Origin of the sequence: Rahnella sp. WP5, from assembly GCF_000745615.1 — a bacterium.
Classification (GTDB): Bacteria; Pseudomonadota; Gammaproteobacteria; order Enterobacterales; family Enterobacteriaceae; genus Rahnella; species Rahnella aceris.
In genome coordinates, this window is sequence record NZ_JQJR01000007.1 from 346028 (window position 1) to 403698 (window position 57671).

The 57671-nt window shown below is 51.6% G+C and carries 54 protein-coding genes and 1 pseudogene (1 of these 55 cut by a window edge); 19 read left to right on the forward strand and 36 right to left on the reverse strand.

The window, feature by feature from the left end; genetic code table 11:
* Nucleotides 1–476, forward strand: partial view of a YopT-type cysteine protease domain-containing protein gene (locus EX31_RS25930; protein WP_072012263.1) — the 3' portion only. The gene continues 280 nt to the left of window position 1, outside the view; 476 of the gene's 756 nt are visible here — the last part of the coding sequence; its start codon lies off the left edge, out of view; it ends in the stop codon at nucleotides 474–476.
* 178 nt (nucleotides 477–654) lie between these two features.
* Here EX31_RS25930 and ibpB read toward each other — a convergent pair whose 3' ends face one another.
* Nucleotides 655–1089 (reverse strand): small heat shock chaperone IbpB, encoded by a 435-nt coding sequence (gene ibpB, locus EX31_RS05945; protein ID WP_013573361.1) that lies wholly within the window; start codon nucleotides 1087–1089, stop codon nucleotides 655–657.
* A 129-nt stretch (nucleotides 1090–1218) separates the two neighbouring features.
* Entirely contained in the window at nucleotides 1219–1629 is a 411-nt protein-coding gene (ibpA, locus tag EX31_RS05950) for a small heat shock chaperone IbpA (protein WP_013573359.1), read from the reverse strand.
* A 380-nt stretch (nucleotides 1630–2009) separates the two neighbouring features.
* On the opposite strand from ibpA, the gene EX31_RS05955 reads away from it, so the two are divergent.
* Nucleotides 2010–2387: a YceK/YidQ family lipoprotein gene (locus EX31_RS05955; protein ID WP_013573358.1), complete on the forward strand. Its 378-nt coding sequence runs from the start codon at nucleotides 2010–2012 to the stop codon at nucleotides 2385–2387.
* Nucleotides 2388–2429: 42 nt separating this feature from the next.
* Here EX31_RS05955 and EX31_RS05960 read toward each other — a convergent pair whose 3' ends face one another.
* The 6 genes from EX31_RS05960 to dnaA form a co-directional block, all read right to left on the reverse strand.
* Complete coding sequence (locus EX31_RS05960; RefSeq protein ID WP_037033874.1) at nucleotides 2430–3692, reverse strand: DUF3748 domain-containing protein; 1263 nt, start codon at nucleotides 3690–3692, stop codon at nucleotides 2430–2432.
* 26 nt (nucleotides 3693–3718) lie between these two features.
* Complete coding sequence (gene yidA / locus EX31_RS05965) at nucleotides 3719–4534, reverse strand: sugar-phosphatase (protein ID WP_013573356.1); 816 nt, start codon at nucleotides 4532–4534, stop codon at nucleotides 3719–3721.
* 142 nt (nucleotides 4535–4676) lie between these two features.
* On the reverse strand, nucleotides 4677–7091 hold the full coding sequence (gene gyrB / locus EX31_RS05970) for a DNA topoisomerase (ATP-hydrolyzing) subunit B (RefSeq protein WP_013573355.1): 2415 nt from the start codon (nucleotides 7089–7091) through the stop codon (nucleotides 4677–4679).
* Between the two features lie 19 nt (nucleotides 7092–7110).
* Entirely contained in the window at nucleotides 7111–8199 is a 1089-nt protein-coding gene (recF, locus tag EX31_RS05975) for a DNA replication/repair protein RecF (protein ID WP_037033875.1), read from the reverse strand.
* 127 nt (nucleotides 8200–8326) lie between these two features.
* Nucleotides 8327–9427, reverse strand: a complete 1101-nt coding sequence (dnaN, locus tag EX31_RS05980; RefSeq protein WP_013573353.1) for a DNA polymerase III subunit beta — start codon at nucleotides 9425–9427, stop codon at nucleotides 8327–8329.
* 4 nt (nucleotides 9428–9431) lie between these two features.
* Nucleotides 9432–10823: a chromosomal replication initiator protein DnaA gene (gene dnaA, locus EX31_RS05985; RefSeq protein WP_014333276.1), complete on the reverse strand. Its 1392-nt coding sequence runs from the start codon at nucleotides 10821–10823 to the stop codon at nucleotides 9432–9434.
* A 686-nt stretch (nucleotides 10824–11509) separates the two neighbouring features.
* Here dnaA and rpmH point away from each other — a divergent pair.
* The 5 genes from rpmH to mnmE all read left to right on the forward strand — a co-directional run bounded on the left by rpmH (nucleotide 11510) and on the right by mnmE (nucleotide 15363).
* Entirely contained in the window at nucleotides 11510–11650 is a 141-nt protein-coding gene (rpmH, locus tag EX31_RS25170) for a 50S ribosomal protein L34 (RefSeq protein ID WP_009637487.1), read from the forward strand.
* An 18-nt stretch (nucleotides 11651–11668) separates the two neighbouring features.
* A complete protein-coding gene (gene rnpA / locus EX31_RS25175; protein WP_071823635.1) occupies nucleotides 11669–12028 on the forward strand; it encodes a ribonuclease P protein component in 360 nt (119 codons plus the stop codon).
* On the forward strand, nucleotides 11992–12249 hold the full coding sequence (gene yidD, locus EX31_RS25180) for a membrane protein insertion efficiency factor YidD (protein ID WP_013577705.1): 258 nt from the start codon (nucleotides 11992–11994) through the stop codon (nucleotides 12247–12249). The genes rnpA and yidD overlap by 37 nt, the downstream gene beginning before the upstream one ends.
* A 2-nt stretch (nucleotides 12250–12251) precedes the next feature.
* The gene (yidC, locus tag EX31_RS05995) at nucleotides 12252–13886 is read left to right on the forward strand and encodes a membrane protein insertase YidC (RefSeq protein WP_037033877.1); all 1635 of its coding nucleotides are present in this window, start codon (nucleotides 12252–12254) and stop codon (nucleotides 13884–13886) included.
* Between the two features lie 112 nt (nucleotides 13887–13998).
* A complete protein-coding gene (mnmE, locus tag EX31_RS06000) occupies nucleotides 13999–15363 on the forward strand; it encodes a tRNA uridine-5-carboxymethylaminomethyl(34) synthesis GTPase MnmE (protein ID WP_013577703.1) in 1365 nt (454 codons plus the stop codon).
* Nucleotides 15364–15434: 71 nt separating this feature from the next.
* Here the strand turns inward: mnmE and EX31_RS06005 are convergent, their stop codons facing one another.
* Nucleotides 15435–16034 (reverse strand): short chain dehydrogenase, encoded by a 600-nt coding sequence (locus tag EX31_RS06005; RefSeq protein WP_037033878.1) that lies wholly within the window; start codon nucleotides 16032–16034, stop codon nucleotides 15435–15437.
* A 100-nt stretch (nucleotides 16035–16134) separates the two neighbouring features.
* Between EX31_RS06005 and EX31_RS06010 the strand changes: the two genes are divergently transcribed.
* Complete coding sequence (locus EX31_RS06010) at nucleotides 16135–17022, forward strand: LysR family transcriptional regulator (RefSeq protein ID WP_037033879.1); 888 nt, start codon at nucleotides 16135–16137, stop codon at nucleotides 17020–17022.
* Nucleotides 17023–17097: 75 nt separating this feature from the next.
* On the opposite strand, the gene EX31_RS06015 is transcribed toward EX31_RS06010, so the two are convergent.
* The gene (locus EX31_RS06015; protein WP_013577700.1) at nucleotides 17098–18993 is read right to left on the reverse strand and encodes a methyl-accepting chemotaxis protein; all 1896 of its coding nucleotides are present in this window, start codon (nucleotides 18991–18993) and stop codon (nucleotides 17098–17100) included.
* A 323-nt stretch (nucleotides 18994–19316) separates the two neighbouring features.
* On the opposite strand from EX31_RS06015, the gene EX31_RS06020 reads away from it, so the two are divergent.
* Together EX31_RS06020 and EX31_RS06025 are read left to right on the forward strand one after the other, a co-directional pair.
* A complete protein-coding gene (locus EX31_RS06020) occupies nucleotides 19317–20042 on the forward strand; it encodes a 4'-phosphopantetheinyl transferase family protein (protein ID WP_013577699.1) in 726 nt (241 codons plus the stop codon).
* A 91-nt stretch (nucleotides 20043–20133) separates the two neighbouring features.
* Entirely contained in the window at nucleotides 20134–20703 is a 570-nt protein-coding gene (locus EX31_RS06025; RefSeq protein ID WP_037033880.1) for an NADPH-dependent FMN reductase, read from the forward strand.
* 75 nt (nucleotides 20704–20778) lie between these two features.
* Here EX31_RS06025 and EX31_RS06030 read toward each other — a convergent pair whose 3' ends face one another.
* Nucleotides 20779–22116, reverse strand: coding sequence for an NCS2 family permease (locus tag EX31_RS06030; RefSeq protein WP_037033881.1), 1338 nt, complete (start codon nucleotides 22114–22116; stop codon nucleotides 20779–20781).
* Nucleotides 22117–22268: 152 nt separating this feature from the next.
* Here EX31_RS06030 and yieH point away from each other — a divergent pair, with 152 nt between their 5' ends.
* The gene (yieH, locus tag EX31_RS06035) at nucleotides 22269–22934 is read left to right on the forward strand and encodes a 6-phosphogluconate phosphatase (protein ID WP_037033882.1); all 666 of its coding nucleotides are present in this window, start codon (nucleotides 22269–22271) and stop codon (nucleotides 22932–22934) included.
* Between the two features lie 16 nt (nucleotides 22935–22950).
* On the opposite strand, the pseudogene EX31_RS06040 reads toward yieH, so the two are convergent.
* Nucleotides 22951–23754: pseudogene (locus EX31_RS06040) on the reverse strand (sugar phosphate isomerase/epimerase family protein); the annotation flags it as partial.
* A 110-nt stretch (nucleotides 23755–23864) separates the two neighbouring features.
* Here EX31_RS06040 and EX31_RS06045 point away from each other — a divergent pair.
* Nucleotides 23865–24557 carry a TetR/AcrR family transcriptional regulator gene (locus tag EX31_RS06045; RefSeq protein ID WP_013577694.1) on the forward strand — a complete coding sequence of 231 codons (693 nt, stop codon included), beginning with the start codon at nucleotides 23865–23867 and terminating at the stop codon, nucleotides 24555–24557.
* Nucleotides 24558–24641: 84 nt separating this feature from the next.
* On the opposite strand, the gene phoU is transcribed toward EX31_RS06045, so the two are convergent.
* The 23 genes from phoU to ravA form a co-directional block, all read right to left on the reverse strand.
* Nucleotides 24642–25373, reverse strand: coding sequence for a phosphate signaling complex protein PhoU (gene phoU, locus EX31_RS06050; RefSeq protein ID WP_013577693.1), 732 nt, complete (start codon nucleotides 25371–25373; stop codon nucleotides 24642–24644).
* A 10-nt stretch (nucleotides 25374–25383) separates the two neighbouring features.
* Nucleotides 25384–26151, reverse strand: coding sequence for a phosphate ABC transporter ATP-binding protein PstB (pstB, locus tag EX31_RS06055; protein WP_013577692.1), 768 nt, complete (start codon nucleotides 26149–26151; stop codon nucleotides 25384–25386).
* A gap of 92 nt (nucleotides 26152–26243) precedes the next feature.
* On the reverse strand, nucleotides 26244–27131 hold the full coding sequence (pstA, locus tag EX31_RS06060) for a phosphate ABC transporter permease PstA (protein WP_013577691.1): 888 nt from the start codon (nucleotides 27129–27131) through the stop codon (nucleotides 26244–26246).
* 1 nt (nucleotide 27132) lies between these two features.
* Nucleotides 27133–28089 (reverse strand): phosphate ABC transporter permease PstC, encoded by a 957-nt coding sequence (gene pstC / locus EX31_RS06065; RefSeq protein WP_013577690.1) that lies wholly within the window; start codon nucleotides 28087–28089, stop codon nucleotides 27133–27135.
* Between the two features lie 94 nt (nucleotides 28090–28183).
* Nucleotides 28184–29224 (reverse strand): phosphate ABC transporter substrate-binding protein PstS, encoded by a 1041-nt coding sequence (pstS, locus tag EX31_RS06070; RefSeq protein WP_013577689.1) that lies wholly within the window; start codon nucleotides 29222–29224, stop codon nucleotides 28184–28186.
* A 216-nt stretch (nucleotides 29225–29440) separates the two neighbouring features.
* Nucleotides 29441–30313 carry a 23S rRNA pseudouridine(2604) synthase RluF gene (gene rluF, locus EX31_RS06075; protein ID WP_037033884.1) on the reverse strand — a complete coding sequence of 291 codons (873 nt, stop codon included), beginning with the start codon at nucleotides 30311–30313 and terminating at the stop codon, nucleotides 29441–29443.
* Nucleotides 30314–30490: 177 nt separating this feature from the next.
* Nucleotides 30491–32320 carry a glutamine--fructose-6-phosphate transaminase (isomerizing) gene (glmS, locus tag EX31_RS06080; RefSeq protein WP_037033885.1) on the reverse strand — a complete coding sequence of 610 codons (1830 nt, stop codon included), beginning with the start codon at nucleotides 32318–32320 and terminating at the stop codon, nucleotides 30491–30493.
* A gap of 132 nt (nucleotides 32321–32452) precedes the next feature.
* Nucleotides 32453–33823 carry a bifunctional UDP-N-acetylglucosamine diphosphorylase/glucosamine-1-phosphate N-acetyltransferase GlmU gene (gene glmU, locus EX31_RS06085; RefSeq protein ID WP_013577686.1) on the reverse strand — a complete coding sequence of 457 codons (1371 nt, stop codon included), beginning with the start codon at nucleotides 33821–33823 and terminating at the stop codon, nucleotides 32453–32455.
* A 271-nt stretch (nucleotides 33824–34094) separates the two neighbouring features.
* Nucleotides 34095–34517 carry a F0F1 ATP synthase subunit epsilon gene (locus tag EX31_RS06090; RefSeq protein ID WP_013577685.1) on the reverse strand — a complete coding sequence of 141 codons (423 nt, stop codon included), beginning with the start codon at nucleotides 34515–34517 and terminating at the stop codon, nucleotides 34095–34097.
* A gap of 27 nt (nucleotides 34518–34544) precedes the next feature.
* The gene (gene atpD, locus EX31_RS06095) at nucleotides 34545–35927 is read right to left on the reverse strand and encodes a F0F1 ATP synthase subunit beta (protein ID WP_013577684.1); all 1383 of its coding nucleotides are present in this window, start codon (nucleotides 35925–35927) and stop codon (nucleotides 34545–34547) included.
* Nucleotides 35928–35959: 32 nt separating this feature from the next.
* Nucleotides 35960–36823, reverse strand: a complete 864-nt coding sequence (gene atpG / locus EX31_RS06100; RefSeq protein ID WP_013577683.1) for a F0F1 ATP synthase subunit gamma — start codon at nucleotides 36821–36823, stop codon at nucleotides 35960–35962.
* Nucleotides 36824–36894: 71 nt separating this feature from the next.
* On the reverse strand, nucleotides 36895–38436 hold the full coding sequence (atpA, locus tag EX31_RS06105; RefSeq protein ID WP_013577682.1) for a F0F1 ATP synthase subunit alpha: 1542 nt from the start codon (nucleotides 38434–38436) through the stop codon (nucleotides 36895–36897).
* Nucleotides 38437–38448: 12 nt separating this feature from the next.
* Nucleotides 38449–38982, reverse strand: a complete 534-nt coding sequence (atpH, locus tag EX31_RS06110; protein ID WP_013577681.1) for a F0F1 ATP synthase subunit delta — start codon at nucleotides 38980–38982, stop codon at nucleotides 38449–38451.
* A gap of 14 nt (nucleotides 38983–38996) precedes the next feature.
* Nucleotides 38997–39467 carry a F0F1 ATP synthase subunit B gene (gene atpF, locus EX31_RS06115; RefSeq protein WP_013577680.1) on the reverse strand — a complete coding sequence of 157 codons (471 nt, stop codon included), beginning with the start codon at nucleotides 39465–39467 and terminating at the stop codon, nucleotides 38997–38999.
* Between the two features lie 65 nt (nucleotides 39468–39532).
* Nucleotides 39533–39772, reverse strand: coding sequence for a F0F1 ATP synthase subunit C (gene atpE, locus EX31_RS06120; RefSeq protein WP_004093904.1), 240 nt, complete (start codon nucleotides 39770–39772; stop codon nucleotides 39533–39535).
* 49 nt (nucleotides 39773–39821) lie between these two features.
* Entirely contained in the window at nucleotides 39822–40604 is a 783-nt protein-coding gene (gene atpB, locus EX31_RS06125) for a F0F1 ATP synthase subunit A (protein ID WP_037033886.1), read from the reverse strand.
* A gap of 22 nt (nucleotides 40605–40626) precedes the next feature.
* Nucleotides 40627–41025 carry a F0F1 ATP synthase subunit I gene (atpI, locus tag EX31_RS06130; protein WP_013577678.1) on the reverse strand — a complete coding sequence of 133 codons (399 nt, stop codon included), beginning with the start codon at nucleotides 41023–41025 and terminating at the stop codon, nucleotides 40627–40629.
* Nucleotides 41026–41674: 649 nt separating this feature from the next.
* A complete protein-coding gene (rsmG, locus tag EX31_RS06135; RefSeq protein ID WP_037033887.1) occupies nucleotides 41675–42295 on the reverse strand; it encodes a 16S rRNA (guanine(527)-N(7))-methyltransferase RsmG in 621 nt (206 codons plus the stop codon).
* Nucleotides 42296–42425: 130 nt separating this feature from the next.
* On the reverse strand, nucleotides 42426–44315 hold the full coding sequence (gene mnmG / locus EX31_RS06140; RefSeq protein ID WP_037033888.1) for a tRNA uridine-5-carboxymethylaminomethyl(34) synthesis enzyme MnmG: 1890 nt from the start codon (nucleotides 44313–44315) through the stop codon (nucleotides 42426–42428).
* A gap of 379 nt (nucleotides 44316–44694) precedes the next feature.
* A complete protein-coding gene (gene mioC, locus EX31_RS06145) occupies nucleotides 44695–45138 on the reverse strand; it encodes an FMN-binding protein MioC (RefSeq protein WP_013577675.1) in 444 nt (147 codons plus the stop codon).
* An 88-nt stretch (nucleotides 45139–45226) separates the two neighbouring features.
* Nucleotides 45227–45688, reverse strand: coding sequence for a transcriptional regulator AsnC (gene asnC, locus EX31_RS06150; protein WP_013577674.1), 462 nt, complete (start codon nucleotides 45686–45688; stop codon nucleotides 45227–45229).
* A 20-nt stretch (nucleotides 45689–45708) separates the two neighbouring features.
* Nucleotides 45709–47178 carry an ATPase RavA stimulator ViaA gene (viaA, locus tag EX31_RS06155; protein WP_037033890.1) on the reverse strand — a complete coding sequence of 490 codons (1470 nt, stop codon included), beginning with the start codon at nucleotides 47176–47178 and terminating at the stop codon, nucleotides 45709–45711.
* A 2-nt stretch (nucleotides 47179–47180) separates the two neighbouring features.
* A complete protein-coding gene (gene ravA / locus EX31_RS06160) occupies nucleotides 47181–48689 on the reverse strand; it encodes an ATPase RavA (RefSeq protein WP_037033892.1) in 1509 nt (502 codons plus the stop codon).
* 267 nt (nucleotides 48690–48956) lie between these two features.
* Between ravA and kup the strand changes: the two genes are divergently transcribed.
* The 7 genes from kup to rbsR all read left to right on the forward strand — a co-directional run bounded on the left by kup (nucleotide 48957) and on the right by rbsR (nucleotide 56873).
* The gene (kup, locus tag EX31_RS06165; RefSeq protein WP_013577671.1) at nucleotides 48957–50825 is read left to right on the forward strand and encodes a low affinity potassium transporter Kup; all 1869 of its coding nucleotides are present in this window, start codon (nucleotides 48957–48959) and stop codon (nucleotides 50823–50825) included.
* Between the two features lie 215 nt (nucleotides 50826–51040).
* Nucleotides 51041–51460, forward strand: coding sequence for a D-ribose pyranase (gene rbsD, locus EX31_RS06170; RefSeq protein ID WP_013577670.1), 420 nt, complete (start codon nucleotides 51041–51043; stop codon nucleotides 51458–51460).
* 7 nt (nucleotides 51461–51467) lie between these two features.
* Nucleotides 51468–52973 carry a ribose ABC transporter ATP-binding protein RbsA gene (rbsA, locus tag EX31_RS06175; RefSeq protein WP_013577669.1) on the forward strand — a complete coding sequence of 502 codons (1506 nt, stop codon included), beginning with the start codon at nucleotides 51468–51470 and terminating at the stop codon, nucleotides 52971–52973.
* Between the two features lie 6 nt (nucleotides 52974–52979).
* Nucleotides 52980–53951: a ribose ABC transporter permease gene (gene rbsC, locus EX31_RS06180; RefSeq protein ID WP_037033893.1), complete on the forward strand. Its 972-nt coding sequence runs from the start codon at nucleotides 52980–52982 to the stop codon at nucleotides 53949–53951.
* Between the two features lie 23 nt (nucleotides 53952–53974).
* On the forward strand, nucleotides 53975–54865 hold the full coding sequence (rbsB, locus tag EX31_RS06185) for a ribose ABC transporter substrate-binding protein RbsB (RefSeq protein ID WP_013577667.1): 891 nt from the start codon (nucleotides 53975–53977) through the stop codon (nucleotides 54863–54865).
* Nucleotides 54866–54932: 67 nt separating this feature from the next.
* Entirely contained in the window at nucleotides 54933–55862 is a 930-nt protein-coding gene (rbsK, locus tag EX31_RS06190) for a ribokinase (protein WP_037033894.1), read from the forward strand.
* Entirely contained in the window at nucleotides 55863–56873 is a 1011-nt protein-coding gene (rbsR, locus tag EX31_RS06195; protein ID WP_013577665.1) for a ribose operon transcriptional repressor RbsR, read from the forward strand. It abuts the gene before it with no gap.
* On the opposite strand, the gene EX31_RS06200 is transcribed toward rbsR, so the two are convergent.
* Nucleotides 56856–57545 (reverse strand): FadR/GntR family transcriptional regulator, encoded by a 690-nt coding sequence (locus tag EX31_RS06200; protein ID WP_037033895.1) that lies wholly within the window; start codon nucleotides 57543–57545, stop codon nucleotides 56856–56858. The two genes, rbsR and EX31_RS06200, sit on opposite strands and share 18 nt — an antisense overlap.
* Between the last annotated feature and the right edge of the window lie 126 nt (nucleotides 57546–57671).

Genomic DNA, 57671 nt, shown 5'->3' on the forward strand with positions numbered 1-57671 from the left:
GAATAATGAATATTCAGGAACAGAACTCTGCGTTGGCATATAAACAAGCTAAATTAAAAGCACAAAAAAGTTTATTTGATAATTTTCACCGCAAAGGGCATTCCCCCAACGTAAACTACATGCGTACTGAAGACGCATACCATCTGATAATGAAGAATGAGGGGAGGTTGATCTGCTTAAAAACGTCAACTCTGCCGCAGGCCAGTACTACCGCTGCAAGAATCGAAGGGCTGGTAAAATCGTTAAGGCAAGACAGCTTATATGAAATAGGTATTTATAAGGGTTGCAAGGGAGGCCATTCCATCGCTATCAGAACAGATGGGAACATGATTAAACTCTTTGATGCAAATATAGGTGAAATATCTTACAACTACAACACAAAACAGATCATGCATTTTGTGGAAGCACTTTGTATAGTATTTGATGGGTGTTACAAGAACTACAACCGAATCACAGTAGACGAATATTATCGTTAAGTTACATCACTCTAAATACATGCTTACCTCATCACTAAGAGCTTCAATTACGGAAAACACTTTGAAAGACTTGAACAAAATAAATACACCTCGTTTTACTTACTGATTAAGATAATATATTCCTCATCACATCCCGTTTTATGTTCCCCCTCATCGGGGGAACATAAACAGATCACGTTTATTCAGACTGATTTTCCAGCGCCGGTTTTTCAGTACCAATCGCAATTTTTTGCGGTTGCAATGCTTCCGGTACATCACGAACCAGATTGATATGCAGCAGGCCATTCGTAAATTCAGCCGCCGAGACGTGCATATGCTCTGCCAGCGTGAAGCTCAGGGTGAAAGGCTTAATCACCAGCCCCTGATGCAAATATTCCACTTTAGTTTCCAGCTGAGCCGGTGTACCGCTGACCGTTAATCGCGGCCCTTCGACTTCAATATTCAGTTCGCTTTGCTGGAAACCGGCCAGCGCCAGTGAAATGCGGTAATGGTTGTCATCAGACTTTTCAATATTGTAAGGAGGAAAAGCCTGATCGGCGCCTTGCATTGAACTGGCTAATTTATCGAAACCAATCCACTGACGCAGTAATGGGGAAATATCATAATTACGCATAATGTAACTCCTTCTTTGAAGCGAGATGATTAATGTCGTCATCCTTTTTGGATGTGACAGTACAGCTCCCTGACGGCGAGCCTAAAATTTTTCATTTTGTGGTGGTCAACAACGATGATGGTCGCTGAATTAACGGATCTCGATACGCCGTGGTTTGGACGACTCAGGAACGACGCGTTCCAGATCGATATACAGCAAACCGTTCGACAAATTGGCCGCTTTTATCTGAATATGTTCAGCCAGCTGGAATTTGCGCTCGAAATTACGTTCTGCGATGCCCTGATATAAATAGGTTCGCTCAGTGTCGCCAGGTGCATGCGCGCCTTTGACCAGCAGCATGTTGTCATGCGCAGTGATGTCCAGTTCAGATTCGGCAAAACCTGCGACCGCGATAGCAATCCGGTAATGATTTTCGTCAACCAACTCGACATTATAAGGGGGGTAGCCGCCGCCCTGATTCTGACCCGATTCGATAAGATTAAATAAGCGGTCAAAACCAATGGCAGAACGGTATAGCGGGGATAAATCAAAATTACGCATTGCTACTTCTCCTGATATTCAGCGAGTTTTTTTAAATAGCCTTCCAGGCGGACAGACCAGCGTCACAGTGATGACAGAAGAACCCTTCCGGCGTTTCTCCTCCTGCGTCGTACAGTTAAAATGGAGACAAAAGGGCATATTTCAAGCCTGAAAAAACAAAAAATTTGGCTGTTGTTTATATGATGACAGCCAAAATACATGACGGGACAGGGCTACAATCCAGGGAGAGCAGGCGAATTCCTGCAAGATTTCAAATAGTAATTACACTTAATGGGATCGCAGCCACAGAGCTACAGCTTGCTTTGTTAATTTTTTGGGCTGAGTGCTATAAGTCACATTGACGTATAAGCTCAGCCTGACAGCATAAGATGAGTTCTAACATGACGAAATTTGCATTAACGCCGCTGATGACAGGATGTGTTTTTTTAGCGACGAGCGGTTGCTCCAGCGTAATGAGCCATACAGGTGGTGACACCGGATATTATTCAGGCGCACGTGCTGATGTGAATATGATAAAAAGCGATGACACCAGTTGGGCGATGACGCCGCTGCTGTTGATTGATTTGCCGTTCAGCGCCGTGCTGGATACGGTATTGCTGCCTTATGATTATTTTCGCAGCGGAAAAGTGACGACGCGCGATCGCGTCAAAGCCAGTGAAGAACACAATATTGCGCTGAGTAACGGTGTGGATATCGATCACATCCCGCCCATGACGACCACGCCGCGTCAGCAAAAATCGTCGACACATAAGAAGTAGTCACAATAAAACCGGCCTGTTCTGACCGGTTTACATCGTTCGCTAATCGCTATCGACCACGCAAATCTGCGCATAGCCGTTACACTGGCGCATAAACGCCACTTTGCTGCCATCCGGAGAATACACTACGGCATCGGCACAGGGTGCGATTTCTGATCGTTGCGTTAACCGCTGCATCTTTCCGCTTTCCATGTCCAGCCGCATCACGCTGTTATCGCATACCAGCGCCAGAGATTTTCCGTCCTGGCTCCAGCTGAAGGCTGATTGAATTCCGCTTTCAGAATGGCTGATTTGCGCCGGCGCGCCGCCGTTAGGTGACACCGTCCAGACCTGAACCACTCCGGTTTCATCTTGCATCAGAAACGCAATCTTTGCGCCATCCGGCGATACGCGCAACCAGTGACGCGGTTGCAGGGCAATACCATTTTCAGTAAAAGTAATCCGTCTCTGTTTCACGCCCGCGGGTGGCGCAGGCAGCATTTCCGGCGTGCCCTGCAAAGGTTTATCACCCGCCTGACGGTAATCCTCATCATTGCGCGGCAAATCCACCACGAAGATTTCCGGGTGCTTTTCGCCACGAGCGGAAAGCGTGTCGCCGATAAAAGCCAGCGCCCACCGCTGACGGCTGCCATCCGGTTTCAGATAGCCTTCACGGCCAATCCAGCCTTCTTCGTAAGCCCGGTTGATTTCATCGCTGCCGGGGTGAGGACAGGGCGTGGTTTCGCTGACCAGCATGCTGAAATGGCTTCCATCGTATTCACGGGGATGATGCTTTGGCGGAATAACGGGATATCCTGAAATCGCCACGCCAACGTTGCGCAAATCGAGCGCCGGATCGCGTTCATGCAACACATGGTCGTTATAGGTAAAGCTCAGACGCGAACCGTCCGGGCTGAAGACGTGAACATGTGTGCCACCGCGCAGGGCTCCGGCGGTAAAGGGGGCGGTGATGTCCATCGCATCCAGCGTAACGGCCTTTTCGCGCGCGGGCTCAGTGACAATAACTCCGCGACGGTGATGAAAATCATACTGCCAGATGGCATCAGGATTTTCAGGGCCATGAATAAACGCATAACGGACAGGAAAATCCGGGCTGACGGTCACCACTCCCACATGCGCGCCGTCTTTTGCCTGATAAAGGACTTCCGTCTCACCGGTTTCGACATTCACGCGCTCAATGGTTGAACCGCTAAAAGAACCGCCATGCGGACGGACGTCATACACCAGCCACTGGCTGTCCGGCGTCCAGACATTAATGTTGGTGAGCTGATGCCCGCGGGCATCAGAAGTTAATTGTTTTTCCATGGCTGCAAGGTTCCTTCGGTACAAGCTCAGACGTTCAGAACAAATTTCTCGACCGCAAACGCCACGCCGTCTTCCGTGTTTGTTTTGGTAACGAACTGGCTGACGGCTTTTACGCTGTCCAGCGCATTCCCCATCGCGACACCAATTCCGGCGTATTCCAGCATCGCAATGTCGTTCTCCTGATCACCGAGCGTCATCACGCTCTCCCGCGCGATACCCAGTTTTTCCGCCAGTACTTTCACGCCTTCACCTTTATTCACGCGCTTATCGAGGATTTCGAGGAAATACGGTGAGCTTTTCATGATGGTGTAGCGTTCTTTTGCTTCAGCAGGAAGCTGACTGATGGCGCGATCCAGCAAGTCCGGATCGTCAATCATCATGACTTTCGGGAAGGTCAGCGCCGGATCCATTTCCTCTGCCGGGCAGAATTGCAACGGAATGCCGGTGGTGAAGGATTCATGTACGCTGTATTTGCTGATATGGCGGTTGGCGGTAAACAGGTCGGTTTTGGTCAGTGCATGGAAATGCACACCAAGGTCACGCGCCAGCTGTTCAAAGTAGTGATAATCTTCAATTTTGAGGGCTACTTCGGCAATTACGCTACCATCTTTCGCATTGTGCACAAGCGCGCCATTGTTGGTGATGCAGTAACAACCGTCCTGCTGCAAATCCAGTTCCATCAGATAACGCTGCACACCGACGAACGGACGGCCGGTCGCCAGAACGATTTGCACACCTTTCGCCCGTGCTTCTGACAACGCTTTTTTAACGGCAGGGGTCACTTCATGCTGCGGATTGAGCAATGTCCCGTCCATATCAATTGCAATTAATTCAATAGCCATAGCATCCTCAGAGTTTAAGAAATCTTGCGCAATGCTAACGCGATTACCCGCTGTAAAGCCAGCCGGAATGCGGGTCGCGTCAGACGAAAAAAAAGTCCGAAGCGGTTTCCCGGTTCGGACTCTTTATCAGCTCACGCCATTATCAGATATCGATATTGGCCGCTTTCAGGGCATTCTCTTCGATGAAGGCGCGACGCGGTTCAACCGCATCGCCCATCAGCGTAGTGAACAACTGGTCAGCAGCGATGGCATCTTTCACGGTCACACGTAACATGCGACGTTGTTCAGGATCCATGGTGGTTTCCCACAGCTGATCAGGGTTCATTTCGCCCAGACCTTTGTATCGCTGAATCGACAGACCACGACGGGACTCTTTCACCAGCCATTCCAGCGCCTGCTCGAAGCTGGTCACTGGCTGACGGCGTTCGCCACGTTCGATGAAGGCATCTTCTTCGATCAGGCCGCGCAGCTGTTCGCCCAGCGCACAGATTTTGCGGTATTCGCCACCCTGAATGAAGTCTGCATCGAGATCGTAATCCGTATCAACACCGTGTGTACGGATACGCAGAACCGGTTCGAAAAGCTGATGTTCACGGTTTTCACGCACGATCGCGCTGTAAGAACTGCCGTGCTGCTCTTTCTCATTGAGACGCGCGACCAGCGATTCTATCCAGGTCTGAACTTTCGCCTGATCGGTCAGATCTGACCCCGGCAGGGTCGGCTGATAGATCAGGTTGTTCAGCAGCGCACGCGGATAACGACGTTCCATGCGGCCAATCATTTTCTGCACGCTGTGATGTTCAGCCACCAGTTTCTCCAGCGGTTCACCCGCCAGGGCTGGTGCATGGGCGTTGGCGTGTAACGTTGCCCCGTCCATCGCAATGGAAATCTGATACTGATCCATCGCTTCATCATCTTTAATGTACTGTTCCTGCTTGCCTTTTTTGACTTTGTACAATGGAGGCTGTGCGATAAACACGTGGCCACGCTCGACAATTTCAGGCATCTGACGGTAGAAGAACGTCAGCAACAGGGTACGGATGTGTGAACCATCGACGTCGGCATCGGTCATGATGATGATGCTGTGATAGCGCAGTTTGTCCGGGTTGTACTCGTCACGGCCAATGCCGCAACCGAGCGCAGTAATCAGTGTTGCCACTTCCTGAGAAGAGAGCATTTTGTCGAAGCGCGCTTTTTCTACGTTGAGGATTTTACCTTTCAACGGCAGAATCGCCTGGTTCTTACGGTTACGGCCTTGTTTTGCTGAGCCGCCCGCAGAGTCCCCTTCCACTAAGTACAGTTCGGAATGTGCCGGGTCACGTTCCTGACAGTCCGCCAGTTTGCCTGGCAAGCCAGCCAGGTCCAGCGCACCTTTACGGCGGGTCATTTCACGGGCTTTACGGGCTGCTTCACGGGCACGCGCAGCGTCGATGATTTTCCCCACAACGATTTTGGCGTCTGACGGATTTTCCATCAGGTAATCCACCAGCTTCTCGTTCATCAGCGTTTCAACGGCCGTTTTCACTTCAGAAGAAACCAGTTTGTCTTTGGTTTGTGAAGAGAACTTAGGATCCGGTACCTTCACAGACACCACAGCAATCAGACCTTCACGGGCATCGTCACCGGTGGCGCTGATTTTGGATTTCTTGCTGTAACCTTCTTTATCCATGTAAGCGTTCAGGGTACGGGTCATTGCCGAACGGAAACCGGCTAAGTGAGTCCCGCCATCGCGCTGTGGAATATTGTTGGTGAAGCAGTAAATGTTTTCCTGGAAACCATCATTCCACTGCAACGCAACCTCAACGCCAATATCGTCCTTCATCGTAGAGAAATAGAATACGGTCGGATGGATTGGGGTTTTGTTTTTGTTCAGGTATTCCACGAAGGCTTTGATACCGCCTTCATAATGGAAGTGATCATTCTTACCATCACGTTTATCCAGCAGACGAATTGCCACGCCGGAGTTCAGGAATGACAGTTCACGCAGGCGTTTCGCCAGAATCTCATACTCGAATTCTGTGTGATTGGTGAAGGTGTTGAAGCTCGGCCAGAAACGTACCGTGGTACCGGTTACGTCAGTATCGCCGATCACTTTCAGCGGATCCTGCGGCTCGCCGTGCACGTAAGTCTGAGTGTGCACTTTGCCTTCACGGCGGATAACCAGTTCCAGTTTTTCCGACAAGGCATTAACGACGGAAACACCTACGCCATGCAGACCGCCGGAGACTTTATACGAGTTATCGTCGAATTTACCACCAGCATGAAGAACGGTCATAATGACCTGAGCAGCAGAAACGCCCTCTTCTTCATGAATGCCGGTCGGAATACCACGGCCATCATCCTGTACGGAAACAGAGTTATCCGCATGGATCGTGACCTGAATCTCTTTACAGTGGCCCGCGAGGGCTTCGTCGATAGCGTTGTCCACAACCTCGAATACCATGTGGTGCAGACCAGTGCCGTCATCGGTATCGCCGATATACATGCCGGGGCGCTTACGCACCGCGTCCAGCCCTTTTAATACCTTGATACTTGAGGAGTCATAAGAATTCGACATCAACGTTTCTCGCTCATTTTTAGTCCTGTGATAGAACGGCTATTTTACCTTGTTCCACGCGGAACATCTTGCCCTTTTCACCCATCATGTCGGTCACTTGCTCAGCGCTTATCGCACTGACAAAAACCTGTGCCTGGGTGGCTTTCAGGCGATCAGCCAGCAACCGACGTCGGTCGGTGTCCAGCTCAGAGGCAAAATCGTCAAGAAGATACAGGCAACGCCGCCCGCTCTGTCGGGTGAGAAACTCACCCTGCGCCAGTCTCAGCGCACACATCAGTAACTTCAACTGCCCACGGGACAGTAAATCTTCCACCGGCGTGCCGTCGGCACGAATGCGGAAATCCGCTTTATGCGGGCCTGATGCGGTATAGGTTAAGGCTCTGTCGCGTTCAAAATTACGCTCCAGCAACTCGCCGTACTCCGTCTCCTTATCCCATCCACGCTGGAAAGAAAAACTGAGGGCGAATTCGGGCAGGAATTGCGCGCAGGTCGCGCTGATATCAGCCGCGATCGCGTCGCTGTAAGCTGCCCGCCATTCGCTAATGCGCCCGGCTAACGGGATCAGTTCCTGATCCCAGGCACGAATTTGCGCATAACGACTCACCTGTCGCAGCGCGGCGTTGCGCTGCTTGAGTAACCGTCGCAGGTTGCTCCAGGCGATAAAAAAACCGGGGTCGTGATGAAAACAACCCCAGTCAATAAATGCCCGCCGGTACTTCGGCCCGCCGTTGAGCAGGGTGAAGCCTTCGGGTGTGATCAGTTGCATCGGCAGCATCTGTGCCAGTTCAGACACTTTGTGGCCATCACTGCCATCAATGCGTACTTTACTGTCGCCCTGACGGCTTTTGCTCAGACCAATCGACAATTCACGATCACCGCCGTCATCCACACGCGCATGGAGAACAAACTCCGGCTGATCGTGACGAATCACGCGCCCGGCCTGCAAACTGCGAAAAGCGCGGCCATGCCCCAGCGTATAGACCGCTTCGAGCACACTGGTTTTACCGCTACCATTGGGACCGACCAGAAAGTTAAAACCGGGCGACGGATCTAAATCTGCCGCCTCGATGTTGCGGAAATCTTTTATCAGTAAGCGCGTTAAGGCCATCTACTATCCATTCCAGGGCATCATCGTCGCAGTCAGTTTGCGTGCAGCTACAGTAAGCGGAGCATACTCAGGTGCGTGGGCATTGCGAACACTGCCCCATCGCAAAATGACAAGTCAGATAGCCCGATTACAGCCGCATTGGCATAACGACATACGCCGCCGACTGACTGGCTGCGTCTTCGATCTGCACGCTGGAAACAGAGTCCGTCAGCAACAGATTAACGTCTTCGCACTTGAGTGCATTGAGCACATCCAGTACGTAACTGACGTTGAAACCGATTTCCATTTCGGTGCCTTCGTAACCGACATCCAGAATTTCTTCTGCTTCTTCCTGTTCCGGGTTATTCGCGGTGATTTTCAGCTGGTTATGGCTGACATACAAACGCACGCCGCGGAATTTTTCATTGGACAGGATCGCGGCACGGGCAAACGCCTGCTTGAGCAAATCGCAGCCTGCCTGCAGCGTTTTGTCCGGATTTTTCGGCAATACGCGGCGATAGTCAGGGAAACGACCGTCAACCAGTTTAGAGGTAAAGATGAAGTCGCCGACGTGAGCACGGATATTGTTGCTGCCGATTTGCAGCTGCAATGTGGTGTCACCGCCATCAAGCAGACGCACCAGTTCCATCACGCCTTTACGCGGCACGATCACCGAATGCGACGGCAGAGACTGGCCGATTGGCATAGAACATACCGCCAGGCGGTGACCGTCGGTCGCGACAGTACGCAGTTCTTCACCTTCGGTTTCGAACAGCATGCCGTTTAAATAATAACGAACGTCCTGATGGGCCATAGAAAACTGCGTGGCTTCGATCAGACGTTTCAACGTGGCCTGCGGCAGGGTGAATTCTACTTCGCTTTGCCAGTCGTCGAGATTAGGGAAATCTGTCGCCGGTAAGGTCGACAGCGAGAAACGGCTGCGGCCTGATTTTACCAGCATGCGGTCGCCGTCGAGCGCGACGGAAATTTCCGCGCCTTCCGGCAATCCACGGCAGATATCAAAGAATTTACGCGCCGGCACCGTGGTGGCACCCGCTTCATGTGGCTGAGACAGCGCAACTTTCGCCACCATCTCCATTTCCAAATCCGTCCCGGTCAGCGACAGCGCGCCATCCGTCACCTGTAATAACAGGTTACCCAGAATAGGCAACGTTGGTCGTCCACCCAGCGGACTACTGACCTGTTGCAGTGGTTTCAGCAAATGCTCACGTTCAACAATAAATTTCATAGCGCTAGGAAGATAATGTTCTGATTAAGTTGGAGAAATCTTCTTTGATGTCGTGACTTTCTTCACGCAACTGCTCGATTTTACGGCAGGCGTGCAACACCGTGGTATGGTCCCGACCACCGAACGCATCGCCGATTTCTGGCAGGCTGTGGTTGGTCAGCTCTTTCGCCAGCGCCATCGCCATCTGGCGTGGGCGGGCTACCGAACGGGAGCGCCGTTTGGAAAGCAGGTCAGCGACCTTGATTTTATAATATTCGGCCACTGTTTTCTGAATATTATCGATAGTGACCAGCTTCTCCTGAAGCGCTAATAAATCGCGCAACGCTTCACGAACGAAGTCGATAGTGATCGCACGGCCGGTAAAGTTGGCGTTGGCAATCACACGGTTCAGTGCGCCTTCAAGCTCACGCACATTCGATCGCAGACGTTTAGCAATAAAGAAGGCAACTTCGCCCGGCAGACGAATATCGTTTTCGTCCGCCTTTTTCATCAGGATCGCCACGCGGGTTTCTAATTCAGGCGGCTCGATAGCCACCGTCAGACCCCAGCCGAAACGCGATTTCAGACGATCTTCAACACCGTTGATCTCTTTTGGATAACGATCCGAGGTCAGGATGATCTGCTGATTACCTTCCAGCAGGGCATTAAAGGTGTGGAAGAACTCTTCCTGCGAACGTTCTTTATTAGCAAAGAATTGAATGTCATCGATGAGCAACGCATCAACAGAACGGTAGTAACGTTTGAACTCTTCGATGGCGTTGTTTTGCAGGGCTTTGACCATGTCCTGTACAAAACGCTCGGAGTGCATGTACACCACTTTGGCATTGGCTTTACGCGCCATGATACCGTTACCGACGGCGTGCAATAAGTGGGTTTTACCCAGACCGGTGCCACCATAAAGGAAAAGCGGGTTGTACGCGCCACCCGGATTATCCGCCACCTGACGCGCCGCCGCGCGAGCCAGTTGGTTAGATTTACCTTCTACGAAGTTATCAAAGGTATGTTTCGGGTTGACGTTAGAGCGATAAGACAGCTCAGGCTGAGCCGGTGAGCTGTCCCAGCTTGGACGGGAAGGAGCCAGACGCGGAATGGCAGGCGCAGCCTGTGAACTGACGCTGGCCGCAACAGGCTGGCTGACGCGTTGGATCACCGGCTTGCTGCCGACTTCAAAACGCAGCAACGGTGCATCCGTGCCACAGAAATCGTTAAGCAAGCCGTTAATATTATTTAGGTATTTGTCACGAACCCAATCCAGAACAAAACGATTCGGGGCATACAGCGCCAGCGTATTGTCGTTGAGTTCCGCCTGCAGGGGGCGTATCCACATACTGAATTCTGTGGCAGGTAGTTCATCCTGCAAACGGGCAAGACATTGCTGCCAAAGCGAAAGTGACACGGCGGACTCCACTCGAACAAGTATCAAAAAAGAAAAGGATCAGGATATTTTTTAAATCATGATTTTTGGCACACGTTCCGCCCGCTAATGGGGGAAAATTTCTCTCACCACCCTGTCAGTGGCGTAAAGTCACGTGCGAACCGCTTTTTGCGGTTTTTGTCGACAGCATCCCAGCCGGGATCGCGATCGGAATGGCGGATCATAACGCAATCCGGCCCAGAGATCCTCCCCTTCCTGACAGATTAGATCCTTTTTATCCACAGGCAGCAATCGGCAAGTGGGTAAGCTTAGCCGATCCTTTTAAAATTAGGCGATGTAATCATCACTCTGGTGAAAAAATAGGAGTCCGCTGAGTTAAATTTCATCATACTGCGAGAAAGATCGCACGCCTGTGGATAAGGATCAGGCGAGGATCCTTGCGATTTGCGGCAGAGTCCGTATAATCTTCAGCCCTACGTGTGAAGCCTGTGTTCCTGATGGTCATAACCAGATGGATATTGCGGTGTGACCACGGGCAATTCTGGTAAACACTTGAACCATTTCTGGCAATGTAAATTGACTCAGGACTGTACAGTTATTACAATCCCGCTTCTTTATATGTTGCGACAAAGGCACCGGTCGTTTTTTCGCCGAAATGTCTTCGCGTTTACTGATCAGTAATAATTTAAGTTTAGGTAGAAATCGCCATGAAACGCACTTTCCAACCGTCCGTATTGAAGCGCAACCGTAGCCACGGCTTCCGTGCTCGTATGGCCACCAAAAATGGTCGTCAGGTTCTGGCTCGCCGTCGTGCGAAAGGCCGTACCCGTCTGTCAGCTTCTAAGTAATAAAAGCTAACCTATTTAGTGGTTAAGCTCGCTTTTCCCAGGGAGTTACGTTTGTTAACTCCCCGTCATTTCACTTTCGTCTTCCAGCAGCCACAACGGGCTGGCACGCCGCAAATCACTATACTCGGCCGCCTGAACGAGCTGGGGCATCCCCGCATCGGTCTCACCGTCGCAAAAAAACACGTCAAACGCGCACATGAACGCAATCGGATCAAACGCCTTACCCGCGAAAGTTTCCGGTTGAATCAGCATACGCTGCCGTCGATGGATTTTGTGGTAGTAGCCAAAAAGGGTGTCGCCGATTTAGATAATCGCGCGCTGACGGAAGCGTTGGAGAAATTATGGCGTCGACATTGCCGACAGGCTCCCGCATCCTGATAAAGCTGATACGTGGTTATCAGCTATTCATCAGTCCGTTGCTCGGGCCGCATTGCCGCTTTCGACCAACCTGCTCTCAATACAGTATTGAAGCAATTGGTCGTTTTGGCATGTTAAAAGGCAGTTGGTTGACTTTGAAACGCGTATTAAAATGCCATCCTTTGAACCCAGGTGGTGATGACCCCGTACCGCCGAAAACCGACAATAACAGAGAACACTAACGATGGATTCGCAACGCAATCTTTTCCTCATCGCTCTGCTGTTCGTGTCTTTCATGATCTGGCAGGCATGGCAAACGGACCACGCTCCGCAACCGGCCAACCAGACCACGCAACAGACTGCGAACACTGCAAACGGTGATGCTACTAATCAGGCTGTTCCTGATAGCGGACAGGGCAAATTAATTACAGTTAACAGTGATGTGCTGTCATTAACGATCAACACCCGTGGTGGCGACATTGAGCAGGCTCTGCTGAAGGCTTACCCAACGACTTTGGGCTCTGACCAGCCTTTCCAGTTACTGGAAACTACTCCTAATTTCCTCTATCAGGCACAAAGTGGTCTGACAGGTAAAAACGGTCCAGACAATCCGGCTAACGGTGAACGCCCTCTGTTCAAGGCGAGCTCCGATACCTTCACAATGGCTGAAGGCCAGTCTGAACTGCGCATTCCAATGACTTACACGGCGGCGAACGGTGCGATTTACACCAAAACCTTCGTGATCAAACGTGGTTCTTACGCGGTAAACGTTGAATACAACATCAACAACACCACGCCTGCCCCGCTTGAACTGACTATGTTCGGTCAGCTGAAACAAACCACCGAATTACCTAAGCACCGTGATACCGGCAGCAATAACTTTGCTCTGCACACGTTCCGCGGCGCGGCATATTCCTCAAGTGATGACAAATATCAGAAGTATGCGTTCGATAAGAGCGAAGCACTGAATGTCACGACTCAGGGTGGTTGGGTTGCGATGTTGCAGCAGTACTTTGCAACGGCGTGGATCCCATCAGCGAAAGACACCAACACCTTCTTCACCACCACCAATAACGGTATTTCAACGATTGGCTTTAAAGGCACACCGTTTACCGTTGCACCGGGTGCACAGCAACAAGTTGCTTCTATCCTGTGGGTTGGTCCGGAAATTCAGGACAAGATGGCAGCTATCGCGCCACACCTTGATCTGACGGTTGACTACGGTTGGTTATGGTTCATCTCTCAGCCACTGTTCAAACTGTTGAAATTCATTCAAGGGTTTGTCGGTAACTGGGGCTTCTCGATCATCGTTATCACCTTTATTGTTCGCGGTATCATGTATCCACTGACCCGCGCACAGTACACGTCGATGGCGAAAATGCGTATGTTGCAGCCGAAACTGGCCGCCATGCGTGAACGTATCGGTGATGACAAACAGCGCATGAGTCAGGAAATGATGGCGCTGTATAAGTCTGAGAAAGTGAACCCGCTGGGTGGCTGTCTGCCGCTGGTTATTCAGATGCCAATCTTCCTGGCACTGTATTACATGCTGTCTGGTTCCATTGAATTGCGTCATGCGCCATTCATCCTGTGGATCCATGACTTGTCAGCACAAGACCCGTACTACATTCTGCCGGTTCTGATGGGTATCACGATGTTCTTCATCCAGAAGATGTCGCCGACCACCGTCACTGACCCGATGCAGCAGAAGATCATGACCTTCATGCCGGTCATCTTCACCGTGTTCTTCCTGTGGTTCCCGTCTGGCCTGGTGGTGTACTACATCGTCAGTAACCTGGTCACCATTCTCCAGCAGCAGCTGATTTATCGCGGGCTGGAAAAACGTGGCCTGCACAGCCGCGACAAGAAAAAGTCATAAGTGAATGTCAGGACGGCTTTCGTCCTGACCGCTAAACTTGATGATAAAAAAGAAAGGCGATCATTTGATCGCCTTTTGCATATCCGTAAAAAGACCAACAGAGATCATTGCTATGAGCACCTCAGATACCATTATTGCCCAGGCAACCCCACCCGGCCGCGGTGGTGTGGGCATTTTGCGCATTTCCGGCCGTGCGGCGCGTGATGTGGCACAGGCTGTCTTAGGTAAACTGCCCAAGCCGCGTTATGCCGATTATCTGCCGTTTCAGGATGCTGATGGCAGCACGCTGGATCAGGGCATCGCGTTGTGGTTCCCCGGCCCGAATTCCTTTACCGGCGAAGACGTGCTTGAGCTGCAAGGCCACGGCGGGCCGGTGATCCTGGATTTGCTGCTTAAACGCATTATCGCTCTGGAAAACGTGCGAATTGCGCGTCCGGGCGAATTCTCTGAACGGGCTTTCCTCAACGATAAACTCGACCTGGCGCAGGCTGAAGCGATTGCTGATCTTATCGACGCCAGCTCTGAGCAGGCCGCACGTTCAGCGGTTAACTCCTTACAGGGCGCTTTCTCGAACCGTATTCATCATCTGGTGGAAGCACTCACTCACCTGCGGATCTTTGTCGAAGCGGCTATCGACTTCCCCGATGAGGAAATCGACTTCCTGTCCGACGGTAAAATAGAAGCCAAACTCAATACGGTGATGGGCGATCTCGATGCCGTGCGGGCCGAAGCACGTCAGGGCAGCCTGCTGCGTGAAGGGATGAAAGTGGTGATTGCCGGGCGTCCGAACGCCGGTAAATCCAGCCTGCTGAACGCGCTGGCCGGTCGTGAAGCGGCGATCGTTACCGATATCGCGGGCACCACGCGAGACGTTTTACGCGAACATATCCACCTTGATGGCATGCCGTTGCACATCATCGACACCGCCGGGTTACGTGAAGCCAGCGACGAAGTTGAGCGCATTGGTATCGAACGTGCCTGGAATGAGATTGAACAGGCGGACTTAGTGCTGTTTATGGTCGACGGTACAACAACGGAAGCAACCGAGCCTGCGGACATCTGGCCCGAATTTATGGCCCGCCTGCCCGCGAGTTTACCTATTGTCGTTGTACGCAATAAAGCGGATATCACCGGCGAAGCGCTGGGACAAACGGAAGTGAATGGTCACTCACTTATTCGCCTTTCTGCCCGCACCGGCGATGGCGTTGATCTGCTGCGCGATCATCTGAAACAGGTGATGGGCTTCAATCACAATATGGAAGGCGGATTCCTTGCCCGTCGCCGTCACCTGCAGGCGCTGGAACAGGCCGCACAGCATCTGGTTCAGGGTAAAGATCAACTGCTTGGCGCATGGGCGGGTGAACTGCTGGCGGAAGAACTGCGTCTGGCCCAGCAATCGCTGAGCGAAATCACCGGTGAATTTACATCGGATGATTTACTGGGGCGTATCTTCTCGAGTTTCTGTATCGGTAAATAAGCCGCTGTTCGCAGCGAACAAAACCCACATTGGAAAATGTGGGTTTTTTATTTTATTCAAAGAATTACGCCTTACCAGACTTTATAAACGCGTCCGGTCTGCGCCCCTTCCACGCTGCGACGATACGCTTTCGTCACGCGCGCTGCCGGTGCAGCCTCAAAGCCCGGGAAGAACGGGCCGTAAGCTTTCAGCGACTCTTCTACTACGGTCGGGCTGACCACATTGATACGAATACCCCGTGGCAGTTCAATCGCCGCGCCCCGGACAAAGCCTTCGACGGCGGCATTTACCGTGGTGGCGTTTGTCCCCTGACGGATAGGTTCATCAGCAATGATCCCGCTGGTCAGCGTGATGGAACCGCCATCGTTAAGGAATGACTGACCGATCAGCGCAATGCGCACCTGGCCAAGCAGTTTATTCTGCAAACCAATATTGAACTGTGCTGCGGTCATCTCCACCAGCGGGCCAAAGCGCAGGCTGCCGGTAGTAGCAATAATCGCATCAACTTTTCCCGTACTCTGGAAAAGCGCTTTTACGCTGTTTTCATCGGTAATATCGACCTGAAAATCGCCGCGGGTTTTGCCTGCGGTGACAATTTCATGGTCTGCGCTAAGCTCTTGAATCACGGCTTTACCCAATGTACCTGTCCCGCCAATCACTAAAATTTTCATCAGATATTCCTCAACGTTGTTTACAGGACCATCTTTCACCAAACTCAGGGTTAGATATAGACTCATATTCTTCGTTCTGTTCTAACTCAGGGTTTGTAATGTGGATAAGTTGCGGAATATCGAAGTCTTTGTCAGCGTAGTCGAAACCGGAAATTTCAGTGCTGCGGCAGAAAAACTGGGGATCTCGGCGGTGATGGTCGGTAAACACATTCAGCAACTGGAAAAGCATCTGAATGCCCGCCTGTTGCAACGCACCACACGCAAGCAAAGCCTGACGGATGCCGGTGAAGTGTTTTACGAGAACGGAAAACGGGTGCTGGAGCAGATGAAATTCACCGAAAGCGCGATGGAAAGCCTGCAAAGCGTGCCGACCGGACTGCTGCGGGTCAGCGCACCCGTATCCCTCGGCTCCAGCGTGGTGGCGCCGATGCTGGCCCGCTATCTGCAAAAACACCCGAAAGTAAACGTGGAACTGATACTGAGCAACGCCAGGGTGGATTTGATCGCGGAGGGTTTTGACGCCGCGATCCGCATCGGTGAAATTGGCGATGACCGGCTGGTCGCCAAACCGCTGAACCCTTATGAAATGGTGATCTGCGCTTCTGCAGATTATTTACAGCGTTTCGGCACGCCCGCGACGCCGGAAGATCTGAAAACGCACCCGTGCCTGGTGCATACCGTCTGGAATCAGAGCGAAGGCTGGCATCTGGCGAATGCAGAGCGCACCACGTCAGCGTGGCCGGTTAACAGCCGCTATGTGTCCAACGACGGTCATGCGCTGCGCGCCGCCGCACTGGAAGGCGCCGGTTTGTTGCTGCAACCCAAAGTGTTACTGGCCGAAGATATCGCCAGCGGAAAACTGATCCCGGTACTTGAGTCTTTTATCCCGAAACCCCGGGCAGTGCATCTGGTTTATCTGCCCGATTTCAGGCCGCGCGCCAAACTGACCAGCCTGATTAACTTCATGACTGAACACGCCTTTTACTGAGCATTACGCAAAATAAAAAACGGTAAGTGATCGCTCACTTACCGCTCAGTTTTGAACACTTTTAATCAGACGAAATCAGAGCTTAAAGCCTGCTACCACGGTCTCCAGCTGAACGGTCTGATCCTGCATCGCCTGCGCAGCGGCAGAAACCTGTTCGACCAGCGCGGCGTTCTGCTGCGTGGCGTTATCCAGCTGCGTGATAGCCACATTTACCTGCTCGATGCCCAGACTTTGCTCCTGACTGGAAGACATGATTTCGTTCATCAGCGTCGCCACGTTGTTCACGCCACCCATGACTTCATCCATCGTCGTTCCGGCGGTCGCCACCAGTTCGCTGCCGGTGGCGATATCCGCCACAGAATCCTCGATCAGCTTTTTGATTTCACGCGCGGAAGTGGCTGAGCGCTGTGCCAGACTGCGCACTTCGGATGCCACAACGGCGAAACCGCGTCCCTGTTCACCGGCACGCGCCGCTTCAACCGCCGCATTCAGCGCCAGAATGTTGGTCTGGAAAGCGATGCCGTCGATCACGCTGATGATATCGACGATTTTATGTGAAGAGCGGGTGATCGAGCCCATGGTCTCAACCACCTGTTTCACCACGTCCGAGCCCCTCCCGGCAACAGCCGAGGCATCACGGGCCAACTGGTTAGCCCCTTCCGCATTGGCAGCGTTCTGTTTCACGGTGCTGGTCAGCTGTTCCATTGAGGCTGCCGTTTCGACAATCGAGCTGGCCTGTTCTTCGGTTCGTGCTGACAAGTCCAGGTTACCGCTGGCAATCTGGCGCGAAGCCGAAGTGATAGCCAGACTGCTGTCGCCAACCTGACGCAGAATGGATTGCAGGAAAGACAGGAAACCGTTGAAGTTCTGGTTGATCTGATTGAACTCAGGGCTGCGGCTTTCCGGTAAGCGCCGGGTTAAGTCGGCACCGCCCGCAGAAAGCTGGGCGATATTTTTATTCAGTGCCGCCAGCTGGCGCATGAAAATTTTAATCGCGGCGATCAGAACGATCAGCAACAGCAAGACCATCGGGATTTGAACCAGTCCGAGGCTCGTCAGAATGCTGTGGCTGCGCGCCAGTAACTGACTGGTCGGCATGTCGGTGGCGATAAACCACGGCCCCTGAATGTTGCTCATAAACATGGTGTGCGATGTGCCGTCATTATCGTAGTCAGCCACCAGACTCGCCTGCCCGTTGATCTGATCCAGACTTTTGCGGATCTGCATCGCCAGCGGAGAAGTTTCGCCCAGTGAGGCCAGTTTCGGCAGTTTTTCATCCGTGGAATGACTGGTACCGACGATGGTGCCGTCTTTTTCCACGATATAAATCCTGGCGTGAACCTTTTTCTCCATCTCTGTCACCAGCTGGTTAAAGAACCCCAGTGTGACGTCAATGGTGGCGACGCCCCATTGCTTATCATCTTTGTAAATCGGCATCGCACAGTTAGTCCGCGGCTGGGTGCTGGCGTCATCGAAATAAGCAGGCGCCCAGACACACTGACCCTTTTCACCTTTTGATGCCGCCAGATACCACGACTGATCGAAATAGTTTGGGGATTCGGCGCTGTTCCAGAAAGTATTGACCGTCAGTTGATTATTATTATTACGGGCAAAGAAGGTGCTGAATTTGATTTTGGCCGGATCGCGTTGGTTCGGCAGCGGCCAGATCCCGCCACCAAACACGGCAGAGTCACCGTACTGATCAACCAGTGCCGGAAGTAAACGATCGATACTGTCGCTGTCCATTTGTGCAACAGTCTGGGTAATGGTGCGAACCTGTGACTCAACCTTATTCAGGCGGTCATTAATTGCCACCGCGACATCATCCACCTGATTAGCAACCAGATTACTTTCTGTCTGTTTCAGCTGGGGAGCGATATACACCTGGATCACGATAAGCGTAACGATGATCAGCACAATAAAAAACAAGCTGATCAATGCGATAAAGCGGGATTGCGTCGTTTTTAACATTTTTGGGTACTCGCAGGCAAAGCAGCGAGATCGCTGCTTAATTAGTAACGGCATTTTCTGGCGTTTCTTTATGTTGCTGTAGTAGATATATCTGGTGTAAGAATCTTATGAGTAAAAATCCAGAACATCATTCCAGTGAGATTCTTTCCCAATAAGAGATTAAGACTGTGATTACTTTCACTTTATGTTTATGAAAAACTGTATGAAAAGGGAAGAATGTGTGTGGCACTGCGGGGTTTAAGCGGTTTTTAATGATTTCTCTTAATGTTATTCTTTAGAACAATTGAGAAACTGCGGTCGAACCATTAATCATGGAGTGAACAATGGCGTGCCATTTTGCAAGATGGGCAATGACGGATGCAGAACCGGATACACACCGGTTGCCGCAAGAGATCGTATTATTTGCAAAACACCTTTCCGAAAAACAGCGCAAGCGTTTCTTAAACGGCCGCGTTCTGCTGGCAGAAATGATTTTCTATCTCTATGGAATCGCGGAACTTCCCAGCGTCATCACGTTACCCAGTGGTCGTCCGAGTTTTGAATCCCCTGATTTGCCTGATTTCAGTCTGGCGTATGCAGGAAGTACCGTCGGTGTTTTAATCAGCAGCGAAGGGAAAGTCGGCCTCGATCTCGAAATCATTCATGCCCGCAGTGCGCTGGTGAATCAGCAACAGCAATTACAGCTTTCTGCGGTAGAGAAAACCTGGATTGCTATGCAATCCGATCCGGTGGAATCCTCTCTGCAACTGTGGTGTATCCGCCAGAGCATGCTGAAAATGTCCGGCCTGAACGATCAGAGTCCGCTTACGCTCAGCCTGAATCCCGCTTCTGGTCGTTTACGGTCTACCGTAACGCCCGAGGCGCAGGTGATGAGCGACATTGAAGGTTCCATTATCTGGTCATGTGCGCAGTCACCCTCGATTATCCGTTTGCAGTGCTGGCGTTACGAACCTGAAAACGGCTTCACCCGCACACAAACCCTGGCCACAGACCAGCAATCTGAATCACCACACTTCATGAAATTCATCAGCCTGCCACCCGCAAAATAAAACTTCACTTTTGTTTACGCCCGTCGTGCCGTTTTTCGTTTATGGTTACAGGCAGTTCCTTTCGCAAAGTCATCCATAACAGGAGTTACCCATGTCAGCTCAACCACTGAAGTTTGTCACACTGTTAGGCAGTCTTCGTAAAGCGTCTTACAACGGAATGGTCGCCCGCACATTGCCAAAAGTGGCACCAGAGGGCATCAGCATTGAGGCGTTGCCTTCCATCGGTACACTGCCGCTCTATGATGCAGATATTCAGCAGGAAGAAGGCTTTCCGGCGGATGTTGAAGCGATTGCGGAACAAATCCGTCAGGCGGATGGCGTCATTATCGTCACGCCGGAATATAACTATTCCGTACCGGGTGGCCTGAAAAATGCGATCGACTGGATTTCCCGCCTGCCGAATCAGCCACTGGCCGGAAAGCCCGTGCTGATCCAGACCAGTTCAATGGGGCCGGTCGGTGGCGCACGCTGCCAGTATCACCTGCGCCAGATTCTGGTGTTCCTGGATGCGATGGTGATGAATAAACCCGAATTTATGGGGGGTGTGATCCAGAATAAAGTGGATGAGCAAATCGGCGAAGTCATCGACCAGGGGACGCTCGATTTCCTGCGCGGCCAGCTGACGGCATTTGCCGACTATACCCGCCGCGTCAGCAAATAATTCCGGTCATCAGAAATGCAAACAGCCCGCAAATGCGGGCTGTTTTTTCATCGGCGTTAAGCAGACGTCAGCGGATTAATGCCCGTCTACGAACGCGATTTTCAGCACGAACAGCAGCGCAACCACAACCACACACGGGCTGATTTCTTTCCAGCGGCCGGTGCCCAGTTTCATCACCACGTAAGAGATGAAGCCCAGCGCGATACCTTCAGTGATCGAGAAGCTGAACGGCATCATCACCGCCGTCACGAACGCAGGAACCGCTTCGGTCAGGTCATCCCATGAAACGCGCGCGAGGCTGGACGTCATCAGCACACCGACATAAATCAGCGCACCGGCTGCCGCGTATTCCGGCACCATACCCGCCAGCGGAGAAATGAAGATCACCAGCAGGAACAGTAAACCGGTCACCACCGCCGTCAGACCGGTACGGCCGCCGACAGATACGCCGGAGGTGCTTTCAATATAAGCACCAACGGAAGAGGTGCCGATAAAAGCGCCTGCGACAGACGAGATGCTGTCTACGTACAGCGCCTGTTTCATCTGCGGAAATTTACCCTGCGCATCCGCCAGACCGGCTTTGTCGGTCACACCAATGAGCGTGCCGGAGGAGTCAAACAGATTCACCAGCATGAAGGAGAAGATGACGCCCGCCAGCCCGATATTCAGCGCGCCTTTCAGATCCACCTGACCGACAACCGTGGTGATGCTCGGCGGCATCGACCAGAAACCGGTGTAATGCACATCGCCAATCATCAGGCCAATGACTGTCGTGACAATAATCGACACCAGCACCGAGGCGTGGAAATTGCGCGACGCCAGCACGGCAATAATGAAGAACCCCAGCACACCGAGCAGCACGTTGTGCGAGGTCAGATTACCGATGGTCACGATGGTGTCAGGGTTCGGCACAATAATACCGGCGTTTTTCAGCCCCATCATGCCAATAAACAGCCCGATACCGGCGGTAATGCCCACACGTAAACTGACCGGAATATTGGCAATCATCCAGTAGCGGATGCGGAAGATGGTCAGCAGCAGCAAACCCACAGCGCCCCAGAAAATCGCGCCCATACCGACCTGCCACGAAACGCCCATTGCGCCGACGACCACAAACGCGAAGAACGCATTCAGGCCCATCGCCGGTGCCAGTGCGACCGGCAGGTTGGCGATCACGCCCATCAGGATGCTGCCGAACGCGGCAATCAGACAGGTGGTCACGAACACGGCCTGTTTATCCATCCCCGCAACACCCAGGATCTGCGGGTTCACGAAAACGATATAGACCATGGTCAGGAAGGTAGTTAAACCGGCGATAGTTTCGGTGCGTACGGTGGTGCCGTGCTGCGTCAGTTTAAACAGACGTTCAGCCAGACCTTTACCCGCAGTCGCATTGCTCTGTGGTGTGCTCATTGGTGAGTTCCAAAATGGGGGAAAAACAATCGGGGGGTATCCTAAGGATTTTAGCCCTAAAGCGCCAGCACTGGATGTATGGGATTAAATCTATCGTTCGGGTAGAGTGCCATAATGCACGCCAATAGATGAAACGCTCACAGGGAGAAAGTATGTCACAGGTTGAATGTGTCTTTTTTGATTGCGACGGTACGCTGGTGGACAGTGAATTGTTGTGCTGCGAGGCCTATGTCGAGATGTTCGCGCATTTTGGCGTGACGGTTTCTTTCGACGAAATGTATAAGAAATACAAAGGCGTCAAACTTTACGAAATCGTCGCGATCGTCAATAAAGAGCACGGTATCGACGTGCCGAAAGAAGAAATGGAAGTCGTGTTTCGCCAGCATGTTGCCCGTCTTTTCGACAGCAAACTTGAACCTATTGACGGCGCACGCGAGTTACTGGAACAAATCACCGTGCCGATGTGTGTCGTCTCAAACGGCCCGGTCACCAAAATGCAGCACTCTCTCGGCCTGACCGGATTACTGCCTTTTATGGGGGATAAGTTATTCAGCGGCTATGATTTACAGCGCTGGAAACCCGATCCTGCCGTCTTGTACAAAGCAGCCGACGTCATGAACGTGCCGGTGGAAAACTGCATTCTGGTAGAAGATTCCGTGGCAGGCGCACAGGCCGGGATCACCGCAGGCATCCCGGTGTTTTACTACTGCGCCGACCCGCATAACCCTGCGCTCGATCACCCGCTGGTGACCACTTTCCACGACATGCGTGAACTGCCGGGGATCTGGCGTCAGATGGGTTATCAGATCACTCGCTGAGTGATTTTTCGTACGCCTGCATCCGCTTTTCCAGCTCCGTCAGAGATCGCAGGCCATCCGCCAGTGGCAGGGTTTTATCATTGAAGATTTCCAGTGACCAGGGGCCGGTGAAACCTTTACGGTTCAGCGTGCTGACAAAATCCACCAGCGGTAAATCGCCCTGCCCCGGATAACAGCGGTAACTACGGCTCCACTGCTGCACGTTCATGTCTTTGAACGGTACATCGGCCAGTTGCAGGAAACTGATTTTTTCCAGCGGCACTTCATCCAGACGGTCAAGATTGTCGCCCACGGCGAGAATATGAAAGCTGTCGAGCACAATGCCCAGCGCCGGACTGTTCACCTCGCGTACGCGATCCCACGCCTGGCGGTAACGGTTGACGTGTTTACCCCATGCCAGCGCTTCATAGCCGATACGAATGTCATACAGCTCCGCCATTTCCGCCAGCGCGGCGAGATCGGCAATCTGTACCTCCCGCTCCGGTGAGCTTTCCGGATCGGTGTTGCTGCACACCAGTAAATGATCGCAGCCCAGCTCGCTCATCAGGTCGAACTGGCGGCGTGCGCTGGCGAGTTTTTCAACCCGCTTCTCTGCCGGAATCCCTTCGAAATCACGGAAAGGTTGCAGCAGGAAAATGCGCAGGCCGAGAGAATCGGCGAGGTTACGGATAGCCGCCGGTTTGACAGGACTTTTAAGCAAATCGTCTTCGAATATTTCCACACCATCAAATCCCGCAGCCGCAATGGCGGTAAGTTTTTCAGGCAAGGTTCCTGGTACTGAAACTGTCGCAATAGAATGTAACCGGGTGGTTGCAGGCAAAATAGTGTCCTTTTAGTCAGGCTTCGATACTTACAGTAGTGGACCCTCACGCCACATTCGTCAAGTGCGGCGAAGTTGTATGAACGCACAGATTGTAACTGGGCTAAGCAATGGTTAATCTCTGTGGCGAGAATGTGGTTAATGAAGAGGATAAGACGCTGAGCAGCCAAAGTTCCCCGGCGCCGGGACGTAAAAATGATCCGATAGGACTCAGGCAGCGCATTTTCGACAGCGCTCTGGCTGAATTCGCTGAATCCGGTCTGATGGGCGCGCGCATGGAAAATATCGCCTCCAATGCCAGCACCACGAAACGTATGGTGGTCTACCACTATAAGACCAAAGAAGCCCTGTACATGTTGGTTCTGGAACACGTTTATCGCGGTATTCGCCAGCACGAGCTGGAGCTGGACTTATCTTCGTTGCCACCTGCAGAAGCGATCGTCAAACTGGTAGAAGCCAGCTTCGATTTCCATGTCTCACACCCGGAATTTATCCGTATTGTATCGACAGAAAACATGCTGCGCGGCCGCTTTATCCGCCAGTCCACCAGCATCCGTGAGATCAACAAAACGGCATTAACGCTGCTGGAAGATATCCTTGAACGCGGCAAACAAAGCCATCTGTTTAAGGAAGATGCGCAGGCGCGCGACGTTCACCGCCTCATCAGCAGCCTGTGTGTGCACCAGGTCGCCAACCAATATACGTTCGGCGCTTTGTTTGAAAATCCGGATGAGGTGGATTTACAGACCGCCCATTACCGGCAGTTGGCCGTACAGGTCGCGCTGCGCTATGTGATGAAATAATTGCGCTGACCGGACGTGGGTATAGATCGGAAAGCAAAAAGGCCTCGTCAGAGGCCTTTTTTGTGGAGCGATGTCAGTAAACCCTTATTCTTTCGGCACATCTTTACCGTCTGTCAGCAATTTATCCAGCGCATCGCCGCCCACATGACGGAAATCCTGACCTTTCACAAAGTAGAAAATGAATTCGCAAATGTTCTGGCAACGGTCACCGATACGTTCGATAGAACGGGCGCAGAACAGTGCGGTCAGCACGCTTGGAATCGTGCGTGGATCTTCCATCATGTAGGTCATCAGCTGGCGCACAATGCCTTCATATTCCTGATCCACTTTTTTATCTTCACGGTAAATACGCACCGCTTCGTCAAGATCCATACGCGCAAATGCATCCAGCACATCATGCAGCATCTCTACGGTATGGCGGCCCAGCGATTCCAGGCTGACCAGCAACGGCTGATGCAAATGTGAGAATTTTTCCAGCGCCGTGCGGCAGATTTTATCTGCCACGTCACCGATACGCTCGAGTTCAGAAATGGTTTTGATAATCGCCATCACCAAACGTAAATCGCTGGCGGTTGGCTGGCGCTTGGCAATGATGCGCACACAAGCTTCGTCGATCGCCACTTCCATTAGGTTAACTTTGTCATCACCTTTGATGACGCGTTGCGCCAGTTCGGCATCCTGATTGTGCATCGCCGTGATGGCGTCAGTCAGTTGTTGCTCAACCAGGCCGCCCATCGCCAGAACCTGCGTACGGATATGTTCAAGCTCAGCGTTGAACTGGCCAGAAATGTGTTTGTTTAAGTTCAGGTTGTCCATTCTTTGTACCTCAACCGTAGCGGCCAGTAATGTAATCTTCAGTCTGTTTGCGCGCTGGTGAAGTGAACAGCGAGTCAGTGTCGCTGTATTCGATCAGTTCGCCCAGATACATAAACGCAGTGCGATCTGAACAACGCGCAGCCTGCTGCATGTTGTGGGTCACGATCACCACGGTGTAATCAGATTTTAACTCGGTGATCAGCTCTTCGATACGGCCGGTAGAAATCGGATCGAGCGCCGAGCAAGGTTCATCGAGCAGCAGAACGTCAGGACGGATCGCAATACCACGTGCAATACACAAACGCTGTTGCTGGCCGCCGGACAGGCTGTAACCACTCTGGTGCAACTTGTCTTTAGATTCATTCCACAATGCAGCTTTGGTCAGCGCCCATTGCACACGCTCGTCCATATCCGTGCGGGACAGCTTTTCAAACAGACGGACACCAAACGCGATGTTGTCGTAAATCGACATCGGGAATGGCGTCGGTTTCTGGAAGACCATGCCGACTTTGGCGCGCAGCAGCGCGATGTCCTGCTTATCAACCAGAATGTTTTCGCCATCAAGCAGGATTTCACCCTCAGCGTGCTGTTCCGGATACAGCTGGTACATTTTGTTAAACGTACGCAGCAGCGTGGATTTACCACAGCCTGACGGGCCGATGAATGCCGTGACTTCGTTCTTAGCAATATCCAGGGAAATATTTTTCAGCGCGTGGAATTTGCCGTAATAAAAGTTCAGATCGCGAACCTGAATTTTGCTGTTGGATGCGTCAGTCATTCTCAGACATCTCTCTTATTCGCGCGCCGCATGGCGACGCCGGGTAAACAGTGATGGCAGCCGCTATCACCTGCCATCGATAATAAATTCGCTTATTGCTTTTTCGGGGCGAAAATCACACGCGCCAGAATGTTCAGCAGCAGCACACACACGGTAATCAGCAGTACACCCGCCCACGCCAGTTGTTGCCACTCGCCAAACGGGCTCATCGCAAACTTAAAGATGGTGACCGGCAGGTTAGCAATCGGCTGCATCATGTCGGTGCTCCAGAACTGGTTGGAGAGCGACGTAAACAACAGCGGCGCGGTTTCACCGGCAATACGGGCAATCGCCAGCAGGATCCCGGTGATAATGCCGGAAACTGAGGCTTTCAGTGTGATGGCCGAAATCATTTTCCACTTCGGCGTACCCAGTGCGTAAGCCGCTTCACGCAGGCTGTCCGGCACCAGTTTCAGCATGTTTTCCGTGGTACGGATAACAATCGGGATCTGTAACAATGCCAGTGCAAGCACGCCCGCCCAGCCGGAGAAGTGCCCCATTTTTGCCACCATAATGGTGTACACAAACAAGCCCACAACGATGGATGGTGCGGAAAGCAGAATGTCGTTAATGAAACGAATGAATTCAGCCAGCCAGGATTTACGTCCATATTCGGCCAGATAAATCCCCGCCATCACGCCCAGTGGCGTACCGATGACCGTTGCCCACAAAATCAATAATCCGCTGCCTGCAATGGCGTTAGCCAGACCGCCGCCTGCCGTATTCGGAGGCGGGGTATTTTCTGTGAACAGCGCCAGCGACATCCCGTCAACACCTTTAACGATCGTGGTGAACAAGATCCACACCAGCCAGAACAGACCAAACGCCATGGTCAGCATAGAGACCATCAGCGCCAGACGGTTCTTCTGACGGCGCCACGCCTGACGTTTGCGACGCGATTCCAGTAATGCAGTATTACTTTGCATTTCGAGTGTCGTCATCTTAACGGCCCTCTTTCTTAGCCAGACGCAGGATCATCATTTTCGACAGCGCCAAAACAATAAAGGTGATGACAAACAGGATCAGACCCAGTTCCATCAGTGCAGACGTATGCAGCCCGGCTTCCGCTTCGGCGAATTCGTTCGCCAGTGCAGAGGTAATACTGTTGCCCGGCGCGTACAGCGATGCGCTATCGAGCTGGTAGGTGTTACCGATAATAAAGGTCACCGCCATGGTTTCGCCAAGTGCGCGCCCCAGACCTAACATCACGCCGCCGATCACACCATTTTTGGTGAACGGCAGCACGATACGCCAGATCACTTCCCACGTAGTGCAACCAATGCCGTAAGCAGATTCTTTCATCATCACCGGCGTTTGCTCGAACACGTCACGCATGACGGAAGCTATGTACGGGATGATCATAATGGCGAGGATGACGCCTGCTGCCAGAATACCGATACCAAAACCCGGACCGGCGAACAGGGCACCAACAATCGGGATACCGGAAAGTACATCGCCCAACGGCGTCTGAAAATACTGCGCAAACAGCGGGGCGAAAACGAACAAACCCCACATGCCATAAACAATACTGGGGATCGCCGCCAGCAGTTCAATAGCAATCCCCAGCGGGCGTTTCATCCAGTTCGGCGCCAGCTCGGTAAGGAATAATGCGATACCAAAGCTGACGGGAACAGCAATCAGCAGGGCAATAATGGAGGTCACGACCGTGCCGTAAATCGGCACCAGTGCGCCAAATTGCTGGTTCGGTGCATCCCAGGTTTTCGTCCACAGGAAGGACAATCCGAACTTTTCAATGCTCGGCAGGGAAGCAATAAACAGCGAGACGATAATGCCGCCCAACATAAATAGCACAATCAGCGCTGCCAGTTTAACCAGCGCGCCGAAGATGATGTCACCGTTTTTGCTGGGTGCCTTGATAGCCGGCTTGTATTCAGCCATACCACTCTCTTTTAATTCAGATTTAATTCCCTCCCCGGCCGGAGAGGGAATGAAGCAGAAGACTTGTACTCTATATCAGACCCGAGGTCAGATCCTAGTAAAGTGCTTTACCGCTGCTGTCTTTGATGTTGGTTTTCCAGGCTGCGCGGATCTGTTCTACAACAGAAGCTGGCAGTGCGGCGTAATCCAAATCAGTCGTCAGTTTGTTACCGTTTTTGTAAGCCCAGTCGAAGAACTTCAGCACTTCGGTGCCCTTCGCTGCATCTTGCTGGTCTTTGTAAATCAGGATGAAGGTGGTGGAGCTGATTGGCCACGCATTATCACCTTTCTGATTGGTCAGGTCCTGAGCGAAGGTTTTGCTCCAGTCTGCGCCTTTAGCGGCTGCACTGAAGGATTCTTCTGTCGGGCTGATGGCTTTGCCGTCTGCATCTACCAGCTTGGTGTAAGCCAGGTTGTTTTGCTTGGCATAAGCATATTCTACGTAACCGATTGAACCAGGCAGACGCTGAACGAAGGCTGCGACGCCGTCGTTGCCCTTGCCGCCGAGACCCGTTGGCCAGTTAACAGTAGAACCTGCACCGATTTTGTCTTTCCACTCGCTGTTCACTTTCGCCAGGTAGCTGGTGAATACGAAGGAAGTACCGGAACCGTCAGCACGGCGAACCACCGCGATGTTAGTGTCTGGCAGTTTCACGCCCGGGTTCAGCTTGGTGATCGCCGTATCGTTCCACTTTTTGATTTTACCGAGGTAAATATCACCCAGCGTTGCGCCATCCAGAGTCAACTGACCGGATTTGATGCCCGGGATGTTAACAGCCAGTACCACGCCGCCGATTACAGTAGGAAACTGGAACAGACCGTTTTTATTCAGATCTTCTTCTTTCATCGGTGCATCAGATGCCCCGAAATCAACGGTTTTAGCGATGATTTGTTTCACGCCGCCGGAAGAACCGATGCCCTGATAGTTAACCTGAGTACCGGTTGCTTTCTGGTATGCATCAGCCCACTTAGCATAGACAGGGGCTGGGAAGGTACCGCCAGCGCCAGTCAGGTTAGCGGCAGCGAAAGCAGACATTGCTGTGAGGGAGAAAGTCGCTGCTACAAGACCGGCGACGGTGTTACGCATCAATTTCATGTTCCACTCCTGGTGGTTTTAAACTTCCCGACTGATGTCGACGTTAATTAAAGTGTTTGGCACAGGAGGAAAATAGGACAGTTTAGTGACAGTAAAATGTACGTTATATGACAGTTTTATGACACTGGTCACAATTCGAGCCATACGGGCAAAATGCGGGAGTTTTAAGCAGAAAAAGCCGGTTATTACACCGGCGGATAATGAAAAGCAGGTGAATTAACGCCCCTTCTTCTTACGGCCAGGCTGGGCAAAACGCTTGCGGGATGCGGAATTCGCTTCAGGTTTTTCACTGTTTTTCGTTTTAGTGACAGCCGGTTTTTTAGCCTGAGCAGGTTTTGATGGCACTTTTTTCGCCGGTTTGTCTTCAGACGAAGAGTTTTCAATCAGCTTAAACAATTCGATCAGTTCATCATCGGTCAGATCACGCCATTCGCCCAGCGGTAATCCTTTCAGATTGATGTTCATAATCCGCACACGTTCAAGCTTAGTGACGTCGAAACCAAAATGCTTAGTCATGCGGCGGATCTGTCGGTTAAGTCCCTGCACCAGCGTAATGCGAAACACCATCGGTGCTTCTTTCTTCACTTTGCATTTCTTGGTCACGGTACCGAGCATCGGCACACCCGCGCCCATACCGGCAATAAACTCGTCCGTGATCGGTTTATTGACGGTCACGATATATTCTTTTTCGTGGTCGTTACCGGCACGCAGGATTTTATTGACCAGATCGCCGTGATTGGTCAGTAAAATCAGGCCCTGCGAATCTTTGTCCAGACGGCCAATCGGGAAGACGCGTTTGCTGTGGTTAACGAAATCGCGGATGTTGTCCCGCTCCCCCTCTTCCATCGTGGTGATAATGCCTACGGGCTTGTTCAGCGCAATAAGCACCAGATCTTCTTCATCACGCGGCTCAATAATCTGACCATTCACTTTCACCACATCGCCGGCAAACACCTGAGCACCCACCGCAGCACGCCTGCCGTTGATAAAAACATTTCCCTGTTCGATGTAACGATCAGCATCGCGGCGCGAGCAGATGCCGCTCTCGCTAATGTATTTGTTGAGACGAATGGAGGAGTTGGTCAGCATTCAGCGGGGTACCTTCAGAAAAACGCGAACTATACCTTATCCGGGGCGGGTTACGAAGCCTGAGAGAAGAGAATCGTGACCGGCTGCTGACAAAGAGAGAGCCGGAGAACAACATTCTGGAAAGAGAAAAGCGCCCCGGGAGGCGCTTAGAGATAACATGGCTGAAACCGGACAGTCTTATTCGACAGTCACAGACTTCGCCAGATTACGTGGCTGGTCAACATCGGTGCCTTTAATCAGCGCAACGTAGTAGGACAGCAACTGGAGCGGTACGGTGTAGAAAATCGGAGCGACGATTTCTTCAACGTGAGGCAGCTGAATAATCTTCATACCGTCACTGTCGACAAAACCCGCGTCCTGATCGGCGAAGACATACAGTAAACCGCCACGTGCACGCACTTCTTCGATATTCGACTTCAGTTTTTCCAGCAATTCGTTATTGGGCGCAACCACGATCACCGGCATATCCGCATCAATCAGCGCCAGCGGGCCATGTTTCAGCTCGCCTGCCGCATAGGCTTCAGCGTGGATATACGAAATCTCTTTCAGCTTCAGCGCACCTTCCATCGCGATCGGATATTGATCGCCACGGCCAAGGAACAGGGCGTGATGTTTATCAGAGAAACCTTCAGCCAGCGTTTCGATAGTCTTATCCAGCGACAGCATTTGTTCGATGCGCGCAGGCAACGCCTGAAGCGCGTGAACAATGTCGTGCTCAACTTGCGGACTCATCCCTTTCAGGCGGCCCATACGCGCCACCAGCATCAGCAGAACGGTCAGCTGCGTGGTGAAAGCTTTGGTTGAGGCCACACCGATTTCGGTGCCCGCTTTGGTCATCAGCGCCAGATCGGATTCACGCACCAGAGAAGAACCAGCCACGTTGCATACTGCCAGCGAACCAAGATAACCCAGCTCTTTCGACAGACGCAGCGCTGCCAGCGTATCAGCCGTTTCACCCGACTGAGACAGCGTGATGATCAGGCTGCCCGGACGAACAGCAGATTTGCGATAGCGGAATTCCGAAGCGATCTCGACATCACAAGGCATGCCAGCCAGTGACTCAAACCAGTAACGCGCCACCATCCCGGAGTTATATGACGTACCGCAGGCGATAATCTGCACGTGCTGAACACGGGACAGAATTTCGTCCGCTTTTTCGCCCAGCTCGCTCAGATTCACTTCGCCGTGGCTGAAACGGCCTTCCAGGGTGTTTTTAATGGCCAGCGGCTGTTCGTAGATTTCTTTTTGCATGTAGTGGCGGTAAACGCCTTTATCACCGGCGTCGTACTGCACTTTGGATTCGATTTCTTCACGCTCAACGGCATGACCATTTCTGTCATATACGCTGACGGAACGGCGCTTAACTTCAGCAACATCGCCTTCTTCCAGGAACAGGAAGCGGCGGGTCACAGGTAACAGCGCCAGCTGATCGGAGGCAATGAAGTTTTCACCCACACCACGACCAATCACCAGCGGGCTGCCGGAACGGGCCGCGACCAGAACAGACGGATCGCGGCGATCCATCACCACCGTGCCGTAGGCACCACGCAGTTGCGGGATAACGCGCTGGACCACTTCGAGCAGCGTACCGCCCTGGAGTTGTTCCCAATGCACCAGATGCGCGATCACTTCGGTATCTGTTTCAGAATCAAAACGGTAGCCGCGTTCAATCAACAATTCACGCAGAGGTTCGTGGTTTTCGATAATGCCGTTATGCACCACAGCAATGTAATCAGACACATGCGGGTGAGCATTCGCTTCAGAAGGTTCGCCATGGGTTGCCCATCGCGTGTGAGCAATACCGGTGCCACCATGCAAAGGATGTTCATCGAGTGCATCAGCCAGCATCTGGACTTTACCCAGACGACGCAAGCGCCCCATTTTCCCGTCAGCATCAATGACAGCCAGACCGGCTGAGTCATAACCGCGGTATTCGAGACGGCGTAAACCTTCCAACAGAATTTCAGCAATATCGCGTTGCGCTACTGCGCCTACAATTCCACACATCAGTTTTATTCCTATTGAAGGTCTTTTCGGGACCTTTTTTGATGCCTGACCTGATTTATCCGCAAGCCCCGTTTTCCGGTGTACTTGCGGTTCCCCGAGCCTTGTAGAGAGTTGGGGATTATTATGAACAGCTTATTTTTTCTTCACCGGTTTCTGCCAGTCAGGTTTATGCACCTGCGGCACCCGGCTTAACAGTAAACCATTGTCCGGCACGTCGCGCGTGACCGTTGTACCGGCGGCGATCGTCACGTTATTACCCACAGTGACTGGCGCTACCAGCTGAGAATCTGACCCCACAAAGACATCGTTACCGATGATGGTCTTATGCTTGTTTACGCCGTCGTAGTTGCAGGTGATGGTACCCGCGCCGATGTTAACGTTATCTCCAATATCAGCATCACCAAGGTAGGAGAGATGGCCAGCTTTAGAGCCTTTGCCGAGACGCGCTTTTTTGATTTCGACGAAATTGCCGACATGCGCGCCTTCAGCCAGTTCAGCGCCGGGGCGCAGACGGGCGAAAGGCCCGACCGTACAACCGCTTTCCAGCACCGCATCTTCGAACACGCTGTAAGGACTGACTTCACAGTCATCGCCAATCACGCAATTTTTCAGCACGCAGCCCGCACCGATTTTGACGCGGTCACCCAGTTTCACGTGACCTTCGATAATGACATTGGTGTCGATCAGTACATCGATGCCGTGAGACAGTTCACCGCGCAGATCAAACCGCGCTGGATCCATCAGCATCACGCCTTCGAGCAACAGACGCTCTGCCTGTTCACTCTGATATACGCGCTCAAGACGGGAAAGTTGCAGGCGGTTATTCACACCATCCACTTCGCTGTTTCGCGCCGGATGAACGGTGGCGATCAGATGTCCTTCCGCATGCGCCATCGCAATAATATCGGTGATGTAGTATTCACCCTGCGCGTTGTTGTTATTCAGCTGACCGAGCCAGCGTTTGAATGACGCGCCGTTAGCGACCAGGATACCGGTGTTAATTTCCTGAATTTTCAGCTGTTCTTCGCTGGCATCTTTCTGCTCAATAATGCCGGTAACAATGCCATTCTCACGAACGATACGGCCATAACCGGTCGGGTCATCCAGCACGACGGTCAGTAAACCAATGCCGCCATCGGGCTTGGCTTTGAGTAATTCGTTCAGGGTGTCGACGGAAATCAGCGGAACATCGCCGTACAGCATCAGCACATCTTCATCATCGGCAAAGAACGGCGCCGCCTGCTGCATCGCATGACCGGTCCCCAGTTGCTCTGCCTGCAATACCCAGTTCAGATCACTGCCTGCCAGATTTTTCTTCAGTAAATCGCCACCGTGGCCATAGACCAGATGCACGTTCCGGGCACCCACTTGCGTGGCCGCATCAATGACGTGCTGAACCATTGGCTTGCCGGCCAATGGGTGAAGAACTTTCGGAAGGTTGGAGTACATGCGTGTCCCCTTGCCCGCGGCAAGGATCACCACACTCAGTGCGCTGTTCGACATAGGTAACCTGACAAATCCAATTTGAGTGACAAAAGTAACCCGTTCAGTGCGCGGATTACTACATATTTCGCTTCAAAAACCGCCCGCAGGCCGCAGCCTGCAAGGGTTATATGCTGTATAGACTACACCAAAAAAACTGAGGGTAAAGTGTCGGTTAATCACCCAAGTATTCCATTAAAAGCGAAAATTAGCCTTGGGAAAAACACTGAAAATGCACTTTATTAAAAGCAAAAAAAAAGCGACCCGAAGGTCGCTTTTCTAACTGATGTTGTTACATCGCTTTTCTGGTCAGTTCGATAACGCGAAGTTTCGCGATCGCCTTAGCCAGTTCCGCTGACGCCTGAGCGTAATCAACGTCGCCGTGAGAACCACTAATGTGTTCTTCCGCTTTGCGCTTAGCTTCAAGCGCGCGCGCTTCGTCGAGGTCTTGCCCACGGATTGCAGTATCAGCCAACACGGTCGTTGCATTCGGTTGCACCTCAAGGATGCCGCCAGAAAGATAGATATACTCTTCTTCACCGTGTTCTTTAACAATGCGCACCATGCCAGGCTTGATGGCGGTGAGCAGCGGAGCATGCCCCGGGAAAATACCCAGTTCGCCTTCGCTACCCGTCACCTGGATCTTTTGTACCATGCCGGTAAACATACGTTTTTCCGCACTAACAACATCCAGATGGTAAGCTTTTTCAGCCATGTCATCCTCTCTCACAACAAGCTAGCGTTACAGTTTCTTGGCTTTTTCCACTGCTTCATCAATGGTGCCAACCATGTAGAACGCTTGTTCCGGCAGGTGATCGTAGTCGCCGTCCATAATGCCTTTGAAACCACGAATGGTATCTTTCAGCGATACGAACTTGCCCGGAGAACCGGTGAAGACTTCGGCCACGAAGAATGGCTGGGACAGGAAGCGCTGAATTTTACGCGCACGGGATACAACCAGTTTGTCATCTTCTGACAACTCGTCCATACCCAGGATCGCGATGATGTCTTTCAGTTCCTGGTAACGTTGCAGAATAGACTGCACGCCACGAGCCACATCGTAGTGCTCCTGACCAACAACCAGTGGATCCAGCTGACGGCTGGTGGAATCCAGTGGGTCAACCGCCGGGTAAATACCCAGTGACGCGATCTGACGGCTCAGAACCACGGTCGCATCTAAGTGAGCGAAGGTGGTAGCTGGAGATGGGTCAGTCAAGTCATCCGCAGGAACGTAAACGGCCTGTACGGAGGTGATTGAACCACTTTTGGTCGAGGTGATACGTTCTTGCAGAGCGCCCATCTCTTCCGCCAGCGTTGGCTGATAACCTACCGCTGATGGCATACGGCCCAGAAGTGCGGACACTTCGGTACCGGCCAGGGTGTAACGGTAAATGTTGTCAACGAACAGCAGTACGTCACGACCTTCGTCACGGAATTTCTCCGCCATGGTCAGGCCGGTCAGTGCAACGCGCAGACGGTTACCTGGTGGCTCATTCATCTGACCATACACCAGGGAAACTTTGTCGATAACGTTGGAGTCGGTCATTTCGTGATAGAAGTCGTTACCCTCACGAGTACGTTCACCCACACCTGCAAACACAGAATAACCGGAGTGCTCGATCGCGATGTTACGGATCAGTTCCATCATGTTTACAGTCTTACCAACACCCGCACCACCGAACAGACCGACTTTACCGCCCTTAGCGAACGGACACATCAGGTCCATAACTTTGATACCGGTTTCCAGCAGTTCCTGGGAGTTTGCCAGCTCTTCATAAGAAGGCGCAGCGCGGTGGATCGCACGACGTTCTTCTTCGCCGATCGCACCTTTCATGTCGATTGGTTCACCCAATACGTTCATGATACGACCCAGAGTCGCTTTACCCACCGGTACTTCAATTGGGTGTTCCAGGTTGTTCACTTTCAGACCGCGACGCAGGCCGTCTGAGGTACCCATTGCGATACAACGAACAACGCCGCCGCCTAACTGTTGCTGTACTTCCAGCACCAGTTTGGAGGTACCGTTTTCTACCTCAAGAGCATTGTACACGTTCGGTACTGCATCCTGAGGGAACTCGACGTCCACCACGGCGCCGATTACCTGGATAATCTTTCCAGTAGCCATCTTGAATCCTCTACGTAATTCGTAAACCTAGCTTAAACCGCGGAGGCTCCCCCGACGATCTCGGTGAGTTCCTGAGTGATGCTGGCCTGACGAGCTTTGTTGTATACCAACTGCAGCTCTTTGATCAGGCTGCCGCCGTTATCGGTTGCGGCTTTCATCGCTACCATTCGCGCGGCCTGTTCGCTGGCCAGGTTTTCTACGACGCCCTGATAAACCTGGGACTCCACATAGCGACGCAGGAGAGTATCCAACAATGCTTTAGGGTCCGGCTCATACAGGTAATCCCAGGATTTTTTCGCCAGTTCGCCGTCTTCTGCTGGTGGCAGAGGCAACAACTGAACGATACGTGGTTCCTGAGACATGGTATTGACGAATTTATTGCTAACAACGCATAACTTGTCTAAACGACCTTCGTCGAAAGCCTGCAACATCACTTTCACCGGCCCGATCAGTTCTGACAGGGAAGGGTTATCCCCCATGCCAGTCACCTGAGCAACAACGTTGCCCCCAACGGAGCCGAAGAAAGAGGCTGCTTTGGAACCGATCAGTGCGAGATCAACTTCAACACCTTTTTCGGACCAGCCTTTCATCTCTGACAGCAGTTTTTTGAACAGGTTAATGTTCAGACCACCACAAAGACCACGGTCGGTAGACACCACCAGATACCCGACACGCTTAATTTCACGCTCATCCAGGTACGGGTGCTTGTATTCCAGATTACCAAGCGCAAGGTGACCAATCACTTCACGAATGGTTTCTGCATAAGGACGGCTGGCCGCCATGCGATCCTGCGTTTTACGCATTTTGGAGGCGGCGACCATTTCCATCGCTTTAGTGATCTTTTGCGTGTTTTGCACGCTGCTGATCTTACTACGTATCTCTTTTCCGCCGGCCATCTCTGCTTCTCCTCATTACCAAACGGCCTGCTGCTTATCTGCCAGAGGCAGGGCAGCAAGGCCGCGAGGTGTTACCAGGACTGGGTTGCTTTGAAGGTATCGAGGATATTTTTGAATTTACCCTCGATCTCATCGTTATACGCACCAGTTTGGTTGATTTGCTGCAGAAGCTCGCCGTGCTCACGGTCAGCGTAAGCCAACAGTGCAGCTTCGAAGCTACCGACTTTAGACAACTCAACGTCTTCCAGATAACCACGTTCTGCTGCGAAGATGATCAGAGACTGCGCAACGATTGACATCGGAGCGTATTGTTTCTGTTTCAGCAGCTCAGTCACTTTCTGACCGTGATTCAGCTGTTTACGGGTTGCCTCATCCAGATCAGAAGCGAACTGCGAGAACGCAGCCAGCTCACGATACTGTGCCAGAGCGGTACGAATACCACCGGACAGTTTCTTCATGATCTTAGTCTGAGCAGCACCACCAACACGGGATACCGAAATACCCGGGTTAACCGCAGGACGAATACCGGCGTTGAACAGGTTAGATTCCAGGAAGATCTGACCATCGGTAATCGAGATTACGTTGGTCGGAACGAACGCGGAAACGTCACCCGCTTGCGTTTCGATAATTGGAAGCGCAGTCAGGGAACCGGTTTTGCCTTTCACTTCACCTTTGGTGAATGCTTCAACATACTCGGCGTTAACACGCGCAGCACGTTCCAGCAGACGGGAGTGAAGATAGAAAACGTCGCCTGGGTAAGCTTCACGACCAGGTGGACGACGAAGCAGCAGGGAAATCTGACGGTAAGCAACAGCCTGTTTAGACAGGTCATCATAAACGATCAGTGCGTCTTCACCGCGGTCACGGAAGTATTCACCCATTGCACAACCGGAATACGGTGCCAGGTATTGCAGTGCAGCAGATTCTGATGCAGTTGCAACAACAACGATGGTGTTTGCCAGTGCGCCGTGCTCTTCCAGTTTACGAACCACGTTAGAAATGGTGGACGCTTTCTGGCCGATAGCCACATAGATACATTTGATGCCGGAATCGCGCTGGTTGATGATCGCATCGATCGCCAGAGCTGTTTTACCGGTTTGACGGTCGCCGATGACCAGTTCACGTTGACCACGACCAATTGGGATCATGGCATCAACGGACTTATAACCTGTCTGCACAGGTTCATCTACCGACTGACGTTCGATAACGCCAGGTGCGATTGCTTCAACAGCTGAGAAGCCGTCGTGCTCTACCGGACCTTTACCATCAATTGGCGCACCCAGGGTGTTAACCACGCGGCCCAGCAGGCCACGGCCAACTGGAACTTCCAGGATACGGCCAGTACATTTTACTTTCATACCTTCGGCGAGGTCAGCGTAAGGGCCCATTACAACGGCACCTACAGAGTCACGCTCCAGGTTCAGGGCGATAGCGTAGCGGTTACCCGGCAGCGCAATCATTTCGCCTTGCATGACATCGGCTAAGCCGTGCACACGGATGATCCCGTCACTGACGGAAACGATAGTACCTTCATTGTGAGCTTCGCTCACCACATTGAACTGAGCAATGCGCTGCTTGATCAGTTCGCTGATTTCGGTGGAATTCAGTTGCATGCTCCAGTCCCCTTAAGACTGCAAGACGTCTGCCAGGCGTTCTAGACGACTGCGAACGCTGCCATCAATCACCATATCACCTGCACGGATTACGACACCGGCAAGAACAGACTTGTCAATTTTGCAATTCAGCTTAACTTTGCGAGACAGACGTTTTTCCATCGCAGCAGCAATTTTTGCCTGCTGTTCTTCCGAAAGCGGATTTGCTGAGGTCACTTCAACTTCAGCAACAGCCTCGAGAGAGGCGCGCAGTTCAATAAACTGCTCCAGCACTTGCGGAAGAACGCGTAAACGTCCATTTTCAGCCATTACCTTAATCAGGTTTTGGCCTGCGTCGTCGAGTTCGTCACCACATACGGCAATAAACGTTTTAGACAAAGTTTCAGGCGCGCTAGCACCGGAAAGCAGTTCTTCAATTTGTTCATTGCGCGTGACTTCAGCCGTGAACGCTAACATGGACTGCCAGCGGTCTAAGCTTTGGTGCTCAACGGCAAAGTCAAAAGCTGCTTTGGCGTAGGGGCGAGCTACAGTTACAAATTCAGACATCAGCCCCTCCCTCCTTACAGTTCAGCGACCAGTTTATCAACGATGTCGCTGTTAGCAGCTTCATCCACGGAACGTTCGATAATCTTCTCGGCGCCAGCAATGGCCAAAATTCCGACTTGCTTACGCAACTCTTCACGGGCGCGTTGGCGTTCGGCGTCGATCTCTGCCTTGGCTTGCGACACGATCTTGTTACGTTCCTGCTCGGCTTCAGCTTTTGCTTCGTCGACGATTTGAGCTTTACGCTTGTTCGCCTGATCGATGATTACCTGAGCTTCAGCTTTGGCTTTCTTCAGTTGGTCGGTCGCATCGGCTTGCGCTAAGTCCAGCTCTTTTTTGGCACGTTCTGCGGAAGATAAACCTTCAGAAATTTCTTTCTGACGTTTTTCGATGGCAGCCATAATTGGCGGCCATACGTACTTCATGCAGAACCAGACAAACAGGACGAACGCGATAGCCTGGCCGAGGATTGTTGCGTTAAGATTCACAGCACAATGCCTCTTTCAAAGTGAATTATTTGATGTAGTTCGATTAACAGTGAGCAAGCTCAGTGTTAGGCGACAGCAAACATCACGTACAGACCCAGACCAACCGCAATCATTGGGATTGCATCGACCAGACCCATAACGATAAAGAACTGTGTACGCAACAGAGGGATCAGGTCAGGCTGACGTGCAGCACCTTCCAAGAATTTACCACCCAAGATGCCGATACCGATTGCAGCACCGATTGCCGCCAGGCCCATCATCACAGCGGCAGCCATGTACAGCAGATCCATACTCAGGTTTTCCATGACAGTCTCCAGTTTGTTTCAGTTAAAACGCAGTAGTGTTGAAAGAAAATCAGTGTTTTTCAGATGCCATCGAGAGATAGACAATCGTCAGAACCATGAAAATAAAGGCTTGCAGCGTAATGATCAGGATGTGGAAAATGGCCCAAGGCACATTTAGAATCCACTGTGACCACCACGGCAACAGGCCAGCAATAAGGATGAAGATCAACTCACCCGCATACATATTGCCAAACAGTCGCAGACCCAGTGAAACTGGTTTAGACAGCAGGCTGACACCTTCAAGAATCAGGTTAATCGGAATGAAAACCGGATGATTGAATGGCTGCATTGTCAGTTCTTTAATGAAACCGCCAAAGCCTTTCATCTTAATGCTATAGAAAAGAATCAGAATGAATACGCCAAGTGCCATTGACAACGTGATGTTCACGTCAGCCGTAGGAACCACACGCAACGCTGGCAGACCAAAGATGTGCTCGCCGATGAATGGCAGCAAATCGATTGGCAGCAAATCCATCAGGTTCATCATAAATACCCAGACGAAGACGGTCAGCGCGAGAGGTGCAATCACTTTGCTTTTGCCGTGATACATGTCACGCACGCTGCTGTCGACGAAACCAACGACCAGTTCAACTGCGGTTTGCAGTTTACCCGGCACACCGCTGGTGGCGTTTTTGGCTACGCGATGGAAAATAACCAGAAAGAGTACTCCGAGGAACACGGAGAAAAACATCGAATCGATGTTAATCGACCAGAATCCCGTCCCAATCTGAAGCTGAGTCAGATGGTGACCGATATACTCTTGTGGAGTAGAGATTTCTCCTGATGCAGACATGATGCCTCTTACCCTTTAGTAGTTAAGTACGGTAACTGTTAATGACGGCCGGTGCCAAAATCTGAGTCATCAACACCGATAAATAGGCCAACCCCAACGGAGCAAAAGCCGCCTTAAACAGGCCAAGTGCGATAACCATTAAGATCACCGTAACCAGCACCTTCAGCGCTTCTCCGATTGCAAAGGACCAGGCAACCCGTCCAGAGACCGTTGTTTGCGCCTGATGGCGCCATGCAAACAGCATGAACAGTACATTTGGCACCCAGGCGGCCAACCCACCCATAAGAGCCGATGTGGTCCATTCCAGGCTTTTAAAACCAAATACTGCACTGAGCAGAACAAAGGTCAATAACTGCAGTATCAACAGCTTTCTGGCAACCTTCACACTATTTGTACTGTGTAAAATACCGGATACAGACATGACGTTTGTTCTCTCCGTATCAAGTACCTAGCTGGAGGTAGACTGAATGCCGTATATCACTGCCTTTACTGTTTTGAGTCAAGCAGCAAAAACCGAGCAAATTATACGGGGCACAGGGACGAATTCAATGGATAAGTAGCGAAAAGGTGAACAATTATTTAAATTTTCCCCTTCACGACTATTTTGACAACCAAACTATAGCTGAATTTGCCCTTTTTGGTTTGATACGGTTATTTCATCACCCGACAAAGAAGCGTGCACTGGATCACATAATTAACTCAGGACACTTTATATACCCTGCACTGTTTGAATGTCTTTAGCTAATCAGGCCTTTTAAAATCTTTATAAATCAATTTGTTAATAAAACACTGTTCGTTAAACAATCTTCTTTAAAAATAACCACGATTTATTGACACAACAACCCAACAAATAACAACATTTTCATTACAAGTTCAATATCAGCCGGTTGATGACCGTTCAATTTCAAAAGTGACTATTACAGTCCGGATTAAAATAAAAACATCTCTGAAATGCTATCAGTCTGTAAAAAAGCGGTGATTGAGTGTTTGTCACCGCTATATAATTAGCCTGCTCATTTTAACTGCAATAACTCATGCGCTTTTTAAATATTTTTTGATAAAACGCAACTTTAGTTTGAGCGAAGAATGACGAGATGCCGTTCCCCGTCAAGTTCTGGTACCTGCAGTTTTATGACCGATTCCAGAGTGATACCTTCCGGCAATACCGCCATTTCATCATCAGGGCTCACCCCTTTTAAGGCGTAAAAACGCCCCTGCCCTTTTTGTGGCAGGTGATGGCACCAGGAAAGCATATCCTGCAGGGACGCAAAAGCACGGCTGATCACCCCATCAAACAACGGGTCTGGCTCAAACTCTTCCACACGACTTTGTACCGGTTCGATATTTTTCAGCCCCAGTTCATGCTGAACCTGACGCAGGAAGCGTACGCGCTTACCCAGGCTGTCCAGCAGCGTAAAGTGTGAATCAGGGCGAACGATGGCGAGAGGAATTCCCGGTAAACCAGGGCCTGTGCCTACGTCGATGAAACGGCTGCCCTGCAGATGCTCATTTACTACGATGCTGTCCATGATATGGCGTACCAGCATCTGCATCGGGTCACGGACAGACGTCAGGTTATAGGCTTTGTTCCACTTATGCAGCAGTTCCACATAGCCAATCAGTTGCTGTTTTTGCTGATCGGGTAACGCTATTCCTGCCGCAGCAAGCAGCGAGTCCAGTTTCTTTTGCACAGTGAATCCTCAGAAAGAGTCGATATTCCGGGAACAGCCCGGTTGAGAAATGATAAAACACTCAGAAAGATGGGAAAAGTAAGAACTGACCGCCGCTTTGTTTTCAAAGGGCGGTCATAAGAGAGGTGAGTTATGCGCTACGGCGCAGTAAGCCTTGTTTTTTAAGCCAGATCAGCAAGATCGAGATAGCTGCCGGCGTAATACCTGAGATCCGCGATGCCTGACCAATGGAGGTCGGCTTGTGATCGTTAAGCTTGGCGATCACTTCATTGGAAAGACCATTAACCTGGCGGTAATCAAGATCAACCGGCAGCACAGTGTTTTCGTTACGCTGCTGTTTTTCGATCTCTTCCTGCTGACGGGCGATGTAGCCTTCATATTTGATCTGAATTTCAACCTGTTCTGCTGCCTGCACATCAGGAACAGAAGGTGCGAACGGAGAAAGACGGGTAATCAGCTCATAGGTTATTTCAGGACGACGAAGCAGTTCTTCTGCGCTGGCTTCTTTAGAAAGCGGAGCAGAAAGATGTGCATTAATCTCTTCAACCTGCGCGTGATGAGGGTTCACCCAGATACCACGCAGACGCTGACGTTCCTGTTCGATCATTTCCAGTTTTTCGTTGAACCGCGCCCAACGGGCATCGTCAACCAGACCTAATTCACGGCCTTTTTCTGTCAGGCGTAAATCGGCATTGTCTTCGCGCAGCATCAGTCGATATTCAGCGCGTGATGTAAACATCCGGTACGGTTCTTTGGTGCCCAGCGTACACAGGTCATCAACCAGCACACCGAGATAAGCTTGATCGCGACGTGGCGCCCAGCCCTCTTCTTCGCTGGCACTACGGGCAGCATTCATGCCGGCAAGTAAGCCCTGTGCAGCGGCTTCTTCGTAACCCGTCGTACCGTTGATTTGTCCGGCAAAGAACAAACCGGCGATAAATTTACTTTCCAGCGTCGGTTTCAAATCACGCGGATCGAAGAAATCGTATTCAATTGCATAACCCGGACGAACGATAACGGCATTTTCCATCCCCTGCATAGACCGGACGATCTGCATCTGCACATCGAATGGCAGGCTGGTGGAAATTCCGTTTGGATAAACTTCATTGCTGGTCAGGCCTTCCGGTTCAAGGAAGATCTGATGAGAATTGCGATCGGCAAAACGCATGACTTTATCTTCGATCGACGGGCAGTAACGCGGGCCGATCCCTTCGATGATCCCGGCATACATCGGGCTGCGATCCAGATTATTGCGGATCACGTCATGGGTTTTTTCGTTGGTATAGGTCATGTAACACGGGATCTGGCGCGGATGTTGCGACACGTTGCCCATGAACGAGAATACCGGTGCCGGATTATCACCATGCTGTTGTGCCAGAACACTGAAATCAATGGTCCGGGCATCAATACGCGGAGGTGTACCGGTTTTAAGACGGTTAACGCGTAAAGGCAATTCACGCAAACGCTGAGACAAAGAGATCGCCGGAGGATCCCCTGCACGGCCACCGCTGTAGTTTTCCAGACCGATGTGGATCTTTCCGTCCAGGAAGGTGCCGACAGTCAGTACTACCGCTTTAGCGCGGAATTTCAGCCCCATTTTGGTCACAGCACCGACCACACGATCGTTTTCGACGATCAGGTCTTCAACAGGTTGCTGGAAGATCATCAGGTTTGGCTGGTTTTCCAGGGCGGTACGGACGGCCTGACGGTACAGAACGCGGTCAGCTTGAGCACGTGTTGCCCTTACTGCCGGGCCTTTGCTTGCGTTTAGTATCCTAAACTGAATACCCGCATGATCGATAGCCGTAGCCATCAGTCCGCCCAATGCGTCCACTTCTTTTACCAGATGTCCTTTCCCGATCCCGCCAATTGCCGGGTTACACGACATCTGTCCCAGCGTGTCGATATTGTGGGTTAATAATAAGGTCTGACGTCCCATGCGTGCAGAAGCCATTGCGGCTTCAGTACCTGCATGACCACCACCTATGATGATGACGTCAAATTGATCCGGATAAAACATGCGACTGCACCTCGGCGTTCAAGCGAACTTTCTTTGTATGGCGTTGGGAGGAGGGATTCTACTCAAGTTTTGAGCTTCCACAAGTCCCCGGGGATCTTCACTAATTAAAAGAAGATCTTTTTTATTTAAAGATCTCTTATTAATACTTCTATTAGGATCGCGATCCTCTGTGCATAAGTCTTTTTTGTTTATGAAGATCAGTATGCTAAGAAGGATCGAATGCTGTGAATGATCGGTGATCCTGGACAGTATAAGCTGGGATCAGAAGTGAGAGTTATGCACAGCATGAAAAACGTACAGGAGTTGTTAGAGGGATAACTACGGGTTTTACCCTGCTTTTAAGCATAGTTATCCACATCTGATCGCCTGAAATTTACACTTATTTGATCAAATTAATCCAGTTGATCACCCAAACCTCGGCCGGATCCTCAGGAATTTCGTGTTGAGTGACGTCGATCTCAAGACGATCACCGATCCGTTTCGCCCCTAATGACGTCAGTTTTTGATCCAGAGAACTGATCGCGCCACAGAAGGTGTCATATTCACTGCTGCCTAAACCTAATGCGCCAAAGCGTACTTTTGACAGATCGGGTTGCTGATCTTCCAGCTGCTCCATAAAAGGTTGCAGGTTATCAGGCAGCTCACCAGCACCGTGTGTCGAGCACACGATCAGCCAGATACCTTCCTGCGGAACTTCGTACAGTTCCGGACCATGGAACATCTGAGTGGAAAAACCGGCTTCTTCCAGTTTCTCAGCCACGTGTTCTGCTACATATTCGGCACTGCCAAGCGTACTGCCACTGATCAGGGTAATGTCAGACATGATGCTCTCACCCGGGAAAAGGAGGCTATTGTACGCTGTGAATGAGCTGGGATCTACCTGTGGATAATAGGGGTATAGAAATCAGTGCTCAGGGCTGGATGGTACGTGTGATGGGGTTCTGCAGGGAGATCAGCGTCTCGGTCGACTGGATCTCGTCAATTGTCTGGATCTTGTTGATAAGTACGTGCTGAAGGGAATCAATCGAGCGGCACATGATCTTAATGAAAATGCTGTAATGCCCGGTGGTGTAATAGGCTTCGACCACTTCTTCTATACTTTCGAGCTTTTTCAGTGCCGACGGATAATCCTTGGCACTTTTCAAAATGATGCCAATAAAACAGCATACGTCGTAACCCAGCTGTTTAGGATTGACGGTAATATGCGCGCCGGTAATGATGCCCGCTTGTTTCATTTTTTCTACGCGGACGTGGATCGTCCCCGGGCTGACGGTGAACACTTTTGCCAGTTCAGCATATGGTGTACGGGCATTATCCATCAGGGCGTTCAGGATCCCGCGATCCAGCTCGTCGAGCTGATAAATTTCAGTCATGATTATCTTTCTCTTTAGGCTTAATTTCTCTGCCAGCGTCGCTGTACGCGGCTTTTCATGCCGGTATCGAAGCGCCAGATATGATCGAAAATGCGCAGGATGCCGGGCTTGCCATAGTGCGACATTGCCAGGGCATGAAAGCGGTGGTGTTTTTCCCGTTGCAACGCCCTGACCTTCTTTTGTACTTCATCTGGCAACCGCTGGGCGATAAAGTCCGAGATCACCACGGCATCAGCATCCTCCCACTGCGGAGAAGCGAGTTTATCCAGTGTGGCATTCAGACAGGCGGCCAGATCGGTACCACCACGAAAATGCTGCCCCAGAAAGCGCAGCGCCTGATCCAGGCCGCCGTTGGAGGTCAGTTCATAATGGATCACTTCACTGGCAAACAACATGATGTAACATCGGCGGTTATCAGCCAGTGCGATTTTCAGTAACGCCAGACAGAACGCTTTGGCGCACTGTTCGTTAAATCCCCCCATCGAACCGGATGTATCGACGCAGACGACAAAAGGCCCACGCGGTTGCGGTTCCTGTTGCTGATAGACCACAGGCCGTTTGACCACTTTCTCGCGCCAGACGTCCCCTTGCAGGCGATATGTCATCAGACGCTTTTCCAGCAAACGGCGGTAAAATTCGTATTCCAGCTCAGGCAGCCCCAGCGTCACCAGCTCCGTCGGCATCAGGCGCAAAATATCATCGCTCTGATGAATGCCATTCACTTCTTCCGGCACCGTTGCAGGTTCGCGCACCATCAGCCGGTGAGTTTCCATTTTTGCATCTTCATGCGGACTGGTTTTGACCGTCTGGCTGCGGCCCAGTTGTTTTGCCAGATGCATCAGCTCAGGCTGCTGCTGAAGAAAAGCGCCGAACCGCGCCAGCGACTGAATATCACCCCGCAGACGCTTCCCTTTACTCATATCCCACAACCGGCCTGCTGCCGTATCGTTCTCCGCTAATAAAGGAGAGAGCTCGCTGCTGAGCTGCAGTCTTTGCAGCAATTCTTCCTGCAACTGCTCCTGTTCTTGTTCGAGTAACTGATGATGAACGTTCACCGTTTGGAAGGTCAGGTTCAGGCGCCAGCGCTGGAGGAACAAGGTATGAAAGCTGTTGCCGGTTTTCGCCGTCCGTGAGGTTTCATTATTCTCCTTTAAGGTGCGGGCTTCCGTGGCAAAGGGAGAGCTGAGTTGCTCCAGTTCATCGATGAGGGAAGGCAGTCCGGACTGAAAAGCCGTGGCGTCGATCTGCTGGCAATGCTGATAAAGATAGAATTCTTTCGCCAGCTCTTGGGGAACCGGCGTTTCGTGGATCCTCTGGCGAAGGCGCAATTTCCATTCTGGGAGATCTTTGGTCAGGGCACGCTTGAGACGGGGAAATTTCTCGAAGAACACCGTCAGCGCAGGCGCAGCCAGCAAGCCGACGAGCAGTTCTTCAATCAGTTCGGCTTCGCTGATGGCCAGCAGAAGATCCAGTGACTCGAGACTGAACATGATCAGTGACCACTGAATGTCTGTTGCTGATGACGCAACTGTTCAGCCACCTGAAGCAGGCTGGCTTCTATTTTTGCCATCCATTCTGCCGGAACAAACAGACAGTTTTGCTGCTGGCTGAATTCATGTCTCTGCTGCGCCAGTTTTGCGGTCAGGTCACTCAGCGTATTTTTCATTTCGTCGGGAACGGCAATATGCTCATGGCCCGGCAGCGTCAGCGGCGTGCTCTGACGGCTGACATCCAGCACCAGAAGTTGTTGTTTGTCATCGATTTCCAGATCCACGGTTTGTACAAAACCAATCCCGTTGAGTTTGGCTTTCAGTACGCCTCCTTTATTTAGCCACTCTTCCAGGATGATGCGTTCGAATAACAGGTGTGTGACTTTTATTTCATGCAGGTGTAAAGGCGTTTGCAATAACAGGGTCAGGTTGGTGGTGTTAAGTGATTCAGGCAGGCTGTACTGTGGCTTGCGGCTGAAAATGCCGGCCTTCTTACTCAGTTTGATTGACTGACGCGAACTCTGTTGCTGCTGATGTTGCATCCATTGCTGATTCAGCTGCTGAATTTTCATCAGCAGTGTCTGCTGCTGATAAGCCTGTTCGGTGATCAGTTGCTCAATCTGGGTTTGCAGCAGGTTATAAGTATTAAGGTCATGCCATAAACAGTCTTTCAGCAGGATCAGATCCACCTGCGTGATCGCTTTTCTGCCACTGAAAAATGCGCAGGCCTGCAACAGGCGCAGGGCTTTTTTCCAGCGACGGTCAGAGACATAAGGTGCCGTATCCAGGGCATCAAGGCGCTGGCGCAGCTGGAAGATCAGTTCAAAGCAGCTGTCTGAAAGATTGACTTTGTCGATCTCCGGCTGCCATTGTTGGTATTCTTCATCGCTGATACTCAGGGACTCTGCCACCGGATTGGCGTTTTCATTGTTCCGGCTGGTCAGCAGTGAGCGAAAATTTTGCTTATCCTGCACTTTATCCAACCACAGACGGATCAGCATGCGGTCGTACAGCGCTTCGAGGCCACCATCGGCTTCGGGTAATTCGTTGGACGCACTGACCAGCAGACGCATCGGAATAGGTTCTTCTCGTTCGCCATTACGGAAGCGGCGTTCGTTGATGGCGGTGAGCAATGTATTGAGGATGGCCGGGCCTGCTTTCCAGATTTCATCAAGGAAGACAATTTCAGCTTCCGGCAAGTAACCTTCGGTCAGACGCAGATAGCGGCCTTCATCTTTCAGAGCCTGAATCGAGAGCGGACCAAAGACTTCTTCCGGCGTGGAAAAGCGCGTCATAAGATATTCAAAAGCGCGCGCATGTCGGAACGCAAATTTCAGGCGCCGGGCAATCAGGCTTTTTGCAATACCCGGCGGGCCGAGCAGAAAAACGCTTTCGCCGCACAGGGCTGCCAGCAGGCAAAGTCTTATGGCATCCTGCCGCTCGTACAGGCCATGTTCTAATGCGTTAGCAAGACGGGCGATCCGTTCTGCCAGAAGGGGAGATTGCGCCATACTGTCTCTTCCGGTTTCCATTGAGTTGTTGAATAGTGTACTGGCTAATAGCGATATGCCACGTTTATTTTTGTCGTTATAGCTTGTTGATTACTAAAAATTTTCTATTATCAGAAATGTGACCCCGTTCATATGAACGCCGGTTTAGCTGCACATTTAAGGGTAGGCAATCCAATTTATTCGTGCATACTGTGCGCCTTTTAGTGGGCATCATAAGATCGAGCGCACTCATCGCTTACGGATGTTCGAGCAAAAAAGAAACGAAATATGAGCACTGAACATAAACGGTCACTCCCAGCAGTAACCCTGGCCGCCATTGGTGTGGTCTATGGCGACATTGGTACCAGTCCTCTCTACACCTTAAGAGAGTGTTTTTCTGGTCACTATGGTTTCAACGTTGAACCCAGCGTCGTTTTTGGTTTTCTCTCTCTGATTTTCTGGATGTTAATCCTCATTGTTTCGCTCAAGTACCTCACTTACGTGATGCGGGCGGACAACGCAGGCGAAGGCGGTATTCTGACGCTGATGTCTCTGGCGGGCAGAAACACCTCGGCACGCACCACTGCCGTTTTGGTTATTCTCGGCCTGATCGGCGGAAGTTTCTTCTATGGTGAAGTGGTGATCACTCCGGCTATTTCTGTTCTTTCCGCGATGGAAGGTTTGGAAATCGCAGCACCTTCACTCGATCCTTATATCGTCCCTTTATCTATTACTGTCCTGACGCTGCTTTTCATTATTCAGAAACACGGCACCGGCATCGTGGGCAAACTGTTTGCGCCGGTGATGTTGTTGTGGTTCCTGACGCTGGCTGTTCTCGGCGTGAACAGCATCATGCAGAACCCTGAAGTACTTCGCGCCATGAACCCGATGTGGGCGGTTAACTTCTTTATCGAGCATAAGTCGTTTTCCTTCCTGGCACTTGGCGCGGTCGTTCTGTCGATTACCGGCGTGGAAGCGCTGTATGCGGATATGGGCCACTTCGGGAAATTCCCGATCCGTCTGGCCTGGTTCACCGTGGTGCTGCCTTCTCTGGTGCTGAACTACTTCGGTCAGGGCGCATTGCTGCTCAAAGATCCGGAGTCGATTAAGAACCCGTTCTTTCTGCTGGCGCCTGACTGGGCTTTGATCCCGTTACTGGTGCTGGCAACACTCGCGACCATTATTGCCTCTCAGGCGGTGATTTCCGGCGTGTTTTCCCTGACGCGTCAGGCTGTGCGTTTAGGCTATCTACCGCCAATGCGCATCATCCACACTTCAGAAATGGAAGCGGGCCAGATTTACATCCCGGCCATTAACTGGTTGCTTTACTTTGCGGTGGTTATCGTTATCGCCAGCTTCGAGCATTCGAGCAATCTGGCAGCGGCATACGGTATCGCAGTGACCGGTACGATGGTGCTGACCAGTATTCTTTCCTGTACGGTGGCACTCAAAAACTGGCACTGGAAACCTTTCCTGGTCGGGCTTTTGCTGATCGGTCTGCTGTTTATGGATATCCCGCTGTTCGCGGCGAACGCTACTAAACTGTTCTCCGGCGGTTGGTTGCCGCTGACGCTGGGTTTGGGCATGTTTATCGTTATGACGACCTGGAAAAGCGAGCGCTTCCGCCTTATGCGCCGCATGAACGAGCATGGGAATTCCCTGGAAGCGATGATCGCCTCTCTGGAGAAATCCCCGCCGGTGCGTGTTCCGGGTACGGCTGTGTATATGTCGCGCGCCATCAACGTCATTCCGTTTGCGTTGCTGCACAATCTCAAACACAACAAAGTGTTGCATGAGCGTGTGGTACTGCTGACGTTACGCACCGAAGATGCGCCTTATGTACATAACGTCCGGCGCGTCACCATCGAACAGCTTTCGCCGACGTTCTGGCGTGTGGTCGCCAGCTACGGATTTAAAGAAACGCCGAACGTGGAGGAAGTGTTCCACCGTTGCGGTCTGGAAGGATTGCCGTGCCGGATGATGGAAACGTCATTCTTTATGTCGCACGAATCACTGATCCTGACCAAGCGCCCCTGGTATCTCTACTTCCGTGGCAAACTCTTTATGGCGCTCAGCCGCAACGCCTTACGTGCGCCGGATCAGTTTGAAATTCCGCCGAACCGCGTAATCGAACTCGGTACGCAGGTAGAAATCTGATCCTCATTTCTACTGCTCGCAGGGCACCTTCGGGTGCCCTGTTTTATTTTCGCTTTCTCCTTTCTGAAACGACTAACTCAAATTTCCCTGCGGTTTCTTAATTATTCAGCGAAACGTTTCGACGCTGATCACAATTCCATCATAACTCCGTTGCGATGGCCGGGGATCTTTATAAACTCATTGGTGAGCGAAACGTTTCGCTGTAGGAGTTCACAATGAAGAAGTCACCGCTGTTAAATGCCGAAATCTCACATGTTATTGCCCGGTTAGGTCACACCGATCAGCTGGTTATTGGCGATGCCGGACTTCCGGTGCCAGCAGCTTGCCAACGCATCGATCTGGCCCTGACCCAGGGAGTTCCCACCTTTTTACAAGTCTTAGAGGTAGTGACACATGAGATGCAGGTTGAGCGGGCTATCCTCGCCGAGGAAATCCTCACTAAAAATCCTCAACTCCATGAAGCGTTGCTCGCCCAATTGACACAACTCGAACAACACCAGGGAAACACCATTGCTTTGGATTACGTCAGTCATGAGTCATTCAAAGCACAAAGCGAAAAAAGTCGGGCTGTGATCCGCAGCGGGGAATGTTCGCCTTATGCGAACGTTATTCTGTGTGCCGGCGTAACCTTCTGAGGCCTTTATGCAACCTTTGCTGCAACTAACAGGCATTGATAAAGCCTTTCCCGGCGTAAAAGCACTTTCCGGCGCGGCGCTCAGCGTCTATCCGGGACGTGTAATGGCGCTGGTGGGAGAAAACGGCGCGGGCAAGTCCACCATGATGAAAGTGCTGACCGGCATCTATCAGAAAGATGCCGGCTCAGTGCATTTTCTTGGCAAGGAAGCGGTTTTCAGTGGCCCTAAAGCCTCTCAGGAAGCCGGGATTGGTATCATTCATCAGGAATTGAACCTGATCCCGCAACTGACGATTGCTGAAAATATCTTCCTGGGTCGTGAGTTTGTGAACGGTTTTGGCCGCATCAACTGGAAAAAGATGTATGCCGAGGCCGATAAACTGCTGGCGCGCCTGAATCTGCGTTACAAAAGCGACCGGCTGGTAGGCGATTTATCCATCGGCGACCAGCAGATGGTCGAAATTGCCAAAGTGCTGAGCTTTGAATCCAAAGTCATCATTATGGATGAACCGACGGATGCCCTGACCGATACCGAAACCGCTTCTTTATTTAACGTGATCCGGGAACTGAAAGCCGCCGGTTGCGGTGTGGTGTATATCTCCCACCGCATGAAAGAAATTTTCGAAATCTGCGACGACGTGACGGTGTTCCGTGACGGGCAGTTCATCGCCGAGCGGCCGGTCAGTTCGCTTGAAGAAGACACGCTGATTGAAATGATGGTGGGCCGTCGCCTCGAAGAGCAATACCCGCGCATTAATCATGAACGCGGTGCGCTGCGTTTGCAGGTACGCGATGTCAGCGGGCCGGGCGTGGATAACGTCAGCTTTGATCTGTACAGCGGCGAAATTCTGGGGATTTCCGGTCTGATGGGCGCAGGCCGTACCGAACTGATGAAAATTCTCTACGGAGCCTTACCGCGTAAAAGTGGTTATGTGGCGCTTGATGGTCGCGAAGTGGTGACACACTCACCGCAGGACGGGCTGGCAAACGGCATTGTTTATATCTCTGAAGACCGCAAGCGCGATGGCTTAGTTCTGGGCATGTCAGTGAAAGAAAACATGTCGCTGACGGCGCTGCGTTATTTCAGCCACGCTGGCGGACGTCTTAAACATGCGGAAGAACAGCAGGCTGTCGGCGATTTCATCCGCCTCTTCAATATCAAAACGCCGTCGATGATGCAGACCATCGGCCTGCTTTCCGGCGGTAATCAGCAAAAAGTGGCAATTGCCCGTGGATTAATGACGCGGCCGAAAGTCCTGATCCTCGATGAACCGACGCGCGGCGTTGACGTTGGTGCCAAGAAAGAGATTTACCAGCTTATAAACCAGTTCAAGCGCGAAGGGCTGAGTATCATTTTGGTTTCCTCAGAAATGCCGGAAGTGATCGGTATGAGTGACCGGGTTTTGGTGATGCATGAAGGCCATTTAAGCGGTGAATTCCCGATAGAACAGGCTACGCAGGAAGTGTTGATGGCTGCCGCTGTCGGCAAGCAATACGGCGTGACGCAGGAGTAATCAGATATGAGTTCTCAGACATTGCCAGCCAAAAAGCGCTGGATCAGTAAAGAGTGGTTGTTGGAGCAAAAGTCTCTGATTGCGCTGCTGGTGTTGATTGCCGTGGTCTCTTCCATGAGCCCGAATTTCTTTACGGTCAATAACCTGTTTAACATCCTTCAGCAAACATCCGTTAACGCCATTATGGCCGTCGGCATGACACTGGTGATCCTGACGTCCGGGATCGATTTATCCGTCGGCTCTTTGCTGGCGCTGACCGGCGCCGTTGCCGCCTCGATTGTCGGGCTGGAAGTGAATGCGTTTGTTGCCGTTTGCGCCGCGCTGGCGTTAGGTGCGGCTGTGGGTGGCGTCACCGGAATGATTGTGGCCAAAGGGAAAGTCCAGGCGTTTATCGCTACGCTGGTCATGATGTTGCTGCTGCGCGGTATTACGATGGTGTACACCAACGGCAGCCCGATCAGTACCGGCTTTAATGATGTCGCTGATGTTTTTGGCTGGTTTGGTATCGGTCGCCCGCTGGGTATCCCGACACCCGTCTGGCTGATGGCTGTGGTGTTTATTGCGGCATGGTACATGCTGCATCACACCCGGCTGGGGCGCTATATCTACGCGCTGGGCGGTAACGAATCCGCTACGCGTCTGTCAGGTATCAGCGTCGATAAAGTCAAAATTATCGTCTACTCCCTGTGTGGTTTGTTAGCCGCTCTGGCCAGTATCATCGAAGTGGCGCGCTTATCTTCTGCGCAGCCCAACGCAGGTACGGGTTATGAGCTGGATGCGATTGCCGCAGTGGTATTAGGGGGAACCAGCCTGTCCGGGGGTAAAGGACGCATTGTTGGAACGCTGATCGGTGCATTGATCCTTGGCTTCCTGAATAACGGTTTGAACTTATTAGGTGTTTCTTCCTACTACCAGATGATCGTAAAAGCAGTTGTCATCCTGCTGGCGGTTCTGGTGGATAACAAAAGCAACAAATAAACTCTCCTACAGGACTTATGACCATGAATATGAAAAAACTGGCTGTCTGGGTTTCCGCCGCAGCTATCACCGCTTCTTTCAGTGCTAACGTTCTGGCGAAAGACACCATTGCGCTGGTCGTTTCCACGCTGAACAATCCGTTCTTCGTCTCCATGAAAGACGGCGCGCAAAAAGAAGCGGACAAACTGGGTTATAACCTGGTGGTTCTTGATTCTCAGAACAACCCGGCGAAAGAGCTGGCAAACGTTCAGGACCTGACGGTTCGTGGCACCAAGCTGATGCTGATCAACCCGACGGATTCTGATGCGGTAGGCAATGCCGTTGCGATGGCAAACCAGGCGAAAATCCCGGTGATCACCCTTGACCGTCAGGCTACTAAGGGTGTTGTCGCCAGCCACGTCGCGTCTGATAACGCCTTCGGGGGGAAAATGGCCGGTGATTACATCGCCAAAAAACTGGGCGAAAACGCTAAAGTCATTGAACTCGAAGGTATCGCCGGGACGTCGGTTGCCCGTGAACGCGGTAAAGGTTTCGCTCAGGCCGCTGAAAAACACCATTTCCAGATCCTCGCCAGCCAGCCTGCTGACTTCGACCGCACCAAGGGCCTGAACGTCATGCAGAATCTGCTGACTGCGCATCAGGACGTGCAGGCCGTGTTCGCTCAGAATGACGAAATGGCGCTCGGTGCATTGCGCGCCCTGCAGACTGCCGGTAAAACGGATGTGCTGGTCGTTGGCTTTGATGGCACCGACGACGGTATCAAAGCCGTTAACAGCGGCAAAATGGGCGCGACTGTGGCACAGCGTCCTGAACAAATCGGTGTGATCGGCGTTCAGACTGCAGATAAAGTACTCAAAGGCGAGAAAGTGCCGGCTGTTATCCCTGTTGATTTGAAACTGGTTGCTCAGCCGTAATACTCTTTTTATCGATGCTGTAACTGCGCCTCCTGATGGAGGCGCTATTTGACTCAGGGATCTCCACATGAAAACCGGCAAACTGGTGGTACTCGGCAGTATCAACGCTGACCACATTCTGAATATCAACCACTTCCCGCAACCGGGCGAAACGGTTATCGGTAAGCAATACACCGTAGCCTTTGGCGGTAAAGGGGCGAATCAGGCTGTTGCAGCCGGTCGCAGTGGCGCTGATATTTCTTTTATTGCCTGTGTGGGAGATGACGATATTGGCGAACGAGTTCGCAAACAGCTGGCCAGTGACCATATTGATACGCACCCCATCGAAGCTATTAAAGACACCACCACTGGCGTAGCGCTGATTTTCGTGAATGCGGAAGGTGAGAATGTTATTGGCATAGATGCGGGGGCAAATAAAGCCGTCACGCCTGAATATCTTGATCGCTATAAACAGCAGGTCATTGGTGCTTCTGCTTTATTAATGCAACTTGAATCTCCGCTTGAAACGGTGATCGCGGCATCGAAGATCGCTAAAGACAACGGTACGCAGGTGATCCTTAATCCGGCTCCGGCCTGTGAATTGCCCGATGAATTGCTGGCACGGGTGGATATAATCACCCCGAACGAAACTGAAGCTGAAAAGCTGACGGGAATTAAAGTCGACAGTAATGAAGATGCCGCTCGCGCCGCAAACGCTTTGCATGACAAAGGCATCACGACTGTCATCATTACGCTGGGCAGTAAAGGCGTCTGGCTTAGCCAGAACGGAGACGGAAAGTTAGTGGCGGGGTTCCGTGTAAAAGCCGTCGATACGATAGCAGCAGGTGATACCTTTAACGGCGCGTTAGTCACAGCCCTGCTGGAAGGCAAACCGATGGACAGCGCAGTACGATTCGCACACGCCGCAGCAGCGATTGCCGTGACGCGTCCTGGCGCACAACCTTCCGTCCCGTGGCGCAAAGAAATAGACGATTTCCTCGCACAACAGGAGGCCTGATTGGCCACCATGAAAGATGTCGCCCGCCTCGCGGGCGTTTCAACCTCTACAGTTTCCCATGTGATCAACAAGAATCGTTTTGTCAGTGAATCCATCGCTGAGAAAGTGAATGCTGCCGTTGAACAACTCAATTACGCGCCTTCCGCCTTGGCCCGCAGCCTTAAGCTGAATCAGACACGCACCCTCGGCATGTTACTGACCGCCAGCAGTAACCCTTTCTATTCGGAAGTGGTGCGTGGGGTGGAGCGTAGTTGTTATGAACGCGGCTACAGCCTCATTTTATGTAATACCGATAATGACGCCGAACGTATGAACCGCAGCCTGGAAACGCTGTTGCAAAAGCGGGTCGACGGACTGCTGATCATGTGCACCGAAAACCACCGACCCTCGAAAGACGTTATCAGCCGTTATCCGTCACTGCCGATTGTGATGATGGACTGGTCACCGTTTGATGGCGCTATAGATATTATTCAGGATAACGCACTGCTGGGCGGCGAAATGGCGACGGAGTTTTTAATCCGTCAGGGATATCATCGCATCGCCTGCATTACCGGCCCGTTGGATAAAACCACCGCACAGGAACGGCTGAGTGGATATCGTCAGGCCATGGAAAAAGCCGGTTTGAAGATTTTACCTGGTTATGAGGTGTGTAGTGATTTTGAATTTGAAGGCGGATTAGCCGCAATGCAGCAGTTGCTGGCGCTGCCCGAACCGCCGCATGCGGTTTTCGCCAGTAACGATGCGATGGCTGTTGGCGTATATCAGGCACTTTATCAGCGTGGATTGCGTGTTCCCGATGATGTAGCCGTGATGGGGTACGATGATATCCAGCTGGCGCAATATATGATGCCGCCGCTGACAACAATCCATCAGCCTAAAGACTCACTGGGAGAACTGGCGGTTGATGCATTACTGCATCGGTTGCAAGACCCGGCTTCAGAGCCTCAGATTTTAGTGCTCACCCCAGAGCTGGTAGTCCGTCAGTCTGTGGGATCATTCATCAGCAAGTAACAGGCTCTGGCATTCCATAAGTGCGGCATTGGCATCACCGGCCAGAATGGCATCCGTCAGCCGCTGGTGATGTTCCAGTTTAATCACTTCATTGCCTGTAATTGCCCGAAAATAGCTCTGATACACTGAACTGAATAAATTCGCAAAAGAGGTCAGAAAAGGATTTTTCCCCGCTTCATAGATTAGCTGGTGAAACTGCGTATCTACCGTTATCCAGTGTTCCCGATCAAAGCTGTTATGCAACTGTCGCATTTCATACATATATAGAGAGAGCTGATGCTTTTGCTCTTTACTGGCAGCGAGTGCGGCTAACGCACAAGCCTGAGGTTCGAGTGCTTTGCGTAAAACAATAAAATGCGCCATCACCTGATCGAAGTTTTCACGGGTCATCCACCAGGTCAGCAATTCCTGATCGAGAAAGTTCCAGCTCGATTGTGGCATTACCCGGGTACCAATACGCGGACGGGGTAAAAGCATTCCCTTAGCCGCCAGCGTTTTTACTGCTTCACGTACGGCCGTCCGGCTGACACCAAAAATCTCTCCTAACTCATTCTCGCCAGGAAGAATAGCCCCTTCCGGATACTCCCCAGACAAAACGCGTTGTGCAATTTTCTCCGCCAGCAGGTAAGAAAGGTTACGTTGAGCCGCCTGTTGATGTGCATTAAGTAGCATGTAAGGTATTCCTGAATGTCTTTCTCTTAATTATGAAGGAGAGTCTACTCCAGCCTCTGGCTTGAAACTGGTGTGTTTTTAGCGAAAAACGACCGGTATTTGTCCATTTTGGACGAAATTGACGGA

What these genes read in the sequence shown, in the direction of transcription:
- atpG (WP_013577683.1), bottom strand. Translation starts at nt 36,823, where the DNA reads ATGGCCGGCGGAAAAGAGATACGTAGTAAGATCAGCAGCGTGCAAAAC.
- asnC (WP_013577674.1), bottom strand. Translation starts at nt 45,688, where the DNA reads ATGACTGAAATTTATCAGCTCGACGAGCTGGATCGCGGGATCCTGAAC.
- pstB (WP_013577692.1), bottom strand. Translation starts at nt 26,151, where the DNA reads ATGACTGACGCATCCAACAGCAAAATTCAGGTTCGCGATCTGAACTTT.
- EX31_RS05955 (WP_013573358.1), top strand. Translation starts at nt 2,010, where the DNA reads ATGACGAAATTTGCATTAACGCCGCTGATGACAGGATGTGTTTTTTTA.
- mnmE (WP_013577703.1), top strand. Translation starts at nt 13,999, where the DNA reads ATGAGCACCTCAGATACCATTATTGCCCAGGCAACCCCACCCGGCCGC.
- rpmH (WP_009637487.1), top strand. Translation starts at nt 11,510, where the DNA reads ATGAAACGCACTTTCCAACCGTCCGTATTGAAGCGCAACCGTAGCCAC.
- atpD (WP_013577684.1), bottom strand. Translation starts at nt 35,927, where the DNA reads ATGGCTACTGGAAAGATTATCCAGGTAATCGGCGCCGTGGTGGACGTC.
- ravA (WP_037033892.1), bottom strand. Translation starts at nt 48,689, where the DNA reads ATGGCGCAATCTCCCCTTCTGGCAGAACGGATCGCCCGTCTTGCTAAC.
- atpA (WP_013577682.1), bottom strand. Translation starts at nt 38,436, where the DNA reads ATGCAACTGAATTCCACCGAAATCAGCGAACTGATCAAGCAGCGCATT.
- ibpB (WP_013573361.1), bottom strand. Translation starts at nt 1,089, where the DNA reads ATGCGTAATTATGATATTTCCCCATTACTGCGTCAGTGGATTGGTTTC.
- rbsA (WP_013577669.1), top strand. Translation starts at nt 51,468, where the DNA reads ATGCAACCTTTGCTGCAACTAACAGGCATTGATAAAGCCTTTCCCGGC.
- atpB (WP_037033886.1), bottom strand. Translation starts at nt 40,604, where the DNA reads ATGTCTGCATCAGGAGAAATCTCTACTCCACAAGAGTATATCGGTCAC.
- rbsC (WP_037033893.1), top strand. Translation starts at nt 52,980, where the DNA reads ATGAGTTCTCAGACATTGCCAGCCAAAAAGCGCTGGATCAGTAAAGAG.
- EX31_RS06020 (WP_013577699.1), top strand. Translation starts at nt 19,317, where the DNA reads ATGGCGTGCCATTTTGCAAGATGGGCAATGACGGATGCAGAACCGGAT.
- EX31_RS06015 (WP_013577700.1), bottom strand. Translation starts at nt 18,993, where the DNA reads ATGTTAAAAACGACGCAATCCCGCTTTATCGCATTGATCAGCTTGTTT.
- rbsK (WP_037033894.1), top strand. Translation starts at nt 54,933, where the DNA reads ATGAAAACCGGCAAACTGGTGGTACTCGGCAGTATCAACGCTGACCAC.
- pstC (WP_013577690.1), bottom strand. Translation starts at nt 28,089, where the DNA reads ATGGCTGAATACAAGCCGGCTATCAAGGCACCCAGCAAAAACGGTGAC.
- kup (WP_013577671.1), top strand. Translation starts at nt 48,957, where the DNA reads ATGAGCACTGAACATAAACGGTCACTCCCAGCAGTAACCCTGGCCGCC.
- EX31_RS06090 (WP_013577685.1), bottom strand. Translation starts at nt 34,517, where the DNA reads ATGGCTGAAAAAGCTTACCATCTGGATGTTGTTAGTGCGGAAAAACGT.
- yidA (WP_013573356.1), bottom strand. Translation starts at nt 4,534, where the DNA reads ATGGCTATTGAATTAATTGCAATTGATATGGACGGGACATTGCTCAAT.
- rbsD (WP_013577670.1), top strand. Translation starts at nt 51,041, where the DNA reads ATGAAGAAGTCACCGCTGTTAAATGCCGAAATCTCACATGTTATTGCC.
- viaA (WP_037033890.1), bottom strand. Translation starts at nt 47,178, where the DNA reads ATGTTCAGTCTCGAGTCACTGGATCTTCTGCTGGCCATCAGCGAAGCC.
- phoU (WP_013577693.1), bottom strand. Translation starts at nt 25,373, where the DNA reads ATGGACAACCTGAACTTAAACAAACACATTTCTGGCCAGTTCAACGCT.
- rbsB (WP_013577667.1), top strand. Translation starts at nt 53,975, where the DNA reads ATGAATATGAAAAAACTGGCTGTCTGGGTTTCCGCCGCAGCTATCACC.
- EX31_RS06045 (WP_013577694.1), top strand. Translation starts at nt 23,865, where the DNA reads ATGGTTAATCTCTGTGGCGAGAATGTGGTTAATGAAGAGGATAAGACG.
- EX31_RS06025 (WP_037033880.1), top strand. Translation starts at nt 20,134, where the DNA reads ATGTCAGCTCAACCACTGAAGTTTGTCACACTGTTAGGCAGTCTTCGT.
- gyrB (WP_013573355.1), bottom strand. Translation starts at nt 7,091, where the DNA reads ATGTCGAATTCTTATGACTCCTCAAGTATCAAGGTATTAAAAGGGCTG.
- glmU (WP_013577686.1), bottom strand. Translation starts at nt 33,823, where the DNA reads ATGTCGAACAGCGCACTGAGTGTGGTGATCCTTGCCGCGGGCAAGGGG.
- pstS (WP_013577689.1), bottom strand. Translation starts at nt 29,224, where the DNA reads ATGAAATTGATGCGTAACACCGTCGCCGGTCTTGTAGCAGCGACTTTC.
- recF (WP_037033875.1), bottom strand. Translation starts at nt 8,199, where the DNA reads ATGGCCTTAACGCGCTTACTGATAAAAGATTTCCGCAACATCGAGGCG.
- mioC (WP_013577675.1), bottom strand. Translation starts at nt 45,138, where the DNA reads ATGTCTGACATTACCCTGATCAGTGGCAGTACGCTTGGCAGTGCCGAA.
- dnaN (WP_013573353.1), bottom strand. Translation starts at nt 9,427, where the DNA reads ATGAAATTTATTGTTGAACGTGAGCATTTGCTGAAACCACTGCAACAG.
- EX31_RS06005 (WP_037033878.1), bottom strand. Translation starts at nt 16,034, where the DNA reads ATGAAAATTTTAGTGATTGGCGGGACAGGTACATTGGGTAAAGCCGTG.
- rluF (WP_037033884.1), bottom strand. Translation starts at nt 30,313, where the DNA reads ATGCTGACCAACTCCTCCATTCGTCTCAACAAATACATTAGCGAGAGC.
- EX31_RS05960 (WP_037033874.1), bottom strand. Translation starts at nt 3,692, where the DNA reads ATGGAAAAACAATTAACTTCTGATGCCCGCGGGCATCAGCTCACCAAC.
- ibpA (WP_013573359.1), bottom strand. Translation starts at nt 1,629, where the DNA reads ATGCGTAATTTTGATTTATCCCCGCTATACCGTTCTGCCATTGGTTTT.
- yidC (WP_037033877.1), top strand. Translation starts at nt 12,252, where the DNA reads ATGGATTCGCAACGCAATCTTTTCCTCATCGCTCTGCTGTTCGTGTCT.
- atpH (WP_013577681.1), bottom strand. Translation starts at nt 38,982, where the DNA reads ATGTCTGAATTTGTAACTGTAGCTCGCCCCTACGCCAAAGCAGCTTTT.
- atpE (WP_004093904.1), bottom strand. Translation starts at nt 39,772, where the DNA reads ATGGAAAACCTGAGTATGGATCTGCTGTACATGGCTGCCGCTGTGATG.
- glmS (WP_037033885.1), bottom strand. Translation starts at nt 32,320, where the DNA reads ATGTGTGGAATTGTAGGCGCAGTAGCGCAACGCGATATTGCTGAAATT.
- pstA (WP_013577691.1), bottom strand. Translation starts at nt 27,131, where the DNA reads ATGACGACACTCGAAATGCAAAGTAATACTGCATTACTGGAATCGCGT.
- mnmG (WP_037033888.1), bottom strand. Translation starts at nt 44,315, where the DNA reads ATGTTTTATCCGGATCAATTTGACGTCATCATCATAGGTGGTGGTCAT.
- EX31_RS06200 (WP_037033895.1), bottom strand. Translation starts at nt 57,545, where the DNA reads ATGCTACTTAATGCACATCAACAGGCGGCTCAACGTAACCTTTCTTAC.
- yidD (WP_013577705.1), top strand. Translation starts at nt 11,992, where the DNA reads ATGGCGTCGACATTGCCGACAGGCTCCCGCATCCTGATAAAGCTGATA.
- atpI (WP_013577678.1), bottom strand. Translation starts at nt 41,025, where the DNA reads ATGTCTGTATCCGGTATTTTACACAGTACAAATAGTGTGAAGGTTGCC.
- yieH (WP_037033882.1), top strand. Translation starts at nt 22,269, where the DNA reads ATGTCACAGGTTGAATGTGTCTTTTTTGATTGCGACGGTACGCTGGTG.
- EX31_RS06030 (WP_037033881.1), bottom strand. Translation starts at nt 22,116, where the DNA reads ATGAGCACACCACAGAGCAATGCGACTGCGGGTAAAGGTCTGGCTGAA.